Here is a 57,611-nt window from a genome sequence, read left to right on the forward strand (position 1 = left end):
CAACATTTATTATAGAACCTAAAAAATCGGACCCGATCCATGGAGGGTCCGATTTTTTATGCCCTTTTCTTGCCAGGGCCCGGTAAATACGCTATGATGAGAAAAAACGAAAAGGAACGATTGCTATGGAATCTCTTCTCCGCTCGGTCTATGGCCGGGCTGAAGCCGAATATGTCATCAAAAAATCCCGCTTCATCGCCACTGTCTGTGAAGTGAAAACGGAAGATGAGGCGGCAGCCTTCATCGAAAGCGTGCGCAAGCACTATTGGGACGCCCGGCACAACTGCTCGGCCTTCCAAATCGGAGCCGGCGGACAGATCCAGCGCTCCAGCGACGACGGTGAGCCGTCGGGAACGGCAGGCCGGCCCATCTTAGAAGTCTTAAAGAAACGGGACCTGACCAATACGGCCGTCGTCGTCACCCGCTATTTCGGCGGCATCAAACTCGGCGCCAGCGGCCTCATCCGGGCTTACAGCCACGCCGCGACCCTGGCCCTCGACGAAGCGTCCGTCGTCGTCTACACGCCCTTCACCCTCCTTACGGCGACCGTCGCCTACCCCTTGGTCAGCACCCTCGAGCGCTTTGCCGAAAGTCACGGCGTCCTCATCGCCGACCGGGCCTTTGCCGCCGACGTGACCTTCACCTTTGAAGTCCCCGAAGGCGACAGCGACGCCTTCACAGCCGACTTGACCAATGCCACTAACGGCCGCGTCAGCTGTAAAAAAACGGGTACCGTCGTAAAACCAGTACCCGTCACAGAGACGTAACAGCTTCGATCAGGCCTTATAGCCCGTTGCCATATCGACCATATTTTCAAGTTTTTCGCCGGCGAGGAACCGCTTCAGGTTATCGACGGCAATGCGGGCGATGTAGTCGTGCGTCGCCTGCAGGTGGTAGCCGCCTGAAATATGCGGCGTAATATAGATGCCCCTCGTCTGCCACAAGGGATCGTCCTCGGGCAGCGGTTCCGGATCGGTAACGTCCAAGGCAGCCCCTGCCAAATGACCGGAAAGGACGGCTTCCCGCAGGGCTTCCTGATCGACGTTGTTGCCGCGGCCGACGTTGACGAAATAGGCCCCTTTCTTCATAGCCATGAAGCGGTCCTTATTATAGATCCGATACGTTTCCGGCGTATCAGGCAGGCACGACGCGACGATGTCCGCCCGAGAGAGATAGTCTTCGAAATGAGCCATATCCCCCATTTCATCGGCTTCCGGCGGAACCTCGCCCTTACGGCGGCGCAGGCCGATGACATAAGCCCCCAAAGCCTTTACGCGGCGGCCGAAGTTGCGGCCGATATCGCCAAAACCGACGACGACGACCGTGGCCCCATAAAAGGACGTGACCGGACCTTCATCGCGCCACAAGGATTGCTGCTGATTGTCATGGTAGAGATACAGCTTCTTCATCATAGCCAGGCTCTGAGCCAGCATGTGCTCGGACAACGCCAGGCCATAGGCACCGGTCGCATTGGTGAGCGCCACGCCGTCGGGCAGGATACCGGCCTTACAGTAACTGCCGGCACCGGCACTGTTGAGCTGGAGCCATTTCAAATGCTTGGCCTTGCTGACCAGCTGCGGGTCGATGTTGCCGATAATGACGTCGGCGTCTTCAAGGGCCGCACCGGCATCGCTTCCATCACCGGGACAGAAGGTCACCTTGGCCCCTTTCGCAGCCGTTTCAAACCACTGTCGCTGTTTTGCATCCGTATCCATGACAACGAGAATATTCAACAGAATCACTCCTTATTATATTTTGTGTTGGCGGCAATTTCTTTTACCGTTTCTAATGGGCATTTCGCGATATGGGCAATGAATTCATAGGTTACATCTTCCTGCAAGAGCGCCGTAACCAGACGAACCACGCTGCCCTCTTCGCCGTCCACGTTGACGAATTGTCCCATGTCCGCCTCCTCTGCACTATCTGCACAACCAAAAGGCCCCAATTTCACAGGTGAAACAAGACCTTTTTCGTAAAAATAAACGCTGTATTTACGTTTTAATTATAGCTTGTATGTACTGAAAAAGATAGGCGGCGGCGGTACTTGTGACAAAACTGTTCATCCGTAGTCTAAATATATCAACTATCTGTTAATGATAGTCCTAAAAAAATAATTATTGTCACTAAAAAGACAACCGCTGTCATCAAGAGATTTAAATCTGACGACAGCGGCCGTTTTAGTTAGACAGTTTTTTATTGACCTCCGGCCTTATTTCGCCATGAGCGAGGCGACTTTATTGGCAAAGGCCACGGGATCATCGGGCATGATGCCTTCGAGAAGGAGGGCCTGATCGTAGAGCAGGTGGCAGTAATCCTTGAAATCGGCCGTGTCCTTGCCGGCCTGATGGACGGCGGCTAATTTCCCGAACAATTCGTGATCCGGGTTGATTTCCAAGATGCGGCGCGCCTTGAACATGGGGTTGTTGGCGGCGGCAAAGGCCTGTTCCATGGCCAGGGACGGACCGGCCGCATCGGCAACGAGGCAGACGGCGCCGCTCTTTAAGCGGTTCGACAGGCGGACGTCGGCGACCTTATCGCCTAAGAGGCTCTTCATATCCGCGAGGAGGCCTTCATTGTCCTTGGCGAGGTCCTCGTTCTTCTTCTTTTCGGCCTTAAAGGCATCGTCTTCGAGGTCCAAATCGCCGCGGCTGACGGAATGGAAACGGTGGCCTTCGTATTCGCCGATGGCTTCGACGGCAAATTCATCGACGGGATCGGTCATGTACAGGACTTCGATGTCCCGGTCGCGGAGGAGTTCCATCTGGGGCAGGCCTTCGATGGCTTCCTTATCCTTGCCCGTTGCGTAATAGATCTTCTGCTGGCCGTCTTTCATATTGTCGACGTATTCCTTGATGGTACGGAGTTTTCCGTCTTTCGAGGACATGAACAACAAGAGGTCCTTCAGTTTTTCGACGTTGTTTTCACCGGTCATCATGCCGCTGTAGACGCCGATTTTCAGGGATTTGCCGTATTCGGCCCAGAACTTTTCATACTTTTCACGGTTCTTTTCGAGGTCCCGCTTGAGGGATTTCAAAATCGTCTTTTCCAGGTTGCGGCCGATGAGGTTCAGTTCACGGCTCTTTTGCAGGAGTTCACGGGAAATGTTGAGGGACAGATCCGGCGAATCGACGAGGCCTTTGACGAAGCGCAGGTAGTCCGGCAGGAGGTCCTTGCATTTATCCATGATGAAGATATGACGCGAATAGAGCTGGATGCCCGGTTCATAGTCGGCATAGTAGAGGTTGAACGGGGCCTTGCCCGGGATGAACAAGAGGGCCGTGTAATCGACGGCACCTTCGGCACGGTTGTGGAAGATGTCCATCGGTTCGTCCCATTCATAGAACTGATGCTGGAAAAATTCGTGGTATTCTTCCGGTTTGATATCCGATTTATTCCGCGTCCACAAGGGCTGCATGGAGTTTAAGGTCCGCGTTTCCGTATGTTCTTCTTCCGGCGCATCTTCGATGGTCTTGCCGTCGGCATCCTTTGGCTTTTCCTTGGTCGTAAAGTCCATGGTGATCGGGTAGCGGATGTAGTCGGAATACTTCTTGACCAGGCTCTGGAGGGTCATCTGATCGGTGTAGTTTTCTTCGCTGCCGTCGCCGTAGAAGTCACTGTTCAAATGGAGAATGATCGTCGTCCCGTGCTTCGGTTTCTGGCATTCTTCGAGGGTGTATTCGCCGCTTCCCGTCGATTCCCACTTGTAAGCCCGGGATTCGCCGGCCTTACGGGTGACGACCGTAACCGTATCGGCGACCATGAAGGCCGAATAGAAGCCGACGCCGAACTGGCCGATGAGGTCCTTATTCGTATCGCCGCCGTCCTGGGATTCCTTCAGCTTTTCAAGGAAGGCTTTCGTCCCCGACTGGGCAATGGTGCCGAGGTTATCCATCAAATCCTGCTTGTCCATGCCCAGGCCGTTATCGGAAATGGTCAGGGTATGGCCGTCGGCATCGGGCGTCAGGTGGATTTCAAAGCCCGTGTCCCCTTCGAGGAGATCGCCGTTAGTGAGGGACTGATAATGGAGCTTATCGATCGCATCGGAGGCGTTAGAAATGAGTTCCCGCAGGAAAATCTCGTGATTTGTATAAATAGAGTGGACCATCAGGTCCAATAACTGCTTCGTTTCAGCTTGAAATTCATGGGTTTCTTTTGCCATGGTAAAAACACTCCTTTGTATCCGTTTTCCGTACCGTCAGTGGCATCTGAGGTACCTTCACATCACTATCATACCGCAAAAAGTCAAATAGTCAAGTATTTTTTCGGCATAAGCCTGCCCCATGGCAAAAGACAAGGCTGCGCCCTCATTCCAGGCTTTGACGAGGACCGAGTTTTACCGAACCGCCCATAAAAATCTGCTGCAGATTGCCGTCGTCATCGACACTGGCTGCAATGGCAATGGTGCCGCCGGGCTGCTTCATATAAGCGGCCACCCGTTTGCGCGTCGTACAGGCAAGCGCTGCTGCGACGGCTGCCGATCCGCTGCCGCAGCTGTTTTCCCAGTAGAGGGTGTCCGTCCGGCTGACGTAGACGGCAGGAATCATCTCCTGCGTTTTGGTGTCGCAGAGGATGAGGCCGTACGCCGGGAAAGCTTCGCCGTCGACGTAATCTTTCAAGGCCTGCCAATAGATATCCTTATCAAGACCTTCAAAGGTCTCGACGAAGTGGACAAAGTGCGTAATCCCCGGCAGGTCGACGCGGAAGAAACGAGCCGGCACCCCGCCGACGTCTACTAAAATACCGCTGACGTCGTCAGGATAGGGCATTTCGATAAAGGCCTCGTAGTCCTCGCCTCCCGTATGATTGACCTTGACCGGCAGGATTTCGTCGCAGCCCGAACAGGATACGCCGTAGACGCCCTGATCCTTCCCCTCGCAGGACAAGGCATAGGCCGCCGCTGCCCGCGAGGCATTGCCGCAAAATTCGCCGCCCATCATATCGACGCGAAGGGGCTTGCCTTCCATACAGGTCACATAGCCGACCTGCTCGGCGTCGATGTCAGGCCTTGCCAGTAAGGCCGCCGCCAAGGTACTGTGTTCTTCCTTAGGGACCGGCGTCAGCACCAAAATCGTCTTATTGCCGCTGGGATTGGCCAACATATACTCTATCTTCATGATCATGCTCCTTTTCGCGCGGACCCGTACGTCCGCGTCCATAGTACGTATCTCCTGCTATTGTATCACGACGCCGGTCTTCATAGAATACGAAGTCGCTCTTTTTTATTCCGTTTCACCAAGGGATGGCCTCTCCATATAATCCGATCATCGAAGCCATGTGAGACAGGGGGAAAAACCTACATGTCCGCCCTTATGTTACCAAAAATATTTCGTCTAAATAAATATAACTCGAAAAAATGTGAATGTAAAATCGATAACAGCTTATGACAAGCGACTTAAGAGTTTAAACCAAGCTCTAAGTCGCTTTTTTGTAAACTCATATAGTCAGATACCTTATGGTATCGAGAAAAGAGGAATTTTTCTCATTTTCTTCATCCTCACAAAGAGGCCGTCATTTTCAAGGACCGAAGGAATCAGACGAGCCCGAGCACGCACAAAGGCCAAAAACCTTCTGCAGCCCTGCCCTCCCTCCGAGACGTCAGCCCGAGCCCATATTCGGCTGGAAATTCGCCGGTTCATGTCCCCCTTGACAGAGATGGCGCAGCCCGTCGTCAGACTCCCACAACATGACGCCCGTCATCAAAAACGGTACCAGACATCCTTCACCGATGCCGGTACCGTTTTTTCATGCCATCTTCAATTTTACGCGCCCGCCGACGCGTCAACAAACCTCCGTCCAAGGTATTTAGAAACCGCGTTTCAGTCCCCTATGGCACAAACTCCTTTTTTTCCAAAAGGAGTCCATTTGGCTGCGGGGATTTTGGTACGCCGGCGGCTAAAGACTAAGTTACGCCTTGCGAACGGCACGGGTATGTTTCAGTCCCCTTACGGGGATTTTGGTACGCCGGCTTAATGCCGCTGGGGGCTTAGTCCGTGGTTGCAGCATGTTTCAGTCCCCTTGCGGGGATTTTGGTACGCCGGCTCTTATAGTGCTCACTTGTAGGATCTTCATATTCAGTTTCAGTCCCCTTACGGGGATTTTGGTACGCCGGCATGATCGAGATCGATTCGGAAATTTCCGAATACGATGTTTCAGTCCCCTTACGGGGATTTTGGTACGCCGGCCTTCCAAGTTCAGACGGGCAGCGCCATGTTAATGCCTCGTGTTTCAGTCCCCTTACGGGGATTTTGGTACGCCGGCTGAGGAAGCTAAACAGCTTGATAGCATTAGCTATCAGGGTTTCAGTCCCCTTACGGGGATTTTGGTACGCCGGCGCTGTCTCCCAGTACCCGCTCCCAGACTGGGCTCACAGGCGATTTTTTCAAACCTCGGGCTTTTTTCGCCTTTTCGGCTGACCCGGGTGAAAAATAAAAATCAGGCAATGGCGATTATCGGCTTGGTTATGCCGTTTTTCGCAGGTTTAAAAATTTTCAAACCTAGGCGGTTTTTGACCCTGAAATAGGTTTTCCAAAGGTCAATATTACCTTGACTTTTCTTTAGTATACGTTTTTCGGCTTTTGTTGTCAAACCTTTCTAACATGAGGTCGAAGCTTCCCTGCAAGGACTTATGATCGATTGTAAGAGCTCTTTTTGCGTCTTCGTCGTTTTTCGGTACCGTGCTGCGAACAGTCCTCGAAATGGGGTGAACATTCCGTCCGGACTCCGCGATAGAGCCCATCGGATAGCTTCTATACGCCAAAAAGCCGCCTCTGATGAGACAGCTTTTGTGTATGATGGTCGTATTCTCTATTTATCTTCGTAGACCCGGACGCGTAAGGTCAGTCCCAGGTCGTCACAGATGGCCCGGCATTTTTTGATTTCTTCACTGTCTTCGACTTTATCGACGACGGTGAGGACGACGTTTTTCACGTACTGTTTGCAGCTGACGGCAAAGTTCAGCATGGCATCGAAGGACGGCAGGCCGAATTTGCTCCGCGTCAGTTCGAGATACCGTTCTTTGTTGGAGGCGTTCATGCTGATGGAAATGGTATCGAGGATGCCGCCGCCAAAGTCCGGTGCCGTCGGCCGGCCGTAGTCCAAATCGGACAGGCCGTTGGTGTTGAGCCGCGTCTTGACCGTCGGGTGCTTTTCTTTGACGTATGCCAGAAGGGTTTTTAAGTCTTCCAAGCGTTCCGTCGGTTCGCCGAACCCACAGAAGACGACTTCGTTGATACGGTCCCAAGGGGCCCCGTCGAGTTCTTTTTTGACTTCATCGACGGTCGGTTCTTGTTTCAGCCACAGCGTTTCGTCTTCAGCCATCTTCTTCATCGAGCGCAGGCAGAAGGTGCACGAACAGGTGCAGCGATTGGTCAGATTGACGTACATGCTCCACGGGCTTTCTTTCTGTAATGCCCGGTCGTCTTTTAAATCGACGTATTGTCCTTGTCCTACTACGGTATAAACGATCATGATGCTATCCCCTTTTATTGTAATGTCGTCAAATATTCTTCAAACGCAAGGCCGGCGTTGTGCGGAAGATCTAAGGTCTCTGTGTATTCCATGACCTTGCAGATGAAGTCGGCCGCCTTCTGTACGGCTTCTGTAAGGCCTTCTCCGCGAACGACAGCGGCCGAGACGATGGCCGTAAAGACGTCGCCCGTCCCGCTGCGGTCGCTGCCGATTTTTTTCGTCTTGACCCACGACGTTTGGCCGTGATCGTAAATGAAGTTTCCAATGTACGAACCGCGGTGGATACCGGTCAGGACGACGCCCTGCGGTCCCTTGTCGGCCAAGGCCTTGGCCATATCGGAAAAGTCCTCGTCAGACAGGTCAGACGACGGCCGGTAAGGCCGCCCCAAGAGCTCGCAGGCTTCGGTCAGGTTGGGCGTCAAGACGTCGGCATCGGTGAGAAGGCGCCGCATGTCGTCGCACATTTCCTGGGTATAAGACGAATAGATGCGGCCATTGTCTCCCATGACGGGGTCGACGATGACCTTCGTATCCGGTCCTTTGAAGTCGTGCAGAAAATCGAGGACCATGTCGATCTGGCGGACCGAGCCGAGAAAGCCCGTGCTGATGCCGTCGAAGGTCAGCTTATTTTTCTTCCAACTGTCGATATAGGGCGTCATATGGTCCGTATAGTCGTCGAGGTAGTAATCGTGAAAGCCGGTGTGAACGGAAAGGATCGCCGTCGGCAGGATACAGCCTTGTACCTTTAAGGCCGACACGATGGGCAGGGCCACGGCGATGCTGCAGCGGCCGTAGCCGGTGACGTCATTGACCAGGGCCAACTTTTTTTGATGCATAGAGAATCATTCCTTATCTTTTCAGGTTGTAACCATAACCACGGAACGGGACTCTCATGAAACAAGCAGCGATGGCGTAGGCCGCAGCCATGTTGACGACCCCTTCCCCGATGAGGCCGGGCACCATGGTAAGGCCGGCTTCTAAGCTGCCGTAGAGGAGACCGCCCGCTGCCGTATAGGAAACGACCATCCAGACGGCCGATAAGAAGAAGCCCAAAAAGACCTTGAGGGACGTCAGTTTCCACGGTTCCTTATCGGGGCGGACGACCCAAAAGACGGCTTCGACCATGACGAATTTAATGATCAGGGTCGGCACGATCCAGATAGGAAACCCGCCGATAAGGTCCGACAAGGCCGAACCGATGGAAGCTGCAGCCGCCGCCTGACGGCGCGAACTGAACAGGACAGACGCAAAGATGACGGCATCACCGAGATGGGCATAGCCCAAGGGAATGGGGATGCGCGGTACGAAAGTCAGGATAAAGACCAGGGCCGTTAAGACGGCAGCATAACAGAGATTGGCAGCCGAAAAAACCGGTGCCTTTTGTTCCATAGATGATGAATGCATGTGAAATCCTCCTCACGGGTACAGAATTCACACATTGGCCAATGTATGGTTATGATTAATCTGTACTCTATTTTAGAGTATATTACTTCTTCTGTAAATAGGACAGATTCGTTTTTTTCTGTACACCTTCTTCCCCACTCCGTCAAAAAGACCCGGAACGACAGAAAAGCTCCCGCGCAATGGGGAGCTTTTCATCTATTTCGTTTCACTTTCCGTCTCTAAATAGGTCCAGCCTTCTTCCTGGCGGACTTTCTGTTCTTTCATGAGATGACCCAAGGCCCGTTTAAAAGCAGCCTTGCTGAGGCCGAATTTGGCCTTGATGACGGCCGGTGCCGTCTTGTCGCCATAGGGCATCTTGCCCCTGCGCTGTTCGAGGAACTGCAAGATCTTCTCGGCGTCGGGGTTGATGGCATTTTCTTTCGTCTGGCGCAGGGAAATGTTGATGCGCCCGTCTTCGCGCAGGAAGGTGATGCGGCCCTTTATCATCTGTCCGATGAGGATGGGTCCGTTGAATTCGCTGCGGTGCAAAAAGGCGATCCACCGTTCGCGGGTCATGAGGTAGGCCCCTTGGTCGGTCATGTTGTAAATGGCCCCTTCGACCCAGTCGCCGACCTTGGCGTCCGTCGCCGCTCTCGACGCCCGGCGCATTTCATCTTCGACTTCCATCGACACGGCCAGGCGGTGGGACTTGTCTTCATAGAGCTTGACCCAGACGTATTCCCCTTCTTTGGGGCGGCCCTTCATTTCAGCAAAGGGCATGAAGATGCCGCGTTCGGTACCGACATCGACGAAGGCGCCGAAGCGGGTCGTATTGATGACCGGTGCATAGCCGATCTGACCGATCTTAATCTTGGGCAGGCGCATGGAGGCCGTCAGGCGTCCCGACGGGTCGTGGTACAGGAATACCGTCACGGCATCGCCGATATGGACCTCTTCCGTCTGCTGATTGATATGGAGGAGGATGTCGTCGTTGGTATTGCCCGTGCCGCCGTCCAAAAAGGCACCCATTTCGCTTTGGCGCAGGACTTCGAGGGTAGCAATACTGTTTTCTTGAAGTGTCGTCATATTATTCACCTTCATAGTCGATTCGCGGTGCGTCGGCCCACAAGTTTTCCAGATCGTAGTACTGGCGTTCCTGTTCGACGAAGACGTGGGCAATGACTTCACCGGCGTCGATGAGGATCCACTTGCCTTCACGGTAGCCTTCGACGTGGAGGATGGGATAGCCCTTCTGTTCCATCTGTTCTTCAATGTTATCGGCAATACTCTGGGTCTGGCGGTTGTTGCGGGCACTGCAGATGACGAAGTAGTCGGCCATGAGGGACGACTCCTTGATATCGAGGACGGTGATGTCCCAGGCTTTCTTGTCGTCGGCTGCGGCGCAGACGATTTCATAAGGGGATAATTCTTTCATCGGTTCCGCGTTGGCGGGTTTCATGGTAATTGGCATATATGAAAAGTCTCCTTTTTTTTATACGAATGTAAGGTTAGGCATCATCGGGCTTGGGCGCTGCCGAGATGGCGTTGTTCGTCCGACCGATGACTTTTTGGACTTCGACCGGGTCGTAGGTCCAGTAATATTTATTGTCGCTGTTCTTACCGCCCGGAGCCATTTCGCCGGGCAGGATATAGAAGTTGATGTTGTCGGCCGTGACGTTGCGGAAGTCAAAGGCCAGTTCGGCCATGTCTTTAGCCGGGATATTGGAATCGACGTTGTGCCACAGGCGGTACATGAAGAAGGCGTTGCTCAGGCCGAAGTCCTTTTGCCGGTCTGCGTAGAAGTTCTTGATGAACCGTTCCTGGCGCTGGGTCCGCGACACGTAGCCGTTGCTGTCGAGGTAGCGCATATACCCCGTAGCGTCCTTGCCGTCGAGGGTCTGGTAGCCCTGGAAGATGTTGATGTCCGTTTCGCCGGCTGCATCGCCGTGGTACATGTTCTTTTCGACGTACAGGGGCACGCCGCCGTTCATGTCGATCATCTTGGCGAAGGATTCCGGCGTAAAGGCTGCGTAGTAGGGAATGGGAATGTGGAAAATGTCTTCCACGACGGCCCGCACCAGGCTGATGCCGCCTTCGGTGTAGACGTCCTGCAGTTCTTGTATCCCCTTTTCCTTGCGCCCTTCGATCTTCGTATCGTCGGGCAGCATGATGAGGTCGATGTGCTTCTTGTCCTTGTTGATGGCGGCGACGCCGACGAAGTTGGCCTGCTGGGGATTTTCTCCGTCCGTACCGATGAGCAGGACGTAGAGCGGCTTATCGGGGCTGGTCTGGACGAAGTCGTTGCTGCCGGCCGGCGTCGTATCGGGCCCTTCGGGCTGCGTTTCGGGACTGGTGAAATGAACGTAGGCCGAGCGGCAGACCAAGAAAATCGCCACGGCGGCGACGACGGCTAAAATGCGGTTTAAGATTCTTCTTCTCTTTTCTCGTGTCATCGGCAGGCCTTCCTCGCTGCCGCTTTCATCATGGCGCTGATGTGGGCGTTGCGGTTGACGACCGTACCGATGAAAATCGGTTTCTTCTGATCGAGGAGGTGGCGGATCGTCGAATCGTAGCCTAAGAGGACGGCTTCGTCGAGGTCCTGTTCGGCGGCCTGACGCAGCGCTTCGACGCCGTCAAAGTCGCGGTTCACTTCGATATAGTCGGCCATGAAGATGATCTTTTCGAGCTTCCCCATGGTTTCGGCCCCCGTCGTATGATGGGCAATGGCCGAGAGGATATCGGGATCGTCAATGCCGTACTGTTCCCGGGCCAGGGTCACGGCGGCATAGCCGTGGAGGAGGCTGCCGATGTTAAAGATAGGCGCCGGAAGATCCGTAAAGGAGCGGCCGGCTAAGGCCTGCATCTCTTCGAGGGGCTTTTGTTTCGCCGCATCATGAAGGAGGGCAGCCACTTCTGCCGCATCGGCATCACTGCCGTAGAGGCCGGCTAAGTGCCGGGCCGCTGCGGCCACGCCGAGGACATGGGTATAGCGACCGGGCGTCAGGGATTTTTTTAAATCTGCTTTAATGGCATCTTTGAATTCTTCGTTGTACATTGATATACTCCATTTTTTCTGATGTATTCGACGACTGCCGAAGGCATCATATAGCGGACGGACAGGCCCAGGCGGATGCGGCGCCGGAGTTCTGTCGAAGAGATTTCCATGGTCGGCACGGGCAGTTTGAGGATGTTTTTTCCCAACTCGCCAAAGGACGAGATGATGGAATCGATCTGTTCCGAGCCGTCCGGCCGGGTCGCACCGATAAACTGGCACAGGCTGAGGATTTCTTCCGGATTGTTCCAGTTGTGCAGGTCGTGGATCGTATCGGTCCCCGAGATGAAATACAGGCTGTGCGACGGGCCGTATATTTCTTTTAAAAGCCGCAGCGTATCGACCGTATAGGAATTGCCCCGGCGGCGCATCTCCATATCGCTGACGGTAAAGTACGGGTTATCGGCCGTAGCCAGTCGCGTCATGGCCAATCGCTGCTCGGCTGTCGCACCGCAGACATCCTTATTGGGTGTAATGTACGACGGCACGAACAGTACCTTCTTCAGGTGAAAGGCCTGACGCGCTTCTTCGGCGATCATGAGGTGTCCTAAGTGGATGGGATTAAAGGTCCCTCCCATGACGCCGAGCCTAGTGATTTCCATGGTACAAATAGATTCCTCCCCAGGCGATAGCTACGGCTAACGCATAAAGCAATAAAAACTTGGCATAGTGTCGGTATTCAAATCGGGTCTTCGGTGAGGCGGCATATTGGCGAAGGGTCCGCCCGTAACCGTGAAGGAAGCGCAGCATCAGCGAATCTGGCCCTGGCCGTCGATGAGGTATTTATACGAGACCAAAGCAGTAAGACCCATGGGACCGCGGACGTGCAGTTTCTGCGTGCTGATACCGATTTCGGCGCCAAAGCCGAATTCAAAGCCGTCCGTAAAGCGCGTCGAAGCGTTGACGTAGACGGCGGCCGAATCGACGGCCTTCTGGAAAGCTTTCGCCGTGTCCGGATTTCCTGTGACGATGGCTTCCGAATGATGGGTGCTGAAGCGGCGGATGTGATTCAGGGCTTCGTCGAGAGAGCCGACGACTTTAACGGACATGATGAGGCTGTTGTATTCCGTCGCCCAGTCGTCGTCATCGGCGGCCTTCATAGCGCTTACAGCCCGGGCTTCATCGTCGCCGCGGAGCTCGACGGCATCGGAATCCATGACCGGCGCTAACATTTCTAAAAATTCCTTGGCTACGTCGCGGTGGACCAAGAGAGTTTCCATGGCGTTGCACGTCGACGGCCGCGATACCTTGGCGTTTTCGACGATCTTGACGGCCATGGAAAGATCGGCATCCTTATCGACGTAGACGTGGCAGACGCCGCTTCCCGTTTCGATGCAGGGAACGGTCGCCGTATCGACGACCATGCGGATGAGGCCGGCACCGCCGCGGGGAATGGCCAAATCGATGAAGCCCCGTAAGGTAAGGAGCTCTTTGACCAGGGCCCGGTCGGTATTTTCAAGGATGTTGACGCTGTTTTCCGGAAGGCCGGCTGCTTTCAGCCCTTCCCGGATGACGGCGGTCAAGGCCGTGTTGGAAGCGATGGCTTCACTGCCGCCGCGAAGGACGCAGGCGTTGCCCGATTTGATGCAAAGGGCCGCTGCGTCGACGGTGACGTTGGGCCGCGATTCGAAGATGATCGCAATGACCCCTAAGGGGACGCTGACCTTCTGGATGAAAAGGCCGTTGGGACGGCGGAATTCATCGAGGACGACGCCGGACGGGTCGGGAAGGTCGATGACCTGGCGAACGCCTTCTGCCATGGCGGCAATCCGTTCTTTGGTCAAGGTCAGGCGGTCGACCATGGCCGGTGCCATCCCCTTTTCCTCAGCCCGCTTCACATCTTCGGCGTTGGCCGACAGGATGTCCTCGCAATGGGTCAAGAGGGCCTCAGCGATATAAGCCAGGGCCTTATTCTTGACGTCGGTCCCGGCCGTTTGCAGGACGTACGACGCGTCTTTGGCATCGCGGCCCTTGCGGTATACTTCAGATATCATGGGAAAAACCCCTTTCTAATACATGACGACCAGGTTATCGCGATGGATGACTTCGTCAAAGATGCCGTTGTGGCCGAGAATGTCGGCGATATCCGCCGACCGTCGGCCTTTGATGGCGTTGATGTGGACGCTGCCGTAGTTGGAAATGCCCTTGGCAATGGTCAATCCGTCGTAGACGACGCTGACGATGTCCCCTTCTTCAAAGAAGCCCTCGACCCCGATGATGCCAACAGGAAGGAGGCTCGACCCCTTGTCGAGGATGGCGTCGCGGCAGCCCTTGTCGACGAGGAGTTTTCCCGTCGCCTTGCTGCCCGAAACGAGCCAGCGCTTCTTCGAGTGGAGCGGCGTTTCTTTCGCTTTAAACAAGGTCCCCACGTCTTCTCCGGCACAGATGCGGCTGACGATGTCGTCTTCGCTCCCGGAGGCGATGACCATGTCGACGTCGGCGGCGGTAGCGATGGCAGCGGCCTGGATCTTGGTATACATGCCGCCCGTCCCCATGGAGGACCCGGCGTCACCGGCGATGTCGTAGATGTGCTTATCGATATTATCGACGTAGGAAATGATTTTCGCATCGGCATGGGTTCGGGGATTGTCCGTATAGAGGCCGTCGATGTCCGACAAGAGGATCAAGAGATTGGCGTCGACGAGGCCGCTGACCATGGCCGACAGGGTGTCGTTGTCACCGATTTTATACTCATCGACGGCGACGACGTCGTTTTCATTGATGATGGGAATGATGCCCATGTCAATCATGGTCAGGAGGGCATTTCGCGAGTGCATGAATTTGCTGCGGTCCTGTGAGTCCATGCGGGTCAGGAGAACCTGGCCGACGACTTGGCCGTATTCGCGGAACAGCCGTTCATACGTATGCATGAGGACGCCCTGTCCGACGGCGGCTAAGGCCTGTTTTTCCCGGATCGACTTCGGCCTTTGATCGAGGTTGAGCGGTGCCATACCGGCATTGGTCGCCCCGGAGCTGACCAAGATCATTTCCTTTCCCTGATTCTGCAAATCTGCCAATTCTCGTACTAAATGCTCCATGCGGCGGTAGTTCAATTTGCCCGTCCCATGGGAAATCGTACTGGATCCGACCTTGACGACGATGCGCTTCTTGTGGTCAAAATCCCTGCGTCTGCTGTTCACCATGCCTCACGTCCTAGTCTTTAATAAATTCGTATTTCGATTTCTTGTCTTTCTTCTTAAATAAGATGCCGTAGTGGCCGATGACCTGAATCAGTTCGGCACCGAGCATGTCGGCCAAGTCTTCCATCGTTTCCTTCGTCGGAAGGTTGGCGTTGTTGAGGACGTGGGCCTTAATCAGTTCCCGCGCCGTAATGGCTGCTCTGGCACTGTCGATGACGGCGTCGCTTAAGCCGTCCTTTCCGATTTGGACGACGGCCGGCATGAGGCTGGCCATCCCCCGTAACTGCTGTCTGTCTTTATTATTCATAACGTCTCCCTTTATTTGTGGTATTCAAATTCCATGGCATAAATGCGGACCGTATTGCCGTCCTGGATGCCGTGTTCCTGGAGGAGCTTGTCGAGTTCCATATAGCGCCAGATACGCTGGAAACGGCGCAGGGACTGGTCGTCGTCGAAGTTGGTCATGGCGACCAGGTTTTCGATGCGGGCGCCGGTGATGACGAAGGCCCCGTCCGTATCGCGGGTCACTTCAAAGTCGGGCTTGTTCTCTGCCTTGTAGACGACTTCTTCCGTCGTTTCGTCGGCTTCTTCGACGTATTCTTCAAGGAGGGTCCAGACCCGTTCTAAGAGTTTGTCCATGCCGTCGCCGCTTACGGCGCAGATGGGATAGACTTCGATGCCCTTCGCCGCCATGTAATCCATGAGGCGCTCGAGATTGTCTGATTCTTCATCTAAGAGATCGATCTTATTGGCCGCTACGATTTGGAGCTTGCGCGACAGTTTTTCGCTGTATTTGGCAAGTTCGGCGTTGATCTTTTCATAGTCGTCGATGGGGTCGCGGCCTTCCATGCCCGATACGTCGAGGACGTGAATGAGGATCTTCGTCCGTTCGATGTGGCGCAGGAAGTCGTGACCGAGGCCGACGCCTTCACTGGCCCCGTCGATGAGGCCGGGAATGTCGGCCATGACGAAGCTGCGGTGATCGGGCAGGTCGACGACGCCGAGGATCGGATTGAGGGTCGTAAAGTGATAGGCTGCTACTTCCGGCTGGGCTGCCGAAACTTTCCGCAGGATGCTCGACTTGCCGACACTGGGATAGCCCAAGAGGCCGACGTCGGCCAAGACCTTCAGTTCCAAACGCAGCCACCGTTCTTCCCCCGGTTCGCCCCGTTCGGCAAAGGTCGGCGTCCGGTTGGCACTCGTTCTGAAATGCCAGTTGCCCCGACCGCCGCGGCCGCCCTTGGCGACGATGGCCTGCTGGCCGTCCCGCGACAAGTCGGCCATGACCTGACCCGATTCTTCATCTTTTACGATCGTTCCCAAAGGAACGGTGATCAATAAGTCTTCGGCGTTTCTGCCGTACTTATTGCTGCCTTCGCCCTTTCCGCCGGGCTTGGCCTTGAACAGGCGGCGGAAACGGAAGTCGACGAGGGTGTTGACATTGCGGTCCGCCACGAGGACGACGTTGCCGCCCTGGCCGCCGTCACCGCCGTTCGGTCCGCCCTTGGGGACGAACTTTTCATGGCGGAAACTGCTCATGCCGTCGCCGCCCTTGCCGGACTGTACAAAAATTCTTGCTCTGTCTATAAACATAGGTCACCTCATATGAAAATACATGGGGATATAGAAAGAGACACAGCATACATATACCATGTCTCCTGTCTATCTGTCCATCAATATCAAAATTAACCGCCCTACTCCTTCTAAGAAAAGGAAAAGGGTACGAAAAAGTCATGAGACTCTTTACCATAAAATTTTAAATCATATTTTCCAATCTGTAAAGTCATTTTTCCTTAATAATTTCCAATGCCTTTTCAAATTGGGTATCTGTCGGATCCGACGGCGTAAGGGGTACGACGACGTCCGGTTCAATGCCGACTCCGTCGATTTCACGGCCATTGGTCGTCCGATACTTGGCCACGGTGACCTTGACGGCCGACTGCTGGCTTAAGGGGAAGACGCCTTGGACCGTGCCCTTGCCGTAGGTCTTGACACCAACGATGGGACCGAGCTGCATGTCCTGGACGGCACCGGCAATGATTTCCGACGCACTGGCCGAATTTTCATTGACTAGGACCACGAGGGGAATGAGGTCTTCCGTCCCTTGGGCCGTATACTGGTCGACTTTGCCGTCTTGTTCCGTATAGGAGACGATGGTGCTGTTTGGCGGGACGAAGTTGCTGGCCACGCCTACGGCCTGTTCGACGATGCCGCCGGGGTTATCGCGCAGATCGAGGATCATCTTCTTCATCCCCTGTTCGCGAAGTTTCGTATATTCTTTCGTAAAGTCATCGGCCGTTCCTTCGCCGAAGACGGCAATGCGGATATAGCCGACGTCGGTACCGTCGATCATTTTACCGGCTACGGTCGGTACGTGGATCTGACGGCGTTCGACGGTAAAGGTCTTATCTTCTCCATCGCGGCGGACGACCAAGTTGACGCTGGTATTGGCAGCGCCGCGGATACGCTTGGAGACGTCTTCGAGCTTATTGCCGTCGACGGGCGTCCCGTCGATGGATACCAAGATATCGCCGCGCTGGAGTCCCGCTTCGGCTGCCGGACTGTCATCCATGACACCGGCGATGAGGACGCCGTCATCGGTGGAGCCGATGTAGACGCCGATGCCGGCATAGGTACCGCTCATCTGAGCCGAAAAGTCCTTATACAACTCGCCGCCGAGGTAGACCGAATGCTTGTCCCCCAAGGTGCTGACCATGCCGTTCAAAGCCCCGTCAAAGAGGGCGCTGCGGTCGACATTTTCTGCATAATGGCTTTCGATGATTTCCAAGGTGCGGAAAAATTCAAACATGGCAGTCGCTCGGCCCGTATAGTACCAAAACATACCGAAGACGGCCAGGATCATGACGATCATACCGCTGCAAAAGAAGGCCAGGGGCCGGCGAATGGTTTCCCAAGCCCGGCGTATAGTTTGTTTATTCATGGGTATCTCCTTCTATGGAAATCAAGGCCGCGAGAAAGGGGCAAAGCTGCCGTGAAAACACTTACAAATAAGCTGACGGGTCGACGGGATCGCCGTTGGCACGAACTTCAAAGTGAACGTGAGGACCCGTCGAGTTGCCCGTCGAACCGGCGTAGGCAATGACCTGGCCCTGAGAGACGGACTGACCTTCGGAGACGGCCAGTTCCTGATTGTGGCCGTAAAGGGTCGACAAGCCGTTGCCGTGGTCGATGATGACGGCATAGCCGTAGCCGCTGATCCAGCCGGCTTCGACGACGACACCGCCGTCGGCTGCGTGGACGGGCGTCCCGTAGTCGACGCCGATATCGATGCCGCTGTGATAGATCGTCGTCCCGAAGATCGGATGGGTCCGATAGCCGTAAGGCGAGGTTACGACGCCGTTGACCGGCCAGATCATGGCGCCTGAGCCGCTGACCGGCTGGTAATAGTCACTGCCGCCACCACCGCCGCCGGACGAGGCCTGTGCCGCTGCGGCCGCTGCCTGAGCGGCCCGGTCGGCTGCCCGCTGGCGCAGCATTTCGGCAATGGCCTGAGACGACTGCTGGTATTCGTTATAAGCCTGTTCGGCCACGGCCTTATCGTTCTGAGCCTGATAGAGGATGGCCTGCTGTTCCTTGCGGCGACTTTCGATTTCATCGCGCTTGGCCGCTGCCTGGTCGCGGAGCTCGGCCTGGCGGGCACGCTGGGTTTCCAGTTCCTGTTTGGCCGTTTCGATGGCCGCCCGTTCTTTACGGATGTCCGAAATCAAGGTGATATCGGCGTCGATGATGCGGCGCAGTAATTCCAGGCGGTTCGAGAAATCGCTGAAATCCTTGGCCCCGAGGACGACGTCGAGATAGCTCAATTGGCCGTGCATATAGATGTCGCGGACGCGCTTGGTAAAGACGCCCTCCCGAACCTTGAGCCGGGCCCTTGTCTTTTCCAGTTCAGCCTGGGTAGCGGCAATTTTTTCTTCCGTCGCCTTCAATTCATTGGCTACGGCCTGGTAGTCGCGCTGAGCTGTTTCGAGCTGCTGCTGGATGGCGTAAAGCTTGTCATTGACACTGCCGATGACGGCTTCGGCCTGGGCCTTCTTCTCGCTTTCCTGCGCCATCCGGTTCTGGACGTCCGACAGCTGATTCTGCAAGTCTTCATCTTCGGCCAGGACGGCGAAGTTAGGCGTCAATAAGGCGGCAACGACAACCGGGATAACGTATTTTTTAAACATATTACACCTTCATATAACGTTTCAGAGAAATGGTACTGCCAATGGCCCCGATGACCATGCTGATGATCAAGAGGACGCCTGCCGTGCGGTACATAAAGGGAAAGACGCTGACCATCGGCAAGAAGGCCAGGGACTCATGGATCGACGCGACGGCAAAGTCGTAGAACTGATAAAGGGCTATGTCGGCAATGACGCCGCCGATAAAGCCCAGGAACAGGCCTTCTAAGAGGAAGGGCCAGCGGATGAACCAGTTCGTCGCCCCGACGTATTTCATGATGGCGATTTCTTTACGCCGGGCAAAGACGGTCAGGCGGATCGTATTGGAAATGATGAACAACATGGCCAGGGTCAGGAAGACGATGAGGGCAATGCCGCCCCAACGGATGATGGTCGTGATCTTAAAGAGCTGTTCAATGATTTCCTGACCATAATGTGTCCCTTCGACTTCGGGGTAATCGGCGACGATGTCCGCCGTCCGCCGGACGGCTTCCGGCTGGGTAAAGGTCACTTCATAAGAGCTCGGCAAGGGGTTCTTCCCTTCCAGGGCGTCGAGGATACCCGGTTGGTCCTTCATGCGTTCCTTTAAGATATCCATGGCCTGATTCTTATCGGTAAAGGTGACCGACTTGACGTCGGGCAGGGCCTGAAGGCGGCGGGCGACGCTGTCGATGTCAGCCTGGGTGGCACCGTCTTTCAAGTAGACCGTGATTTCAACCTGGCTTTCGAGATTTTCAGCAAAATAGTCGAGATTGGCCACGAGGGTCATGAAGATGCCCAAGATGAACAAGGATATGGCGACCGTTGCAATAGAGGCCACCGACATGAAGCGGTTGCGCCAAAAAGATTGGAAGGCAGCGACGGTGTAGTAGTGCATGGTTCTAATTTTCATCGTCGTATCCTCCTCGCTGTTCGTCACGGACGACCTTGCCGTCATCCAATTCGATGACGCGTTTATTCATCATGTCGACTAAGGTCTTGTCATGGGTTACCATGAGGACCGTCGTTCCCATGTGGTTGATTTTCTTAAAGACTTCCATAATATCCTCGGACGTATCGGGATCGAGGTTCCCTGTCGGTTCGTCGGCAATGAGCAGGAGCGGCCGATTGACGATGGCTCTGGCAATGGCTACGCGCTGCTGTTCCCCGCCGCTGAGGTTTTTCGGCAGGGCGTCGGCTTTGCCGATGAGGCCGACCAGATCGAGGACTTCGCGGACCCGGCGGCGAATGACGCGGCGCGGTGCTTCGATGACTTCCATGGCAAAGGCCACATTTTCCTGAGCCGTCTTATTCGGCAGGAGGCGAAAGTCCTGGAAGACGATGCCCATTTTACGGCGCAGGTAGGGCACGCTCTTCTTGGCCAGGCGGTTGACTTCGATATCGTTCACGAAGACAGACCCTTTCGTCGGCAGTTCTTCATGAGACAAGAGGCGGATCAGCGTCGACTTGCCGGCACCGCTGGCGCCGACGACGAAGACGAATTCGCCCTTACCGATCTGAAGGGATACCTGGTCGAGGGCAACGGAACCATTGTCGTAGACCTTGGATACATTTTTAAATTCAATCATAGAGACCTCCGATGCTGTTCGAGTCGTTTGCGGACGCCGTCCCGCCCTTCTAAAATGCGCAGGGCCAAGTAGGCATTTCGCAGGGACTGGCGGCGCAGATGGTTGAGACGGGCCTTGATGGCCGGCTCGAGTCCCCCTTGGGCCAGCTGCTGACTGACGCGGGAGGCTAAGGCTTCTGCCGTCACCGATTCCGTCGTCCCTGAGACCCGATCGCCGATGAGATGGATGAAGCTGTCGATTTTCGGATCATAGGAAATGGCCGTCGCCGGCGTTTCCATGAGGGCCGAAAAGATGAGGGCGTGGAGCCGGTTGGCGATGACCGCATCCATGCAGCCCATGAGGGACATGAATTCTACCGTCGAATAGCGGTCGTCGAGGACGATGGCCGCCCTTTTCATGCGGTCGGCAATATCGCGGCCGGCGTCGACGTCTTCCGGATGCTGCATGGGAATGAAGATGATGTCCACGTCTTCTTGCTGCTGCAGTCGGTCGGCTGCCTCGGCAATGGCGTCCTTATAGGCCTGATGGCCCTGCCAGTTGCGAACGGCAATGCCGACTTTCCGTCGGCTTCCCGTAAATCCATGCCGTTCCAAAATCTGACGGCCGATGGCCTTATCGACGGGATGCATGGACAAGACGGCGTCGGCCGTCACATGGATGGGCGGACGGGTTACGCCCATGTCAGAAAGTTCCGCCTTCGATTCCCGGTCGCGGACGCCGATGACGGCGACCTGCTGCAGGACCTTCTGCACGGCCTTCCGGGCCTTGATGCCGCGGACGGGACCGATGCCCTGGGCATAGAGCATGACCGGCTTTTTAAAGAACAAGGCGATTTTCATGATCCACAGGTAGTAGTGGAGGCTCCTGGCACTGGTCACGTCCTGGAGCAGGCTGCCGCCGCCGCTTATAAGAATATCACAGCGGCGAATGGCCGCTGCGATAGCAAAGAAATTCAGGCGATGAACAGCCTGTACCTTATGATTTTCCCAAGTCATTCGGCAGTTTCCGGTAATGACCGTAATATCCACGTCGGGAATGATGTCTTTTAACGAGCCGACGATAGCCGCCAACATGGCCTCGTCGCCGGCATTGGCAAAGCCGTAATAGCCGGAAATAACGACCCTAGTCACGGTTTTCCACCTGCTTTCCCAGCCACGTCGTGACGTAACGGACGATGGCAATGGCGATGATCAGGGCGATGCCGACGACCATCCCCGTTACCCAGCCGTTGATGCCGCGGATAAAGGACATGAGGAAAGGCGTCCGGATATGGGCAAAGGTTTCCACCATGGAGCCGACACCGATAGTGGCGGCGATGACCAGGAAGAAGTGCAGCAGCTGCGGCCATTTACGGTACAAGGCAGCTACCATGAGATAAAAGCTCGGATGGCCGACGAGAAATTCCTTTTCCCGAGGACGAGCGTACATGACATTTTCTAAGAAGCGGCGCATAGCAACTTCGATTCCCGGTACGGGAACGCCCGACGTATGGCCGCTGCGGCCGACAAAGATGATGCCGACCACGGCGATGACGCCGAGGATCAGGATGGTCCCCATCTTAATGGGGATGTTGAGGAAATCCTTGGCAAAGACCTTAAGATCTGCCGGCGACGCAATGGTCTGCCCCATGAGGGGGAACCGGCGCAGATAGCCGATAGCCACCAGGAGGAGCGGCAGGATGAAGGTCAGTTTGACGCCGCGGTAAAAATCAAATTCCATGAAGAAGCGGATGTTGCCCAGCATGGCGGCGATATAGAGACCGCCGATCATGGAGACGGCTACGGCAAAGAAAAGGCCCAGCGTGCCGTCACGGATGACCCGGCCGTAGCCGAGTTTCTTCGTAAGCTTCTTCTGTTTCCAGTAATCGAGGGACAAGAGAATGGCCGCTGTCGGCGCTGCGGCAGCACAGCCGATGGCCCAGGTCTGGAGGAACAAGGCTCCTTTGGCGACGACGGCACCGATGACGGCGACGATGATGCCAAGGGCCATGAGGATATAGTTCTGCCGATCCTTCAAGGGGATGAGCAGGTTGAGGACGAAGACGAAGCCGCAGGCCGCTGCCGCTGCTACGATGGCTAAGAACAGGCGGTTCGGATAGTACGCTTCCATGACCGAAGCCCGGCCGAGGGTATAACCCCGTTCAGGCAGCTTATCCGATACGGTCTTGATATAGGACAAGTTGGTCTGGGTCAGGTTCATGCCGTGAAGGGGCTTCTTATACAAGGGATAGAGATTGACCCGGACGTTTCGTTCAAGGTCGCTGATGTAAAAGCGCATAGCCGCTTCTTCCGGCGTAATCTTTTCCAGTTCTTCCTTGGCCATGGCATAGACCCGGGCCGTCCGATAATGGACGAGGCCCGACAGATCATACATGCCGTCCTGCTGGTTGTACTGGAGCTGATCGACGGACTCGATCATATAGAACGGGATGTCGCGGCGGTTCAAATTGTCCGCCGTATAGTCGAGCATATCCTTTCGTTCGCCGGCGACCGGCGTATAGCCCAACACTTCTTTCCCGACGAACATGATGCCCGATACGTCCTGGATCTTGTCAGCCCGGGCAAAGAAATGGTCGACGTCGGCTTTCGTCGGGTTGCTGTAATTCGTCGGCCGCAGGATGACGTAGAAGCCGTGGTCGCTGATAATCTTAGCATCGGCGCTCAGGATGCCCAAGTTGACGTCGCCGAGACCGGGCATGACGCCCTTGATGCCGGCAATGCGGTAGGCACCGTTGGACATGACTTTGACCTTATCGCTGCCAAGACGCGTGCTGAGGTCGGACACGACTTCATCGAAGTAGAGGTCCTGTTCGCCCTGAGGCTTTCCGATGAGATAGTAGTCATAGGACTTATCGGTAATGCCGAACTGGGGATAATAGAGATCGGCCCCCAATTTCGTAACCAGCGACAGTTCCCCGCGCTGGGTCAGCTTGTTGAGCGTCGTATCATAAATGGTAAAACTCGTAACGCCGGCATCGCGGGCCATTTGAAGGGCCGTATCCAAATCGTAGCCGTCGTTGCGGGCCATCAAGACGACGGCATCGAAGTCCATCGCCTGTTCAATTGTCGTCGACTGTTTTTCTACGGCATTGCGCTGTATGCACAGGCCGATCGCCGTGATGAGACCGATGAACACGATCAGTATCATCATCCGCATACTGCGTTTATTTATGTTTGTCATTCTCTTCACCTTATCTATGAATTGCTCACCTGGCCGTGAATGGTCAACAGACCGTCGTGGAGGACGACGCGATCAGGCTGGATTCCCAAGGGGAAATCCGTAAAATCGTAAATCTCTGCGCTGGCCAGCTTCGTCGTGCTGACCTGCATGCCCAGCCCTTCGACGGTGACCGTCTCGGGGATGAACATCAGTTTCGTACCCTTCATGCCAAAATGGCCGCGGACGTCAGCCCGGGCCGATACCAGGCCGCCGAGCTTCACCTTGCCCTGAACGCGGACCGAATCGCCTTCAAAAGAGACGCTCGGGTCGGTCAGGCCATCGATTTTCTTGACCAAGTAGTCCTCCAGGTCTTCCCGGCGAATGGACGCCGCCATATCCCCGCTTTCGACGCGGGTCACGCGCAGTTCCTGATACACCAGGGCCTGCAAAGGCTGGAAGTGGACCCCATAGAGGTTACTGTCAAAATTGGCGAACTTCAAATCGCCGGCCATAGAATTCGTAGCATGAACGGTAACCGCGTCGATATCGCCGAGAAAAATCTTCGCTCCCGGCGATGCTTGGACGCGGACATCATCGTTTTGCAAATTAAATTTAGCAGACAAGGCCTGTGACAGACCGACCTCGGCCAGTTGCGGCGCAAAAGAGTTGGCGCCGACCAAAAAGACCGCAGCCAGGACACAGACAATGATCCATTTCTTCATTTAAAGCTCCTGCTTCGATAACTTCTGTTCCTTCGCCTGTTGTAAGTAGCCTTCGATAAAGATATCGAGGTCACCGTCCATGACGGCTTGGATGTTCCCCGTTTCGACGTTGGTCCGATGATCCTTGACCAGGTTGTATGGGTGGAATACGTAGGAACGGATCTGGCTCCCCCATTCGATTGCCTGGTGGACGCCGCCGATTTCGGCTTTCAGTTTTTCCTGCTTTTCCTGTTCCAGTTCAAAGAGTTTAGCCCGCAGATATTTCAGGCACATTTCCTTATTCTGGAGCTGAGACCGTTCATTCTGACACTGGACGACGATGCCCGTCGGAATGTGGGTCATGCGGACGGCGGAACTCGTCTTGTTGACGTGCTGACCGCCGGCACCGGAGGCGCGGAAATAATCGACGCGGACGTCGTCCATATTGATTTCGACTTCGACATCGTCGGGCAGTTCCGGCATGACATCGACGGCCGTAAAGGACGTATGGCGGCGGGCTGCAGCGTCAAAAGGAGAGATGCGGACCAGGCGGTGAACGCCTTTTTCCGATTTCAAATAACCGTAGGCATAGTCGCCTTCGACGCGGAAGGCCGCGCTCTTGATGCCCGCTTCATCGCCGGGCTGCATGTCGAGGACGGTCAGTTTATAACCGTTCCGTTCGGCCCAGCGGGTATACATGCGGATCAGCATCTGCGCCCAGTCCTGGGCTTCCGTTCCGCCGGCACCGGCGTGGAAGGTGATGAGGGCGTTGCAGTTGTCGTACTCACCGGATAAGAGCAAGAGAACTTCCCGCTTTTCAATGTCCCGCAGAAGGTCATTATACTGTTTTTCGATGTCCGCTGCAAAGGAGGCGTCGCCGTCTTCCATGGCCATGTCGAGGTAGTCGATGAGGTCATCGGCTTTGCGGACCAGCGTTTCGTGGCCTTCGACTTCCGTCTTGAGCAGGGTCGCTTCCTGGGAAATCTGCTTGGCCTTGTCCGGGTCGTTCCAGAATGAGGGGTCGCTCATCTGGATATCTAAATCCATGATACGTTCTTTTTTCCGAGGTAAGTTAAAGTGAATCCCCGATTTCTTGTATTCTTTGTTTTAAATCTTCCAGCGGTTTACGCATTTCATCCAATAACACAATTAATCACCAACTTTTCAGTTAAATATCGTTTTTTCGTCCTATTAATAACGTCTCGTTCTTTATTCCCGTCCCTGTTCTTCATCGCGCTGAATGTCTTCGGCGCTGACGGGCTTGCTTTCTTCGTGGACTTCATGGGCCCCCTGCAGATGGTCTTCGGCCTGGGGAACGGGCTTGCTGTACGTAACCTGAATGTGGTACAGGAAGGTAATGACCGTCCGTTTGATTGATTCCACCATTTCCGAGAACATTTCGTAGGCTTCGAATTTGTATTCGACCAAGGGGTTCTTCTGGCCGTAGGCGCGGAGGTTGATCCCTTCTTTGAGGGCATCCATGGCGTCCAGATGATCCATCCACTTGCTGTCGACGACGCGGAGCATGACGGCTTTTTCCAATTCCTTCATGGTCTCTTCGCCAAATTCGTTGAACCGTTCGTTATAAAGATCGACAGCGATCTGTTTCAGTTTTTCCTGAACTTCGATACGGCTCATGTTTTCCAGTTCTTCGACGGTTACGGCATGCTTCGGTACGAAGTACTGCTGCATCTGGGCCAAGAGGCCGGCAAAATCCCATTCTTCGGGATACAGTTTTTCGTCGGCGTACTTGTCGAGTTCGGCAAGGATAATGTCGTCGACCATGCCCATGATCGTATCCTTTAAGTCGTCGGCGGTCAGGACCTGGCGGCGCTGGTTGTAGAGGACTTCACGCTGCTGGTTCATGACGTCGTCGTATTCAAGGACGTACTTACGGATTTCAAAGTTGTGGCTTTCGACTTTCTTCTGGGCCTTTTCAATGGACCGGGTAATCATGTTGGCCGTAATCGGTTCGTCTTCGTCCATGCCCAGCTTATCCATGAAGCGGGAAATGTTTTCCGAACCGAAGATGCGCATCAAGTCATCTTCGAGGGACAGGAAGAACTGCGTCGTCCCCGGGTCGCCCTGACGGGCAGCACGACCGCGAAGCTGGTTATCGATACGACGGCTTTCGTGGCGTTCCGTACCGATGATCATCAGACCGCCCAGTTCAGCAACACCTTCGCCGAGCTTGATATCCGTGCCGCGGCCGGCCATGTTAGTGGCAATGGTGACCATGTCGCGCTGGCCGGCGTTCTTGATGATTTCGGCTTCTTTTTCATGGTATTTGGCGTTCAGCACGTTGTGAACGATGTTTTCTTTATTGAGAAGCTGACTTAAGATTTCCGACTGATTGATCGACGTCGTACCGACCAGGATCGGCTGACCCGTAGCGTGGCGCTTGATGACTTCCCGCACAACGGCGCGGTACTTGGCGTTTTTCGTCTTATAGATGACATCGGGCAAATCCTTACGGATGGCCGGTTTATTCGTCGGGATGACGTAGACGTCGAGCTTATAAATCTTATTGAATTCGTCTTCTTCCGTCTTGGCCGTACCGGTCATGCCGGCCAGCTTGTCGTACATACGGAAGTAGTTCTGGAAGGTAATCGTAGCCAGGGTCTTGCTTTCGCCCTGGACCTTGACGGCTTCCTTGGCTTCAATGGACTGATGGAGGCCATCGCTGTAACGGCGGCCGAACATGAGACGGCCCGTAAATTCGTCGACGATGACGATTTCGCCGTTCTTTACGACGTAGTCCTTGTCGCGGTGCATCATGAAGCGAGCCCGCAGGGCCTGGATGACCAAGTGGTTCAAATCAAGGTGTTCGTTGTCGAACATGTTGCTGATGCCCAGCATCTTTTCGACCTTGGCGACACCGGAATCGGTCGGCGCAATGGTCTTTTGCTTTTCATCCATCGTGTAGTCTTCTTTGTCGAAGTGCTTGACGATGGCAGCCAGGGTGCTGTACAACTCCGTCGACTTTTCACCGGGGCCGGAAATGATGAGCGGCGTCCGCGCTTCGTCGATGAGGATCGAGTCCACTTCGTCGACGATACAGTAGTTCAGCGATCGCTGTACCATCTGGTCGGCACTGATGACCATGTTGTCACGCAGGTAGTCGAAGCCGAATTCGTTGTTCGTCCCATAGGTGACGTCGGCGTTATAAGCCCGGCGGCGCTGTTCATACGTGAGATCGTGGACGATGAGGCCGACGGACAGGCCGAGGAACTTATAGATACGGCCCATGTCTTCACTGTCACGAGTAGCCAGGTAGTCATTGACGGTGACGACGTGAACACCTTTACCGGTCAAGGCATTGAGGTATACCGGAAGGGAGGCAACCAAGGTTTTCCCTTCACCGGTACGCATTTCAGCGATATCTCCGCGATGGAGGACGATACCGCCCAGGATTTGGACGTCAAAATGACGCATCCCCGTTACGCGACGGGATGCTTCACGAACGACGGCAAAGGCTTCGGGCAGGATATCATCCAGCGTTTCACCGGCAGCCAAACGATTTTTGAATTCAAAGGTCTTTTCTTGCAGCGACGAATCGCTCAATCCGGCTAATTTCGGCTCCAGATCATTGATGCGGCGAACGATGGGCCACATCTTCTTCAGTTCATGCTCCGTATTATTTCCGAGCAGTCTTTGTATGAGTTTATTTAACACCTATCCGAGACCTCCAATTTACAAAATCTGCAATTTACACTGTTATATCATATCAATTATACATTATACCGCGGGAGTGTCAAACTTTGCAATAGATTGGGAGAAATTAGGCAGTTCCGCCATTTTCTGCGTTCCGCCGCCGCTCCGCTCCCCTTTCAGCCCCCTTAGTTGTCCTATTTTTTATCAATAAGGCAAAAAGGAGGCGCCAGCTGCATTTTGACAGCGTGCCTATTCACGGCTCGAGTCCAACTGTGACTCGGCCCATTCATAGACCGACTGCAAAGCCGGGATCAGGCTCTTTCCCCGTTCGCTCAGAGAATACTCGACTGTCGGCGGAATCGTACTGTACTGTTTTCGGTTCACCAGCTTGTCGTGTTCCAATTCCCGCAGGCACTTGGTCAGCATGGTCGGTGTAATGCCCACGACCTTTCGTTCCAATTCCCCGTAGCGCAGGGTCTGGTTCTCGGCATCGGCCATATACCATAAAATCGGCAGTTTCCATTTCTGACCGATAAGCTCCATGGCATAGAGAATCGGGCAGTCTGTTTCATAGATGTTTTGTTCTTTCGGAAGCGGTTTATTTCCCATAAAATCACCTTCACTATATTTTTTATAGTTACGAAGAAAAATCTCTCTTCTTGTTTTTTCTACGTTTCTAATTATAATGTAGGCAGAACGAAAAATCAATCTAATCCGACAATCTGATAGGAGTGAAAAATAATGAAACACCTCTTTGACAACATAACCTTGAAAAATCTGAAAGCCAACAACCGTCTGGTACGGTCGGCGACCTGGGAAGGCATTGCCAACCGCGACGGCAGCGTCACCGAAGAAGCCTACAGCATCTACGATGAAATTGCCAAAGGCGGCGTCGGCACCATCATCACCGGTTTTACCAGCGTGTCTGCCAACGACTATTATTTCGGCGGCATGATGCGCCTTTCTGACGACGCCCTCATTCCGCAGTATAAAAAACTGACCGATATCATCCACGCTCAAGGCGTCCCGGTCATCACCCAGCTAGCCCTAGGCGCCTACTACCGCCCCGTCGGAAACAGCTTCGAGCAAGTCGAGCCCGACGACATGACGACAGAAGAAATCCACGCCGTGCGAGATCAATTCATCGACGCTGCCCTTCGCGCTGAAAAAGCAGGCTTTGACGGCGTCCAGATCCACGTCGCCCACTTTTTCTTTTTGAGTCGCTTGGTCTCTCCCTTGGTCAACCACCGGACAGACGAATACGGCGGCAGCACGGAGGACCGGACCAGGCTGGTCACAGAAATCATAAAGGCCATCCGGGAAAAGGCCCCGACCCTCCATATCACGGCCAAGATCAACAGCAACGACTTCATGGCCGGCGGCTTAGATGAAGCCCAAAGCCTTGATATGTCCCTGCACCTCTGTCAGGCCGGCCTAGATTCCATCGAAGTCAGCGGCAACGGCACGTCCGTCCCCGGCATCCGTCCCCATCAAAACGAAGCCTACTTCGCCCCCTTTGCAGCCAAGCTGGCTGAAGCCACCGACGTTCCGGTCATCCTCGTCGGCGGGTTGAGAAGCTTCGATACGATGGAAGCCGTACTGAACCAAACCAAGATCGAAATGATTGCCCTCTCCCGCCCCCTTTTGCGGGAACCGGATCTGCCGAATAAACTCAAAAGCGGCGAAACGACTGTAGCTGCCTGCATATCCTGCAACGCCTGTTATTCGTCGCCGTCTCACAAATGCATTTTCAGAAAGGACTGACAGGTCATGATGTTTCAACTGAACGTGCCGACTAATCGCGGCGTCGTCTTAAACGGCGTCCTCTTTCGCAAACAGAAAGAACGTAAAGCCGACACCGTCATGATTGCCATCACCGGCATCCACGGCAATTTTTATTCCAACCCCTTCTATTATAATATCGGCGACACCTTAAACGGCGGCGACATCGATTTCATCTACGCCCAGACCAACAACGCCTTCAGTGAAATCCCGACGGTCAACGTCCGTACCGGTAAGGTGGAAACGATCGGCTCGTGGAACGAACGCTTTGCCTATACCGACGACGACCTCGACGCTTACCTCACCTTTGCCCAAAAAGAAGGCTACAAGCACATCATCCTCGGCGCCAATAAGGTCATTTACTACCTGTCCCGCCATCACGATAAACGGGTGGAACACTTCTTCCTCCTGTCGCCGGCCAACCTGACCTATATGATGTCCGGCGTCACCAACCGTGAAAAAACGCTGATCAAAGAACAGGTCGCGCGCGGAGACGGCGATCAAATGCTGCCTTTCCCCTTCATGGGCTGGGTAACCTGCATTGCCGACACGGCTTGGGACTGGCAGTTTTCTAATCTGCTCAATAATGTCCACACCGCAAAAGACGGGGACTTTTCACAGGCCTCGGCCCTGTCCCATACGGGAGCCCTTCTGGTAGGCACGTACGACAACTTCACCGACGGCGATCCGTCTGAATTTTTAAGAAACCTCAATGCCCACATGCCGACTGCCAAAGACAATTCCCTGATCTTCATCGAAAAGACAGGCCACACATACCAGATGAAGCATCAGGAAGTAGCCGACAAGATTTTAGCTCAGTTACGAGAATGGAGGGCTGCCTAATGCCTTTTGTCATAGCCAAAGTAAACGTACCGGTCAGCCGCGACCAAGAAATAGAATTGAAATCCCGTCTGGGAAAAGCCATCGAAGCCGTTCCCGGCCTGAACGAAAATTACCTCCTCTTTGGGATTGAAGATAACTGCCGCCTCTACCTCCGCGGCAAAGATACCTGGAAAATCGCCTACATCGAAGCCTCTCTCTTCGGCCGCCCGGATCACGCCGGCTTCGGAGTCTTCAGCACCGAAATGACCGCTGCCTTCCAGGACGTCCTCGGCATTCCGCCGGAAAACATCTACATCAAATTCGACGATATCAAAACCTGGTCGACTAACGGCCAATTTATCGACAGCCCATACCGGTGATACCATGGAAAAAATAATCCTCACCACCTTTACGGACCCCATGATGGGCCTCTCCTACGAACAAGAACCGGTCTATGAACAGCTGGCCGACCATTTCGGCGACCGCCTCGTCTTCCGCTATGTCATGAGCGGCCTCGTCCGGGATGTCAGCGACTTCATGCTTCCTGAAGAAAGGGCCCTGCCTGCCGAAGAAGGCATCCGGCTCTATAACCGGCGTCTGGCCCGAATTTACAAGGGGGAAGAAGGCATCGGCGGCCTTCCGGTCAACATGGACGGCTTCCACCTCTTCAATGCCGACCACCGTTCCTCCTACCCCCTTTGCATCGCCTACAAGGCAGCCGAAATTTGCTGTCCCGAAAAGGCTTTTTCCTTTCTCTTGAAGCTTCGCCGGGCAACCATTGTCGAGACACGGAAGACGACAAAGACCGATGAACTTATCTCCATTGCGGGAGAGGCCGGTTTAGACAAAGCGCAGTTTCGCCGCGCCTTTGAAGACGGTCGTGCCACTGCGGCCTTCCAAAAAGATCTGGAACTGACACGTTCCCTGGGGATTCATCAGTTGCCGACAGTCCAGCTTCAATACGGGGAAAAAGCCGTTCTCGTCAACGGCATGGCAAGTTACGAAGCCTTCGTGAATACGATTGACAAGCTGAAAGTCTGAGTACGGCCAAAAGACGCTGCACGGCCTTCCGTGCAGCGCTTTTTTTCATACATCGCCCTGGCAGCTGCCTATCGGCTAATTTATATCATCTTATAGGGAATGGCTTGCCCGCAATAGAAAGGATCTTTTTCACCGCCCCCTTGAACAGAAATCACCATTTCCCTCTTGACAAATTCTATACAAGGCCGCATGAATATGCTAAAATAGGTTTATTCTTTATGTAATTTTTATAATATAGTAATATATTGAAAGGGGTTTTCACCATTATGATGCACTATAATGTGCCTATTTTAGCCGCCTTCGTCCTCTACCTCGGGGCCATGCTGGCTATTGGCATTTATTATTCCCGCTCCCAACAGCGGCTGAGCGACTACATTCTCGGCGGCCGCAGCCTGGGACCGTGGATCACCTCCATGAGTGCCGAAGCGTCCGACATGAGCGGCTGGATGCTCATGGGCGTACCGGGCTTTGCCTACTCGACGGGTATTTCGGCGTCGTGGATTGCTATCGGCATTGCCATCGGCACCTATCTCAACTGGCATTTCGTCTCCCAGCGCCTGCGCAACTATACGGAAGTGGCCAACAACAGCCTGACCATGCCGGACTATTTAAAAAACCGCTTCCACGATGACCAGAACCTCATCCGCATCATCTCGGCCATCTTCATCTTAGTGTTCTTCCTCATCTATACGTCATCAGGCTTCGTATCCGGCGGCAAGCTCTTCGAATCGGTCTTCGGCATGGATTACTTCTCGGCCCTCCTGCTCAGCGCCGGCGTCGTCGTCGTTTACACCTTCCTGGGCGGCTTCATGGCCGTCTGCTGGACCGACTTCATTCAAGGCTGCATGATGTTCCTGGCCATCGTCCTGGTCCCCGTCGTCGGCATGATTGCCTTTGGCGGCGGCGAAGCCGTCATGACCCGATTAGCCGACACGGCACCGAACCTCCTCGACATGGTTCCTGACACGTCGACGACAGGCATCATCGGCATCATCTCGGCCCTGGCCTGGGGCGTCGGCTACTTCGGCCAGCCCCACATCCTGGTCCGCTTCATGGCCATCGGCGACCCGGCTGAATTAAAGAAATCGAAGCACATCGCCATGACCTGGGTCGTCATCTCCCTGGCCGCTGCCGTCCTCGTCGGTCTCGTCGGTAAAGTCGTCGTCACGACGCCCTTGACCGGTGCCGATTCGGAAAAAGTCTTCTTGGTCATGAGCGGTCAGCTCTTCCCGCCCTTTGCCACAGGCCTCATCTTGTCGGCCGTCTTAGCTGCCGTCATGAGTACGGCCTCGTCCCAGCTCCTGGTTACGGCATCGGCTATTTCTAAAGACTTCTACCACACCTTCGTCCGCAAGAACGCCAGCGACAAGGAACTCATTTACGTCAGCCGTCTGACGGTCCTCGTCGTCTCGGCCCTGGCCATCGTCATGGCCCTCAACCCGGACAGCTACATCCTGACCATGGTTTCCTACGCCTGGGCCGGTTTCGGCGCCGCCTTCGGCCCGACGATCCTCCTCTCCCTGTACTGGAAGCAGATGACCAAAAACGGGGCCCTGGCCGGCATCATCGTCGGCGGCCTGACGGTCCTCATTTGGAAGCAGTTCAACTGGTTCGGCCTCTATGAAATCGTACCGGGCTTCCTCTTCTCCCTGGCCGCCATCTACATCGTAAGCAAGCTCGAAGGCGGAGCCAGCCAGGAAATCCAGGACGAATTCGATCAGGCCATCCATCACGCGCCCAAGATCAGCGTCCTCCACAGCGAAGAAGACTAATCGCTTCGAACGATGCATCACCATGGCCTAACCCCTGTTTTCAGACAGCCAAATACAAATGCAGTCACCCAAAAGGATGACTGCATTTTTTATGCCCGCTGCGGCTATTGACCGCTCTCAGGATTATTTGGTTGCAACAGGCCGGCTACGCCCTGACTCAGGAGTTTGTTGGTAATGTCAATGACCTCTTCGACGGGAAGCTTTTTTCCGCCTTCGACCCATTGACGATACACGGAAAGTCCCGTCGCATGGATGAAGGTCGTAAACAGTTCCTGTTCGCCGGGGCTCAACTGCTGAAAGGCCGGAGCCTTCCCCCAACTCTTGGCAATATATTCTTCCACCAAGTGACTGCTAAGGTGCTGATACGATACGGAGCAGAGGATTTTTTCATACAGCGGCCCTTGATGGACAGCATAATGGAAAAAAGCAGCGTTGATCTTATCCAGATCCTCGGGCACCTGATAATCAGAAATGGTGTCGACATAGCCTTTGGAAAATTCACTGAGGATCTCTTCCAGCAATGCATCGACACTGTCATAGTAGCGATAAAAAGTCTTTTTATTAATCACAGCCTGACGGCAAAGGGCCGTAACGGTGATCTTCCGATAGTCCTCCTTTAAGAGCATGACCGAAAAGGCCGTCCGAATCGACTGAATCGTCTTTTGTACACGCAGGTCTTCATGACCGCTTAATTTCATAATTCTTAGCCTCCTTTCTGGCTTTCCCTTATTGTATCATTTTTTCGTTACTTTTTCGCTACCCTTTTTATATAAGTGTGGCATAAGTCCCATTCAGTCCCATACTGACCATTGTCGATTCCCTTTTTCGATGCCATAATAAATTCATCCCCAAATATTAACTCACTTAGGAAAGGAAAGAGAAAAGAGATGAAAACTATCTTTATTACCGGTGCCTCGTCCGGCATCGGCAAAGAAACGGCAAAATATTTTTCTCGTCAAGGCTGGCGCGTCATCGCCACTATGCGAAATTTGAAAAAAGGAGAAGACTTGAAGGACCTGCCCAATGTGGTCATCATGCCCCTCGACGTGTCAGACTCACAGCAGATTAAGGAAACCTGCCAAAAAGCCCTGGCCGACTACGACGTCGACGTCCTCCTCAACAACGCCGGCTACGGCGTCATGGCTCCCCTCGAACGCATTCCGGAAGATGCCATCCATAAAGTGTTCAGCACCGATGTCCTCGGTACCATGCTGGTAACCCAGCAATTTGTCCCCCACTTCAAAAAACGCCGGGCCGGCGCCATCTTGACGACGACGTCCCTGGCGGCCATCATCGCCCTGCCGCGGGACAGCGTCTACGGCGCAGCCAAACGAGCTCAGCAAGGGATGCTCGAATCCTTATACTATGAAATGAAGCCTTTCAACGTCTTTGTAAAGGCCATGATTCCCGGCGGCACCAAGACAAACTTCCAGACCCCCATCAACGACCGTACAGGCTATGAAGACGTCGCCGCCCACCAACAGGAATACCTCCTCCACGGCCATGAAGAATTCCCGGGCCCGGAAGAAGCCGCTCAGATCATCTATACGGCAGCTACCGACGAAAAGGATCAAATCAATTATCCCACCGATTCCGTCTGCCAGGCCCTTTATGACCAATACCAATCTATGGGGCTCGAAGAATTCAAGAAGTATTTCACCAACCTCTTATACCGGTAAAAAAGAATATTCCTCAGGTCTGTAAGACACAACACGGCCCCCAACCATTTGCGGTTGAGGGCCGTTTTTCATTCATATATTAAATTGTATTCCGAGCAATATCGAGGGATTTAATATTCCGGTTCGATGAGGCCGTATTTCCCGTGTTTTCGTTTATAGACGACGCTGATTGTGTCGGTCTTGGAGTTGAGGAATACGAAGAAGTCGTGGCCGACGAGGTTCATCTGCAAAATAGCTTCTTCCACATCCATGGGACGAGCGGCAAATTTCTTGACACGAGCCACTTCAAAGGATTCTTCCGGTACAGCCGGGCCTTCGATGAGGGCGGCGTTGAAGGTACCTTTCTTCATGCGGCGGGCGATTCTCGTCTTGTATTTATGAATCTGGCGGACCAGCTTATCGTAGACTAAGTCGATAGCAGCATACATATCGTCGTTGCCTTCGACACCGCGAAGGACGACGCCGTCTACTTTCAATGTAATTTCAGCGACTTTACGATCTTTTTCTACAGAAAGCAGGGCCTGGACATTGACTTCGTTATCAAAGTATTTCGTAACTTTCTTTTCCTGTTTTTCAACGTGGTCTTTCAAAGCCGGTGTAATTTCTAAATTCTTACCTCTAACGATGGTTGCCATAAAACATCCCTTCCTTTCTTGGAGAGAGCCCGTTTGGAATGTAACTCCATTCCGGCCTCCCTTATACTTATAGTATTCAACAAAGAAAGGCGAAATCCTTCTCAAAAAACAGAAAAACTTTACATTCCTTCGAAAAATCTTCTCCGGCCGAAAAAGCCCTTCCTCGAAAAACGTTGGAGGCTCAATCCCCTCTTGTGACACTGACTTAAAAAAGGGCGCAAAAAAGGCCCTGTCCGAAGACAGAGCCTTTTGATTGTGAAACAAGCGAGTATCGGTAATTCTAAAGATTAGAATACGAATACGAACTGTGCACGAGTTTCTTCGCCAGGATCGTTGCTGCCGCTCTTAGCTTCAGAAGCGAAGGACTGCATTACCTGGAACTGAGCGTTCTTAGCGAAGGTGTAGTCAATGCCGGCACCCCAAGATTTAACGTTGTTCAAGAGGTTGTCGCTTCTCCAGCTGTCCGTAGAGCCAACGAAGTCACTGGTTGTGCTACCAAAGCCGTCATCAGCGTTGAGGTATTCAACCCAGAGGTCCCAAGACTTCGGCGTAGCGAAGTTAGCAGCGCCGTAGGTCAATTTGCCGACCCAGATTTCAGGATCCTGGTTGCCGCTCTTGCTGTTGTATTTTTCGTAGTTAGCCAAAGCGTTCCAGTTCGTGCCGAGGTTGATGCTTGCATAAGCGCCCCAAGCGTCGTCGAAGTTGAAGCCGGTGCCAGAGGAGAAGTCATTGTAGTAACCGCCGATAGCAGAGCCGTTACCGAAGAAGCCTTCGATTTCGCCGTAACCGGTCTTAACACCTTTAATATCAAGTTCAGAATCACCAGCTACTTCGCCGGCTTTGAATTTACCATAGCCACCGGTCAAAGCGAAGCTGTCGCCTTTGTACTGCAACTGAGCACCGTCAAAGGTATCGCCATAGAGGAAGCCGTAGGAGTTGTCGCCGCCCATTTTGTAGTTGTAACGGCCAACCATCATGCTCCAATCTTTGTTGAAGTTGTATTCAACGTTAGCGCGGTCGGTGTAGATATCGTTTTCTTCGTCAGCAGCACCATCCTGGGAGAAGGTGTGGTTGCCGGTGCTGATACCGTAGGTTACTTTCGTTTTGTCGTTAACCTGGGCATTAGCGCGGAGACGAACACGGTAGGACCAGGAGTCGTCACCTTTAATTTTGCCGTTGCCGTTGTCGTCATTATCCTGGTGGATGAAACGAACACGAGCGTCACCGGTCATTTTAACGTTGCCAACGCGGTTTTCCAAAGCGCTTACGCGAACGCCGAGGTTGTTGAGTTCGTCAGCGAATTCATCAGCCAATTTGTTGATGAGGGCACGCTGTTCAACAGAAGCTTTGTCCATGTGAGCCATAGCTTTTGCGACCATTTCAGCGGCTTCGTAACGAGTGATGTTACGCTGGCCCTGGAAATGTTCACCGTCAACACCCTGGATGATGCCGGCGTCAGCCAATTCTACGACGGATTTATAAGCCCAGCTGTCGGACGGTACGTCGACGAAGGGGTTAGCTGCGAATGCGCACGTTGCGCCAACAGCCATGGTTGCTACGAGAGCTGCTAATACTTTGGATTTCATGAAAATTACCTCTTTTCCGTAAAAAATAAGTTTCTTTTCGTCTTACTTCGTTACAGTCGAGATGAACGAAAGGTAATTTTTCAAGGGTTCATTGGCGAGTTGTCCTAGTTTCCTCTCTTTTACTGCCTTGATAATAACCATTTCACAATCTCTATCACCTGGTGCCACCTGCATAAGCACTACACCAGTTGTTATGCATTATACTCGGTTTGCATCGATTTGTCAAAACTCGTTCAATTTTGAGAGTTTTACTCATTACCACAAATGGCACAACCATGCCGTTTACGCCGTGTATACAAAATCAGCAAAATTCTTTCCAAACCATAGAAAATCCACATATCCATCGGGGTTTATGCACTTTTTTAGAAAATTTTTACCAAATCTTTTTTTGCCCCCTCGATTCCGTGCTGAATCCCTTTGATATTTTTCGTACAAAGAGGCCTGTTTAACCCTTCTTTTCGGCATAAAAACCCAGCAAATTGTAAAGGGAAGGAAAAGCCGCATCGTATTTCACCTACAGTGAATAAATTTACCGTCTACTTTTTCTCAGTCCCGTTTTTTTCGAAAATTCAAAAAAATCGCTGGACAGACAAATTTTCATCGAAAAATTTCCCTCCATCTTTAATCTTTTCATCGATTTCGGAGTCCGGCTTCACCCGTTTCCCCTCAAGGTTCCCGAACAGCGTCTGCGCCTCCATAACTCCGCGTGTATATCCTCCATCCGGCCGCAGAACCCTCGATATACGGAATGGACGAAGTCCCCCTCTCGTCCAAAACTCTTTCAAAAAGAGGGTTCAAATCTGCAATACCATTTTTTCATCATCTCTAAATTTACTTACCGATTCCGTATTACAACCAGTATTTTTCAATAATTCGTTAGGTATAAAATCTTCTCGCATAACCTTCGCTGGACTTTCGCTTTCTTAACTATCGCACATTTGTCTATTGTAAAAACACATATTTTACATTCCGGATCGTCATCTTTGTTCCGCTTTTTTTCATTTTCTTGTCCCTTTCATGTCGCCTATTTTTCGTTTTTTTCGTCACTTAGCCCTTTCGAATCCAATTTCCCCCCCCTTCTGTTTCCCGTCGCTTCCTCTCTTATCTATCTATAATATATGCAGCTAAACGCATCCGGATAGACAACAGTCCCGAGGCCGCAAAAAAAGAAGACCCGTCTGATGGCGGCTTCCAAAAAGCGCAGTACCACGACAAAAGAGGCTGTCATCAAAGAAATAATTCTTCCATAACAGCCTCTTTATTATATATATAATATGTATTATAAATCGTTCTTAGTCGTGAAGCGTTACCTTACCGATGTTCAGGGCAACGTGCGGGTCCATTTCATCGTAAATGGTACTCTTGCCCGTATCGAGGGTGCGGAGGGCTTCCATATCTTTTGATGTCAGTTCAAAGTCGAAGACGTCAAAGTTTTCCTGCATCCGTTCTTTGCGGACCGACTTGGGAATGGCAACGATGTCTCTCTGTAAGAGCCAGCGCAGCATGACTTGACCGACGGTCTTGCCATAGGTTTCAGCAATTTTTTGGATCAACGGCGTGCGGAAAATATCATTATTTCCTTCGGCAAAGGGAGCCCATGCTTGGTGCTGGATGCCGATTTCTTTCATAAAGGCATCTTCCGACCATTTCTGATTCCAGACGTTGGTTTCGATCTGATTGACAGCCGGCTTGACTTCATTCATATTGGCAAGGTCTGCCAGGCGTTCGTTCCAGAAGCTGGTGACGCCGATAGCCCGGATGCGGCCTTCCTTATAGAGCTTTTCCATGGCCCGCCAAGCACCGTAATAGTCGCCGTAGGGCTTATGAATGAGATAGAGGTCGAGGTAGTCGAGACCGAGTCGCTTCATCGACGCGTCAAAAGCCCGGAGCGTGTTGTCGTAGCCGTGGTCCTGGACCCAGAGCTTGGTCGTAATGAAGAGGTCTTCCCGGGCGATGCCGCTGTTCGCAATGGCGGCGCCGACGCCTTCTTCATTGCCGTAAATGGCAGCCGTATCGATGAGGCGGTAGCCGACTTCCAGCGCATCGCTGACGGCCCGTTCCGTATCGGCCGGATCCGTCTGATAGACACCATAGCCGAGTTTCGGCATTTTAATTCCGTTGTTTAAGGTTACAAATTCCATAGTCTTATCCTCCTATCAGCCTTCAAAGGGCAAATGCATGTTAGCGTAACGAGTTTCCAGTTCCTGCGACGGCGTATAATAGCGGCGCGTGCCGTTCAAGGCGTTGACGGCGGCCATGTCTTCGTCGGTCAGGGAAAAGTCGAAGATATCGAAATTACTGAGCAGATGGTCCCGATTCTTCGTACCGGGAATGGTGATGAAGCCGCGCTGGACGGCCCAGCGGAGCAAAATCTGGACGGTACTCTTATGATACGTGTCCGATAATTTCGTAATGATCGGATCGTGAAGGAGCTCCGGATCGCCATGGCCCAAGGGATACCAGCCCATGAGTTTCGTACCGTATTCCCCAAGGCGGACCATAACCTCATCGTATACATGGTAGGGATGGGTTTCGAGCTGGATGACGTGCGGTTTCACTTCCGCTGCCGCCAGCAGCGCTTCGAGCTTGTCGCCGAAGAAGTTAGAAATCCCCAGGGACCGGGCCTTTCCTTCTTTATAAGCCTTTTCGATCAAGGCATATCCGGCCTTGTAGTTGCCGGCGGGCTGGTGAATGAATAAGAGATCGACGTACTCGACGCCGAGCCGTTCCAAGGTCTTATCGACGGCGTCCGACGCTTCATAGAGGGTTGGCCAAATCTTGGTCGATAAAAAGATATCTTCCCGTTTGACAAGCCTTCGTCCAAGGCTTTCTTGAGGCCCTTGCCGACGGCTTCCTCATTGAGATAGGCGTTGGCCGTATCGATGAGGCGATAGCCCATTTTCAAGGCATCGTACACCGATTTTTCCGTATCTTCCGGACTAATCATAAAGGTTCCCAGTCCCAACAAGGGAAGGCGAACGTCGTTGCTGAGTTTCGTATATTCCATAAATAAGGCTCCTTTCTACGGTGAATCAATCTATGAGATACGCAGTCTGTGCGTATTGGATATTTCCTGTCCACATGTAGAAGTTTACAGCATCCGGAAAAAATTGTACAATACCAACAAAGGAATTCACTATTCAATTACTGTATACTGAAAAGGAGACGACCATGATTGAAACAAACCTCTTAGCCCAATTTGCCGCCTTTGCCGACGCCGGCACCTTGACCAAGGCAGCAGAAAAGCTCCATACCTCTCAACCGGCCCTGACCAGAGCCATGAAGAAGTTGGAGCTTGAATTAGGCGTCCCCTTATTTGTCCGCAGCAAAAATCACCTCGAGCTCACGGAAACGGGTCGCTATGCCCTTCCCTATGCCAAACGGGTATTACAGGAAAACCTCGATTTCTGCAGCCGCGTCCGCAATTACGAGCGCAGCCTTCACACCATTTCCATCGGCTACTGCGCTCCGGTCCCGCAAATGGTGCTGACGCCTATCATCAACAGCCTCTTTGAAGGCAAGACGATCTCGGCCGACATGAAAGACGACGCCTCCTTTGCCGAAGGCCTGCGAAACAACATATACCAACTGGCCGTCACCCATACGATTCCCGACGGCGACGATTTATTCGTCAAAAAATGCGGCAGTGAAAAACTGTTTCTCTCCATCCCGCCATCCGATGCCCTGGCCTTTTACCCGGAAATCCACCTCAAAGATCTGGACGGCCGGCCCATCCTGCTCTTATCGCACATCGGCTTTTGGATGCAGATGACCAAAGACAAGACGCCGAACACCCGTTACTTACTGCAGGTCCAGCGCGAGTCCTTCCTGGAGCTGGCCCAAAATTCCGACTATCCCTTCTTCGTCTCGAGCTACTTCATGCACCGCGGCGAGGACATGCCGGGGCGCATCAATCTCCCCATCGTCGACGAAGAATGCCAAACCGACTATTACCTGGTCTGCCTGAAAAGGGATGCCAAGCGTTACGAACCCTTATTCCGCCAAATCGACGAGCAGACGATCTATTGATTTTCTTCCTCTTCCTTGTCCCGGCGCAATTTATCCTCTACCTGAGCTTTCAGATCTTGCCAGGCCTCCGTAAACCACTGCCGGCGGGCATCTTCATCTAAACAGGGCAGGATACTCCGACCTCTTAGGTCGGGGCGGAATGCCCGCGTCACCTCACTTTCTTAAAATACTGGAGTTTTAGTAGCATATATGATATGGTGGTCTTGATGAAAGCAATATAATTTCAGAAAGGCAGGTGAGAAAAAGTGTCCAACCTAACTAAAACGATAAAACTTCGCCTCCATGTTTCTCCGGAACAAGAAATTCTGTTTCGCCAAATGACCGAACAGTACCGTCAGGCTTGTAATTTTGTGTCGCAATACATCTTCGACAATCAATTCAATTTGGCTTATCAAAGCCTCAACAAAGAGCTTAAAGTCGCAGCTTGCACAATCGTCCATCAAGACGACAATGGCTCGCTATAAGACTGTCAAGCAGCAGCTATTTCAAAAGCCGTACAAATACAAGGACGAAGACGGCACCTGGAAATACATCACGAAAACGCTCGAATGGCTTTGGAAGCCCATCTTCTTCAAGCGCCCGCAAGCGGATTTGGTTCGCAATCGCGATTACAGCTTCGTGGATAGCGGCCAAAGCCTGTCTATCAACACCCTTGGCAAACGAACCCAGTGTACCTTTGAAAACAAGCCCTTTTCAAAATATTTGGACGGCTCATGGAATTTCGGTACGGCCAAACTGGTTGAACTCAAAGGCCTGTGGTATCTGCATATTCCCGTCACCAAAGCGGTTGAAGATTTCCAAAAAGAAAACGTCCGTCACGTTGTCGGTATTGACCGTGGTTTGCGATTCCTGACGGTCAGTTACGATGAACAAGGCAAAACAGAGTTCGTTTCCGGGCGAAAGATTGCAGCCAAACGACATAAGTTCCTCAAAGTCAGACAACAACTCCAATCCAAAGGCACAAAATCCGCAAAGCGCAGACTCAAAGCCCTTTCCGGACGAGAGAACCGTTGGATGTCCGATGTAAATCATCGGATTTCTAAGACACTCGTTACGAAATACGGCAAGGATACGCTGTTTGTGCTGGAAGATTTGACGGGTGTCAGCTTTGAGGAAACACATCTTTCCAAAACATCCAAACAGAACTATGACCTGCGGAGCTGGTCTTTCTATCAGCTTGAGCAATATCTGACCTACAAGGCTCACGAAAATTGTTCAGAAGTATTGAAAGTCTCGGCAAAATACACCTCTCAGCGTTGCCCGAAGTGCGCTACTGTCCATAAGGAAAACCGTAAGCCTCACAAACATCTGTATCGCTGCCAGTGCGGATACCAATCCAACGATGACCGTATCGGAGCTATGAATATCCAGCATCTTGGTACGATGTGGATTGCCGGAAACAACCACCCTCGTTACGAGAGAAAAACAACTGCCTCGGAGTAAATCTCCTTGGCAAAACGGGCATCGTCAACTGCCCGATGATGTAGGCAGAATTAGGGAGATGTTGTTCTCAGCATCGTTACCACCTATGTTTCTCTGACTTACAAGCTCCCGATTCTATAAGCGGGAGTCGTTGACCCCACAGGCACTGGATAGCTTTGGTCAAGGCATCGCCCAAGAGGAGATTCTCCGTCTGCTGGCTGCGATAGACGCCGAGCTTACAAGCATTGGCAAAGTGCTCACAATTGTGAAACAACAGGTCGTAGTCCTTATTGCCCAAACAAGCCCGGGCAAAGGCAATCGTATCATCGACGTCACAAAGGCTTTCAGCCTCTTTTTCCGTATACTTCCGGACCTCGATCTCACCGCCCTGGCGAAACTGTTCAAAAGACGTGGCTTGGATCTCCGTATCCCACCAGTCGATAGGATTATAATCGTCGTCGCCGGCAAAGGAAATGACCTCGTCGTCACTGACATAAATCCCGTGATGGTAATATAATCCGCCGATGCGCCGCACGCGGATGTGGTCGCCCTTTTTAGGCTCGGCCTTCACCCATTTTTCTTCCGGCGCCGGGTCTTCCAATACGGCCAAAAGAGAGTCGACATCAATGGCCATATTCCTCAGCTCCTAACAAATGCTTACCTTTCGGCCTCATCAGCCCTCAAAATGCTTTTTCTTTAAAAACTCCAAGAAAGCCTTACAGCCGTGATCGACGTCGTCCCAGGTCTTTTGAAAATCCCGGGTATACCAGGGATCGGCCACCGATCGCGGATGATGCGTATAATCGAGGAGGAGCGAACACTTGCGCTGGGGATCACCGTTTAAGGTCAACTTCATGTCGGACAGATTTTCATCATCCATGCCGATAAAATAATCGTACTTATCGTAATCATCGACAGTCAGCCGGACCGCCCGCTTATCCTTGGGGTCCATGCCGTGTTCCTTGAGCAGCCGTTCCACCGGCGGATAGACCGGACTTCCGCTGCCGCTCCAAATCTCATCGTCCGACGTCGCTGCGGACGCGACTTCAATCGAATCGGAGAGCCCCGCTTCATCGACCATCTTGCGGAAGACGAACTCGGCCATCGGCGAGCGGCAAATATTTCCATGGCAAATAAACAGTACTTTAATCATGTCTTTCTATCCTTTCTATTTATAACAAGATATAATAGATGAGCCCCACTACCTCCTATTTTATCATAAGTCAATAAACTGTATAAGATATCTTTACAAAATTTTAAAAAATAATATATAAAATTATTCCAAAAAATGTATCGAATCCCTTCCTTAAAGGAAAAACCTCGGGGTAACGCTCGCACGAGAACAAAAAAACTCCGAATAGGATACCTCTATTGTACCATACCCAAACTTTCGTTTTATATTGCCAGTCTTACCCCAGTCCATTTGCAATATACATGCAGAAATATCTTTTCCTAATAAAGGAAAGTGTCCATGCCAGATGAAAGCAATTTGCAAAGGAACAGGGAAAGGCGATTTTTTATTTTGCTTTAAATAGCCAAATTACCACATATATTTTTACTTTTTATGGATAGAGACAAAATTTATTAAGTATGATATCATGTAAAACATAATATCAAATAATACAAGTGAGTTAGTAGAAATGAGGGAATGTCATGGAGATTCGTAAAAAAGTATTATTATCATTGATGGCCGCTGTTTTATCAGTATCCGCTGTACTGGCAGCCGCTCCGGATCCGCAGGCAGAAATCACGGATCCGCAGGCAGAAATCACGGCTCAGACGGCGCAAATTCCGGTACAATCTCGCCGTTCCAAGGCAATTATACCAGCTTATCAGCAACAGCCACTGCAGAATACGCAGTACGGATTTGTAAAGGGCGTCAAAGACGACCAGACGCTTATCTGGAAGGGAGTGCCTTATGGGACAGCCCAGCGCTGGAAAGCGCCTCAGAATCCGTCACCGTGGGAAGGTATAAAAGATGCGACGAAAGCGGGGCCGACCGCTATTCAGCAGACGGCTAAGGGATACACCGGCGTCGAAGACAGCCTTAACCTCGACATATACCGCCCGGATACGGCAGAAATCAATCTGCCGGTTCTCTTCTTCATCCATGGCGGCAATAATCAAACTGGAGACTCCGAACAGGTCAATCTGAAGCAATTTGCCGAAAAAGCAAACGTCGTCGCCATTAGTGCCAAATTCCGTCTCGGAGCCCTCGGCTTCAATCCGCTGCCGGCCCTGAAACACGGCACAGCCGAAGAAAACTCTGGAAACTACACACTGTTGGACATCATGCAGGGGCTGGATTGGACCAAGGATAATATCCGTAGTTTTGGTGGGAATCCTCACAACATCACCGTCTCCGGCTTTTCATCAGGCGGACGCGACGTCATGGCCTTGCTCATTTCACCGGCCGCAAAGGGTAAGTTCCAGAAGGCTATTTCTTTTAGCGGCGGGATGACCACATCTGATACGGCAGATGCCCAGAAGATTTTTGCCAAGCACCTGGCCCCTTATGTCGTAGCTGACGGCATCAAAGCAACGGAAGCGGAAGCCGAAGCATGGCTGCTGCAGGATACGTCCGATGTGGCAGACTATCTGCATCAACTTTCGGCGGATAAGCTGGCCGGTTCCTTTGGTCATGCCTTCATCCGCATGAACGCCTTCCCCCACCTCTACACGGACGGCGTCGTCCTCGATAAAGACGGCTTCCAGACGACGACCTATAATCAAGTGCCGCTGCTCATGCTCAGTGGTACCAATGAATTTACGCTTTTTGCCCGCAGTGATCCCTATTTCAAAAAAGCTGTCGACGATGAAACGGTTCTCACTGATGCCCGGAAAAAGCAGGAATTCCTCTTTGCCAGAAATTACGGCAGCCAGATGTATGAGCTCTTCAATGTCGAAGCATCGGCCGCTCAAATGAGTCCCCATTATGGCAGTGCCCCGATTTATACCATGATTATCGCTTATGGGGAAAACCCGGATATTGTCGGCGAAAAGGCAGCCTTATTATCGGGATCGGTTCATGGCATCTGGATTCCTTTCGTTACCGGATACGCCACGGCAACAGCTACAGGATACCCGGCAGGCTCCTTTGATAATGCGGGAGCCCTGGCACTGACCGATGCCGTCCAGCAGTACATCGGCAATTTCATGCGCCGCGGCAATCCTAATGGAAAAGGGCTGGCCCCATGGAAACAATGGTCGCCTGTCGCTGATGGTCCGACCCAGCTCGTAGTCAACGCCGACACCGAAAAAGCCTGGTATACCCAGACCTACGGCCATACAACCTATGACCCCATCCTGAAAGAAATGGATCAGGATACGAGCATCGACAGCACTGCCAAAGAAAATATCATTCACCACGTCCTGAATGGGCGCTGGTTCAGCCAGGCACTGGATGCTCACTTCAACAATAAATAAAACCAGCCAGTAAAAAAGGGGCTCACCGCTTCGTGCAGTAGCCCCTTTCTATTGATTTATCGTTCTTTTCGCAGAAATGATATCGTCTTTATAGACAAATAAGCAATGAGGACCGTGCCGCCAGCCAAGAATTCAGCACTGAGGACGTTCGTAATGTCCGACGGGTACGATTTCGCATAGTGCAGCATGGCATTGGTAAAGGCCATGAAAGGGAAGCCCGTCGACCACCAGAGGAGGCTGAAAGTCCCTTTGACCATATCGGTCAATACCGTAATCAAAAGGGGGATCGCCAGGAACAAACCGCAGTGCAGCAATAGGGTCGAAAAGGTATCCGTTCCGAAGGTGGCCGTGTAGTCGAGATAGGCCATGCCGAAAGGTGTCAGGAGGATCAAAAGGCCCGGCCCGAAATGCTTATCAAAGACGGCTTCTTTTAGGAAGAACATGACGCCGGCCATGCCGAGGCCCAGACCGATGCTCAGGCTGAACAAGGTCAACTCCTGATATCCGAACAGCTTCAGACTGTTGCCGGCCACAGGAATCGTCAGCGGTGAAATGAGGATCAGCAGCCATGCCGGCGTGAGACGGCTGATGTCCTGCTTCTCATGCATCCAGCGCCGCCATAAGAGAAAAATACAGGCGAAAAGGGCCAATACCCCGATGACCCAAATCACGGCCGCCACCGGAAGCGACCAAGCCTCTACGATGGCCGCCAACAGGACTGACGCCATGCCGAAGGTGGCAAAAAAAGGCGTCCCCTCCGGACTCTTCCATTCAGCAAGAACCGCATCCGACCGCCGGATTATTTTCCGTCCATAGCCGATAACCAGTCCCGCATAAATCACGGCCGCAACGATGCCGATACCCTTCCCGATAACGTCCGGCAGCCCCCAAAGGACAGACGCCGCCATATAAGAAAAAGCCAGCCCGCAATACCCCATGACAATAGAAAACACAGCTATATTCATACCAATTCCCCCATATCAAAAACGCCGGCGCCGAAATCCCCTCGCCGGCCAGTATATATCACACATTATAGCGCATAATTATATCAGAACCAATACATCTCATAAGAGATTTATGGGGTCTCCTCAATAAAAAATCTGCGCCTGTAATCGCCAACCTGTAAAACGAGTATTTCGGCTTACACCTGCTATCCCCACTATCGCAAAAAGCCGACACTCAAAAGTGCCGGCTTCCTCTCCATCGATTCGCTATTTATGGCAAATCAAAGGGCTCCCTCAACGCCGCCTATCGCCCGTTTCTGTCTTCATCATGAATTGAGTCGTCGACACAGATTCCCTCTTCAGAAATATTGCGATAATAGGGCAAATCCTCTTTGTACGCCATGTATTCATCATAAGGGATGACGGTCGGTGAAATAACCACTTCATACGCTACTTCCAAATCCGAAGAAACGTCCCAAACCTTTTTTAACTTCTCCTGCAATTCCTGACGACCACCATGTACAATGGCCGCCATATCAATATCCGAATCACCATCGGCGTCACCGCGGGCATAGGAGCCATACAGAAGGATTTGCTCAATCTTTCCGCCAAAGACTTCCCGATAAACAGCGACCATGTCACGAATAACCGCTTCAAGCTTACGATCCGTACACCCGGAGTGTCTATAATCGCTCACAGCGTCCACCTCTTCCTCTTTAAACTTCTTCGCATTCCCCGATATCATCCTTTCAGTAAATACGAAAATCCTCTCCTATCTCCACATCTCTCCCGCCAACCAATTGGTGATGTCAATGAAGGAAAACGGCAGCCCCCATAAAGGCTGCCGTTTTTCCTTCAAAACTCAGTCATCTCACTTCACGACGACATGCACTTTTTTCCCACAAAAGGCAATGCCATATTTCCATACCATCGAGATGCCACGCTGTTCAAAAGCTGTTTCATATTTTCGATCTTCAATCTGCTGTAAGGCTTCTTTTGCTTTTTCTTCTAACTGTTTTTCCCCATCGGCACTCTTAAATTCCATGACGACGCCGGCTTTTGAAATATCTTTCGGAAAAATGGCCAGATCAAACCGCCCATACCCGCTTTCATGATTCGATTCAACAACATAGTCTTTTCCTAAAAACAAGGCCGTCATCCCCAACATGAATCCGTGATAAAAACTTTCTTTATTAGCAGTATCATACGTACTGGCAAAACAAAGGAGAATCCGCTGAAGCTGATAAGAGAAGTCAGAGCCCTTCCCGTTCAGCAATAAATCGAAGAGCCCGTCAAAGGTATCCCGGTCTGCCCCATCGGCCAAAGAATTCAAAATCTCCATGCTATACACTCTTTTAATTTCTTCATTGGGAATGCGCAGTGAATACCGCTCATAACTGGTCTGTACATCGGCAGCCACCGTTAAATAGCCCGTTGTAAGCAACATCGTGTAGAGTGCACTTTGGTCCCTGCCGATTCGTTCATAAACGACACCTTCATTCAAACTGACAGATATCGGCTCGTCATGTAAAAGTCCCTGCAATGATTTGATACGCAAATAATCAGCGTGGGAAAGGAGCTCCCGCAGGATGGCGTTATTCGACGTGTTAATCCAATATGGCATAGGAACACAGTGATGGTTGATATAATTGATGACCGACCACGGATTATAGATTTCACTGGTTCCAATACGGTACCCGTCATACCAATTTTGTAATTCCGGAATGGCTGAGGTGATGTTCAGTTCAGAAGCCATATTTGCGACTTCTCCGGGCGTAAATCCAAAAACATCGCTATAGGTATCACTCAATACAGAGCATACCTCTAAATTATTTAATCCGCTGAAAACACTTTCTTTGGCAATGCGAAGCACCCCGGTCAGAACGGCAAAATCGAGGACGGGATTGGTTTTTAAGGCACTGCCTAAAAACAGGCGCATAAAGGTCATACACTCCGTATAAAAGCCACATTCCCAAGCCTGCTGAATGGGAGCATCGTATTCATCGATTAGCAGAATGACCGGCTTTTGATAGTAAGCTTCCATAATTTCCATCAATCGCGTCAAAGACCCGGCCAATTCATTTTCCGTCGCCTCTCGTTTGATGATACGATAAAAATCCGCTTTCATCTCATCATCGATATCGTCGCTGTCGCAAAGATATTGATACCGCAGATACAGCCTCCGCAGAAAGAGCCCCCATTGATCCAGCATGCTCTCCCAAGACAAGTTTTTTAAATCTTTCAGCGATATAAAAATGACCGGGCAAGCGCCTTGGTACTTCATATATTCCGACCCGGCTTTTCCAATATCGAGTTCTGAAAACAAGTCTTGACTGTCCGTTTTTTTATCGACAGAAAAGAAGTATTCCAGCATGCTCATAGTCAGAGTTTTACCAAAGCGGCGAGGGCGGGTAATCAAGGTGACGTCTCCGTGGCGGTCGATGAGCTGACGGATAAAATCGCTCTTATCGACAAAATAATAGTTCTCGCGAACTTTTTTAAAGTCTTCAACACCAATCGGCATCGCTCTGTTCATACGGTCACCTCCTACAGTTCTCTTAGCCTCATTATAAGCGAAGGTACTACACCTGTCTACAATAAGCCCACTTATACCGTTCGGCCCATCTAATTCCCGAATCCCCAACAAGGCTGCCATCTTCCACAAGCTCATCGACAAATACAAGGTCTCTCAGGCTCCGCTTGGTTGAAACTTTCAGCCAGCCATTGCGGCCATCAATGTCTATTCTGGCGTAGATTGAAGTTTCGTACCGCAGCGACTAGACAGACCTTTATTATCTTATAAAAAAACGGCAGTCCCAGATTAAAGGGCTGCCGTTTTTTCGTTCAATACACCCTAACAATCGATTGCTGAGAAACTTCAAGACCTTTGGCCTAGAAAATATGTCAATCACGACCTGCATATGAGGCTAATTAATCCTATACGAGGTCATGCGAGGTCATTGTCATAAAACCGAAAAGTAAGACCTACCTGACGGCTGGAATGTATACGGCGCAACCATCAACCCCTCCAGTACAAAAAGAGCCCCTCATCATGAGTTGCCTTGCTTTTTCCTTCTTCCTCAGGCATAATCAAGATAATATTGGCACAAAGAAAGGAGATGTACCATGGCTGACATTACCATCCACGTCGACGAAAAACTGAAAAAGGACGGGATTCCCTTTGAAGGCCGCATGGAAGCCCTCAATGACGAAACCCTCGCCGCCATCGCCGAGGCAGAAGAACTAAAAAATCATCCGGAAAAAGCGAAATACTACCACAGCGCCGCCGAGTTCCTAAAAGACCTCGACAAAGAAGATTGATTTTCCCCTCATACTTACTACCCGTCACCAACGTATAAAGAGGCAGTCCCGCCCAAGGACCGCCTCTTTTTGTTTCTTCACACGAATAAGCGATTACAGGGAAATCCTCCTTACGCAGCTCTACCGGAAAACCGCCCCATCAGCGCCCATTCTATCAGTCAAACATTTTATAAGCGTTCCTGTAGTTTCTGAATTTTCTCTTCGTAAAGCTTCCACAAAGCCATTTTGAGGTTCGGCCAATACTTGAGACCACTGACTCCCGGATTCTTTTTCCGGTATTCTTTGACGTGAGATGCTTCTCGCAAGGCATCTTGATTATCCTGTTTGTCATCCGGATCTTTGGTGATGTCAAAGGTTTCAACGTAGTAATCCAAGACCTCGGGTTCAACACACCATTCTTCGGCAAAACCATCGATAAGCCGCGTCCGTTCTTTATCGACCCGTTCGTTGAGGACATCGGCAAAATTGCGGTTCACAAAGTCGACCGGCCGTTCCTGATATTCCTGCCAAATCCCTTCCAAGATGGCCGCCCTCACGGGATTCGTCTTGCGGAACCGCGTGATTTCGGCATTGATTTCGGCAAAGAGCTGGCGGTTACGGTCCGAATCTTCGAGGATGAGGGCACTTTCGTCGCCGCGGGCCGCTTCCATCAGTTTTAAAATATAGTCTTCATCGATCTGATCGCGGTGGCAGCAGCGAAGGTCGTAGTTGATGGCCAAATTGACTTCCGGATCGTCGCCGTTATCTCCGCCCTTGAGTTCCTCTTTGACGTTGTTGAACTTGCCGTTATAGGCTTCAATCGTCTCTTCATCGATGCCGTAGTCTCTTTTGAGATCTTTTTCCTGATAATCGGAATAGACCTGCAAGTCGGCATAGGCGTTGTCGAATTCCCGATAGGCTTTTAAGAAGCTGAGCTTTTCTTTTCGGCTCATGCCGTCGACAGCTTCCGGCGTCGGAGCCAGGAGATGCAGCCTTTTGAGAGCCTCTTTAAACCGTTTTTCCGCCTCAGCCCAGGTAGGCGCCTGCACATAGGTCCCGCCGCCGCTGGAATAGAGGGTCATAGCCGCATCGACGGCTTCCTTAAATAGGGCCGGCACCTGAAAAGTGACGATCTGACCGAATCGCTTCTGCTTGTCAAACAATCGGTTGGTCCGTGAAAAAGCCTGAATGATGCTGTATGAACGCATGGGCTGGCGGTCGATGAACAGCGTCGAAAGAGACGGCGCATCAAAACCGGTCAGCAGCCGGTCGACGACGATGACGATATCCAGTTGCTCATCCCGGACCTGATACTTGCGCTTCTTGCGAGCCAGTCGGTCATTGACATTGCTGTTATAGGCATCGAGCTGTTCCAGCGTAAACTGTGTGCCGAACATGGTATTGTAGTCGATCATGGAAGCCTTCATCTGATCCTGATTAAAGGTGTCGCCTTCCTTATTTTCACCGAGGGAGTAGGTAATGGCGACCTTAGGGAAATCCGAAAGCTGCCGCCGGATCGCGTCGTGAACGAAAATACCGTCGACCTTCCGCTCTTTAACAGCCCGGAACAACTGGTAGTACCGCTGAGCCTGCTTGATGGAACTCGTCGTCAGAATCGCCGAAAAAGTCTTGCCCCGGCCCCGATCAAGGCCCAATTTACCGGCCGATCGGTTGATGATAAAGTTGATGACCTGGAGCATATGCTGCTCGTCTTCATAGACCTTGGGAATGACCTTGCCCTTGATGAGAGCCCGTTCCACTCCGGCGTCATCCCCTTGAATAGAAATGCCGTTTTCGGCAGCCAAGGTTTCCATATCGAAGGTATTCTGGTATTCCACCTGAAAGCCGAGAACGGCTTCGTCGTGCAGGGCTTCCTTGATGGTATATGCATGGAGGCGCTTACCGTACTGTTCTTCCGTCGTCGCCGGCAGGTCACCCGGTGTATTTTTGGCATCTTCGCTGAAAATCGGCGTCCCCGTAAAACCGTACCACAAAGGCGACGTAAAATAGCGGTTCAACTCACGCTGGGCCTCTGCCGATACGGCGCGATGGCATTCGTCGACGACGAAGACCGGACGCAGGGTGTGGAGCTTTTCATAAGGCTTCGAGCCCTTGGGATAGCGTTTCATGACGTTCTGCAGTTTCTGAATCGTCGTAACCAAGACGTCACCCTTATCGGACTGTAATTTTTTGACCAAGTCGCGGCTGTTGTCGGTTTGGCTGACGTCGATCGTATCGTAGGCGGCATAGGCCTGAAAAGCCCCGGTCGTCTGATTGTCCAGATCGCGGCGGTCGACGACGAAGACGACCTTCTTGATGCCGGGAATCTGGCTCAAGTAGCGGGCGGCCTTATAAGACGTCAAAGTCTTGCCCGACCCCGTCGTATGCCAGATGTAGCCCGATTGGGTGCCGCCGTCGGTATTCGGATTGACGGCCCTGCGAATGGCACGGATGGCGTGAATCTGGTACGGGCGAAGCAGGATCAGAGCCTTGCGTTCACTGTCGAGGACCGTATACTGGGACACCATTTGATGGGCTTCCGGAATGGATAAGACGGCCTTGGCAAAAGAGAGATAATCCGTCACCGGCCGATTGGCTTCATCGAGCCACGTCGAGAGAAATTTTTCATTGAGCTCACTTTCAGAAGCCGTGGCAATGTAGCGCGTATCGGCAGCATTAGAGACGACGAACATCTGCAACGTCGAGAAGATATCCCGGAAGGCATTTTCTTTGAGGTACTGCTTGATTTGGCGGAACCCGTCCATATAAGGATGACTGCGGTTTTTCAACTCAATGTGAATCATGGGTAGGCCATTGATCAACAAGGTCACGTCGCCGCGGCGGTCGCGGTTCATCTTTTCTTTGCGGAGAAAGCGAATCTGATGGACGACTTCATAGACCGACGAACCGCCGGCAATATCGGCCCGTTTGAAAACGACCGGGTAGACACGCCCCAAGGACGCATCTTCACGCTGAATCATGACCCGAACGACGCCGTTTTCGCCGATGAGCCAGACGGCAGCGTCATAAAAAGACGTGAACCGCAGTTGGTTCTGTACCTGCGAAAACTCGTTGTCCGTCAAAGGATGGGCGTCGAAAATCTCCTTATTGTTCTGAACTAAAATGCGGCGAAAATTATCCCATAAGTCGTCAAAGCTGCGGATATCGTCACGAAACGTCCACTGCGACTTTCCTTCCGTCAGCTGGCGGATAAGCTTCTCTTCAATACTGGCTTCCGATTCAAAAGAACTCATAGGCCATACATCTCCTTTTAGGCAAATAAATTTTGAAGCATGAATTTTTTCAAAGACTGTAACTGGTCTAACTTACGTTGATGAAGGGTGATGAGGTTGTCGAGATAAGCAAAATATTCAGCAATTTTCCTTTGTTCCTCAATTGGTGGTATAATCACATCAATATTTTTTACATCGTCTTTATATAAAGCTCCCATTGTAGTGGACGCATTTAATCTAAGAAGTTGTCTTTTCCCTTCATCAGATAAAAAAAAGTTATAAAGAAATCTGGGAACAACCTTTGTATTAAGTTTCAATAAATACATATTAGGGGCAACGGTTGCATATTCCGTACGCGGTTCAAAGATATAGATTTTACCTATATTTCCTCGTTTTGCCATTAGCAATTCACCGCCATGAAGATGGGTTTTTCTCAAAAAATCATAAGACGGCTTATCTACATATTTTAATTCATCAAGCGGTTTGGGATTATCCAAATCAGTCATTCTGACATACCAAGCAAAGCCATTTCCATCAAAAGTATTAACATTTTTTGCCATATCAGCAAAACTTCCGTTAGCATCAAAATCAGTTAATAAATCCAACAAGTCTAAAACCTTACGCTGTTCCCAATCGCCCGTAAAACCTTTGAAGCGAATCTTAGGCACTGTCTCACCCTCAGCAGGAAACATATTTTGCAGGAAGTATTTCTTTAGCGTCTGCACCTGCTCCAGCTTACGTTGATGCAGATCAATAACATTCCCTATATTACGAAAAACATCTCCAACTTTTTTTTGTTCAAGATAGTCAGGTGCTAATAAAGTCATATCCAAAAACAAATTTTCATGTATCCGTTTGGCTTTTCTACTACCGTTGGCAATTATCCCATTATACAGATAAAAACTTCTTTGCAGGACTCGTTCAAGCAAAAAATGACTATCCATGTCATGAATATCAAAAGCAGGAGAGTCTAATGTAGATTCGTATCCATCGAGGTTGTCTGGCACTATGCCAAAAGCAGCGTGAAGAAAGTCTAATTTCCCGTACATAAACTGTCCGGCATGGCGAATATAGTATTGTGTATTTTCGCTACCTTTAAAAGCATCAGATTTGCTTACAATCCCTTTGCCCCATAATTTTACGGTTAGCTTCTTAGCATCAAGGCCAGTATGTCCAAGAATCTTACTAATTGTAAGAAATTCTCCTACTTTCCGTCGTTCCCAATCATTCTCAAAGCCTTCAAACCGTATAGCCGGCCTTTTCTTTTCTTCTTTTATCATTTCACACACCTCATTCAAAGAGCTCCAGGAAGTCCTGTAAGTCTTTGGCTTTCTTTTCGTCTGCCGTGGTCAGGCTCTTCATCATGGCCAACAGTTCTTTTTCGTTGGCTGCCAGTTCCGCATTCGTCTTTGACAGCTCCTTATTAAGCTCTCCTAAGTCGATGTCCGGTTCGGGCTCAAAGGTATCGACGTAGCGAGGAATGTTCAGGTTGTAGTCGTTTTCTACGATTTCGTCAAAACTTGCGACGTGGCAGAATTTGTCTTCGTCCTTCCGTTCTGTATAGGCCTTAAAGATTCGTTCGATATTGTCTTTCGTCAGGAGGCTCTGGGTCTTTTCTTTGACGAATTCCTTGCTGGCGTCGATGAACAAGACGTCGCGGCCGGGCCGTTCTTTCTTCAACACGACGATGGTCGTCGGAATCCCCGTCGAATAGAAGAGTCCTGCCGGAAGGCCGATGACGGCATAGATGAAGCCTTTTTCCAAGAGCTTCTGACGGATTTTTCCTTCCGTTCCCCCTCTAAAAAGAATGCCGTGAGGCAGGACGATGCCCATGGTCCCCGTCGCTTTCAGATGGTAGAGGCCGTGAAGTAAGAAAGCGTAGTCGGCCTTTGATTTCGGCGGCAAAACGCCATAGTCGGCAAAACGGGTATCAGTCAGGAAATCTTTGTTGGCACTCCATTTTTGTGAGTACGGCGGATTCATCAGGACGCCGTCAAAGTCGGTGATTTCATCGGCCGGCCAGTCCGTATCGAGGGTGTCAGCGTTGCGGAGCTGCTGTTTCGTCGCCGAAATACCGTGAATGATCATATTCATCCGGGCCAGGTTATACGTCGAGGTCTTGATTTCCTGGCCGTAGTAGTTGATGGCGTCGGCCTTTTCGATGTATTTGCGGACGTTGAGCAAGAGCGACCCCGATCCCATAGCCGGGTCATAGGCGGCAAAGCCCCGCTTCCCTTCCTGACCGCGGGTAACGATGCGAGCCAACAAGGTCGATACCGACTGAGGCGTATAGAATTCGCCGGCCTTCTGGCCCATGTCGGAGGCAAAGTTACTGATGAGGTATTCATAGGCATCGCCGAGGATATCGCCGCTGTGACTGTCGAGATTGAGCGGTGCCAAAGCCTTCATGACGTCGGCAATGAGGTCGTTTTGCCGCTGCGGCGTCGACCCCAGTTTCGTCGAATGCAAATCCACGTCGTCAAAAAGGTGTTCCAATAAGGTCGTATTCGACTGCTCGAGGTCAGTAAAGCCTTGGTTGAGGTGTTCCAGTTGGAAGGTTTGCTCATTGATTTCTTCAACCAAAGCCGTAAAGGTAAACTTGGGCTTGATGACGTAGTCCATGTCCATCGATTTCAGCAAGTCCTCCTGATAAGCCGGGTCATCATAATATTTCTGATAAACGGCCTGACGCAGGGCTTCCGTCGCCACATCGGCTTCCGTCACTTCGCCGCCGTCGACTAAGACCGTCGCCGCCGTTTCCAAAGTCTTGTCCGACAGATGCTTATAAAAGATAAGGCCTAAGGCATAGTCCATATAGTCGGCCGCGCCCATGGTCTGACGCATGACGTTTGCCGAGTCCCATAAAACTTGTTCAAGGTTCTTATTTTCAGTGCTCATTAGATATCTCTCCTCGTTTGCTTTTTTCCAAGTCATGTAAAAGGCCGCGCAGGGCCTGAAATTTCAATTCCGTTTTTTCCCGTTCCAAATACTGCTGATAGAGGGCCGTCACATACATCTGTCCCAATCTTTCCTGATCCTCCATGGAAAGCAGTGGGATTTCGATTTGCTTCAACTGCTGGGCCGACAAGCGGACGATGACCGACCCTTGCAGCAAAATACGGCTCTGTCGGCTGATGTCGTCGGACTCGTTGAGCAAATAACAAAGGTAAGCCGGATGGAGCCTCTTCGTGTCAATGTCCAAAATAGCAAATACCTGGCTGATGAATTTACCCCGGTTGTCGTCCGAAATAATGGCTGCCGCCATACTCTCACTCGATCCCGGTTGACGGTATATAATCGGATTCGTAAGCGTAGCCAACTTCATCCGATAAAAATCGCGCTCAAAATCCGCATTCGTATATTTCCGGTCCTGGTCGGAAGCAGACAGACGGGCAACATTGTGCCCCGATACAATCTCGGCCAAGTCGCCTAAAAGTACCATAACACCCTTCCTTTCTCATGATCTCATAAATCTGTACGCCCTTCAAAATTCGTACATTCCAAAATTTACAACTTCCACATTTTTATCATACGCTTTCATTTATATTCTGTCAACCGTAAATTATCCAATGTACAAAGTTTAAATCAAAAAACAAAGACCTATCATCCAAAATGATATGCTCCCCTTTAGG

Annotated in this window: 51 protein-coding genes, 1 pseudogene and 1 CRISPR repeat array; of the genes and pseudogenes, 11 read left to right on the top strand and 41 right to left on the bottom strand. The window is 51.9% G+C overall.

From position 1 onward, the window contains the following. Positions 1-125 precede the first annotated feature (125 nt). On the top strand, positions 126-767 hold the full coding sequence (locus A0U42_RS01620; protein ID WP_065359611.1) for a YigZ family protein: 642 nt from the start codon (positions 126-128) through the stop codon (positions 765-767). 9 nt (positions 768-776) lie between these two features. On the opposite strand, the gene A0U42_RS01625 is transcribed toward A0U42_RS01620, so the two are convergent. From A0U42_RS01625 to A0U42_RS01750, 26 genes are all read right to left on the bottom strand, one after another. After that, complete coding sequence (locus A0U42_RS01625) at positions 777-1,733, bottom strand: D-2-hydroxyacid dehydrogenase (RefSeq protein ID WP_065359612.1); 957 nt, start codon at positions 1,731-1,733, stop codon at positions 777-779. 5 nt (positions 1,734-1,738) lie between these two features. Next, positions 1,739-1,903 (bottom strand): hypothetical protein, encoded by a 165-nt coding sequence (locus A0U42_RS11620; RefSeq protein WP_176698832.1) that lies wholly within the window; start codon positions 1,901-1,903, stop codon positions 1,739-1,741. A 306-nt stretch (positions 1,904-2,209) separates the two neighbouring features. Next, complete coding sequence (htpG, locus tag A0U42_RS01630; RefSeq protein ID WP_065359613.1) at positions 2,210-4,159, bottom strand: molecular chaperone HtpG; 1,950 nt, start codon at positions 4,157-4,159, stop codon at positions 2,210-2,212. A 145-nt stretch (positions 4,160-4,304) separates the two neighbouring features. Continuing rightward, positions 4,305-5,156 (bottom strand): hypothetical protein, encoded by an 852-nt coding sequence (locus A0U42_RS01635; RefSeq protein ID WP_255304074.1) that lies wholly within the window; start codon positions 5,154-5,156, stop codon positions 4,305-4,307. A 698-nt stretch (positions 5,157-5,854) separates the two neighbouring features. Next, a CRISPR array of direct repeats spans positions 5,855-6,332; the repeat unit is 36 nt; unit sequence GTTTCAGTCCCCTTACGGGGATTTTGGTACGCCGGC. A 472-nt stretch (positions 6,333-6,804) separates the two neighbouring features. Beyond that, a complete protein-coding gene (locus tag A0U42_RS01645; RefSeq protein WP_176698833.1) occupies positions 6,805-7,467 on the bottom strand; it encodes a TatD family nuclease-associated radical SAM protein in 663 nt (220 codons plus the stop codon). Between the two features lie 14 nt (positions 7,468-7,481). After that, on the bottom strand, positions 7,482-8,303 hold the full coding sequence (locus A0U42_RS01650; protein ID WP_065359615.1) for a pyridoxamine kinase: 822 nt from the start codon (positions 8,301-8,303) through the stop codon (positions 7,482-7,484). A gap of 13 nt (positions 8,304-8,316) precedes the next feature. Then, complete coding sequence (locus A0U42_RS01655; protein WP_065359616.1) at positions 8,317-8,871, bottom strand: ECF transporter S component; 555 nt, start codon at positions 8,869-8,871, stop codon at positions 8,317-8,319. 195 nt (positions 8,872-9,066) lie between these two features. Next, a complete protein-coding gene (locus A0U42_RS01660) occupies positions 9,067-9,936 on the bottom strand; it encodes a S1 RNA-binding domain-containing protein (protein WP_065359617.1) in 870 nt (289 codons plus the stop codon). Between the two features lies 1 nt (position 9,937). Then, the gene (rsfS, locus tag A0U42_RS01665) at positions 9,938-10,321 is read right to left on the bottom strand and encodes a ribosome silencing factor (protein ID WP_044503073.1); all 384 of its coding nucleotides are present in this window, start codon (positions 10,319-10,321) and stop codon (positions 9,938-9,940) included. A 37-nt stretch (positions 10,322-10,358) separates the two neighbouring features. Further along, entirely contained in the window at positions 10,359-11,303 is a 945-nt protein-coding gene (locus A0U42_RS01670; RefSeq protein ID WP_065359618.1) for an LCP family protein, read from the bottom strand. Continuing rightward, positions 11,300-11,905, bottom strand: coding sequence for a bis(5'-nucleosyl)-tetraphosphatase (symmetrical) YqeK (gene yqeK / locus A0U42_RS01675; protein WP_065359619.1), 606 nt, complete (start codon positions 11,903-11,905; stop codon positions 11,300-11,302). Before yqeK ends, A0U42_RS01670 begins: the two co-directional genes overlap by 4 nt. Then, a complete protein-coding gene (gene nadD / locus A0U42_RS01680) occupies positions 11,863-12,504 on the bottom strand; it encodes a nicotinate-nucleotide adenylyltransferase (RefSeq protein ID WP_044503076.1) in 642 nt (213 codons plus the stop codon). The genes yqeK and nadD overlap by 43 nt, the downstream gene beginning before the upstream one ends. A 147-nt stretch (positions 12,505-12,651) precedes the next feature. Further along, complete coding sequence (locus A0U42_RS01685; protein ID WP_065359620.1) at positions 12,652-13,896, bottom strand: glutamate-5-semialdehyde dehydrogenase; 1,245 nt, start codon at positions 13,894-13,896, stop codon at positions 12,652-12,654. Positions 13,897-13,911: 15 nt separating this feature from the next. Next, positions 13,912-15,042 (bottom strand): glutamate 5-kinase, encoded by a 1,131-nt coding sequence (gene proB, locus A0U42_RS01690; protein WP_044503135.1) that lies wholly within the window; start codon positions 15,040-15,042, stop codon positions 13,912-13,914. A gap of 13 nt (positions 15,043-15,055) precedes the next feature. After that, complete coding sequence (locus A0U42_RS01695; protein WP_044503078.1) at positions 15,056-15,349, bottom strand: YhbY family RNA-binding protein; 294 nt, start codon at positions 15,347-15,349, stop codon at positions 15,056-15,058. A gap of 11 nt (positions 15,350-15,360) precedes the next feature. After that, positions 15,361-16,635, bottom strand: a complete 1,275-nt coding sequence (gene obgE / locus A0U42_RS01700) for a GTPase ObgE (RefSeq protein ID WP_065359621.1) — start codon at positions 16,633-16,635, stop codon at positions 15,361-15,363. A gap of 190 nt (positions 16,636-16,825) precedes the next feature. Continuing rightward, positions 16,826-17,983, bottom strand: a complete 1,158-nt coding sequence (locus tag A0U42_RS01705) for a S41 family peptidase (protein WP_065359622.1) — start codon at positions 17,981-17,983, stop codon at positions 16,826-16,828. Positions 17,984-18,044: 61 nt separating this feature from the next. After that, positions 18,045-19,229, bottom strand: coding sequence for a murein hydrolase activator EnvC (locus A0U42_RS01710; protein WP_065359623.1), 1,185 nt, complete (start codon positions 19,227-19,229; stop codon positions 18,045-18,047). 1 nt (position 19,230) lies between these two features. Next, complete coding sequence (ftsX, locus tag A0U42_RS01715) at positions 19,231-20,118, bottom strand: permease-like cell division protein FtsX (protein ID WP_044503082.1); 888 nt, start codon at positions 20,116-20,118, stop codon at positions 19,231-19,233. Next, positions 20,108-20,794: a cell division ATP-binding protein FtsE gene (ftsE, locus tag A0U42_RS01720; protein ID WP_044503083.1), complete on the bottom strand. Its 687-nt coding sequence runs from the start codon at positions 20,792-20,794 to the stop codon at positions 20,108-20,110. The genes ftsX and ftsE overlap by 11 nt, the downstream gene beginning before the upstream one ends. After that, positions 20,791-21,924, bottom strand: coding sequence for a polysaccharide pyruvyl transferase CsaB (gene csaB, locus A0U42_RS01725; RefSeq protein WP_065359624.1), 1,134 nt, complete (start codon positions 21,922-21,924; stop codon positions 20,791-20,793). Before csaB ends, ftsE begins: the two co-directional genes overlap by 4 nt. After that, positions 21,917-23,974: a DUF5693 family protein gene (locus A0U42_RS01730; protein ID WP_065359625.1), complete on the bottom strand. Its 2,058-nt coding sequence runs from the start codon at positions 23,972-23,974 to the stop codon at positions 21,917-21,919. The genes csaB and A0U42_RS01730 overlap by 8 nt, the downstream gene beginning before the upstream one ends. Before the next feature lie 14 nt (positions 23,975-23,988). Then, positions 23,989-24,675: a DUF2993 domain-containing protein gene (locus tag A0U42_RS01735; RefSeq protein ID WP_065359626.1), complete on the bottom strand. Its 687-nt coding sequence runs from the start codon at positions 24,673-24,675 to the stop codon at positions 23,989-23,991. Continuing rightward, positions 24,676-25,786 (bottom strand): peptide chain release factor 2 gene (gene prfB, locus A0U42_RS01740; protein ID WP_276535320.1). Its coding sequence is split into 2 segments (ribosomal slippage): positions 24,676-25,728 and positions 25,730-25,786, totalling 1,110 coding nucleotides; the frame shifts between segments, so codons are not numbered across the junction. A 77-nt stretch (positions 25,787-25,863) separates the two neighbouring features. Then, complete coding sequence (gene secA, locus A0U42_RS01745; protein WP_083122119.1) at positions 25,864-28,329, bottom strand: preprotein translocase subunit SecA; 2,466 nt, start codon at positions 28,327-28,329, stop codon at positions 25,864-25,866. A 228-nt stretch (positions 28,330-28,557) separates the two neighbouring features. Then, complete coding sequence (locus A0U42_RS01750) at positions 28,558-28,917, bottom strand: helix-turn-helix domain-containing protein (protein ID WP_065359627.1); 360 nt, start codon at positions 28,915-28,917, stop codon at positions 28,558-28,560. Positions 28,918-29,049: 132 nt separating this feature from the next. Here A0U42_RS01750 and A0U42_RS01755 point away from each other — a divergent pair, with 132 nt between their 5' ends. The 5 genes from A0U42_RS01755 (at position 29,050) to putP (ending at position 33,725) form a co-directional block, all read left to right on the top strand. Further along, a complete protein-coding gene (locus A0U42_RS01755) occupies positions 29,050-30,072 on the top strand; it encodes an NADH:flavin oxidoreductase (RefSeq protein ID WP_065359628.1) in 1,023 nt (340 codons plus the stop codon). Between the two features lie 6 nt (positions 30,073-30,078). Then, on the top strand, positions 30,079-30,933 hold the full coding sequence (locus A0U42_RS01760) for an alpha/beta hydrolase (protein WP_083122123.1): 855 nt from the start codon (positions 30,079-30,081) through the stop codon (positions 30,931-30,933). Continuing rightward, positions 30,933-31,292: a hypothetical protein gene (locus A0U42_RS01765; RefSeq protein WP_065359629.1), complete on the top strand. Its 360-nt coding sequence runs from the start codon at positions 30,933-30,935 to the stop codon at positions 31,290-31,292. Before A0U42_RS01760 ends, A0U42_RS01765 begins: the two co-directional genes overlap by 1 nt. A gap of 4 nt (positions 31,293-31,296) precedes the next feature. Beyond that, positions 31,297-31,953 (top strand): DsbA family protein, encoded by a 657-nt coding sequence (locus A0U42_RS01770; RefSeq protein ID WP_065359630.1) that lies wholly within the window; start codon positions 31,297-31,299, stop codon positions 31,951-31,953. A gap of 266 nt (positions 31,954-32,219) precedes the next feature. Continuing rightward, positions 32,220-33,725, top strand: coding sequence for a sodium/proline symporter PutP (gene putP / locus A0U42_RS01775; protein ID WP_083122127.1), 1,506 nt, complete (start codon positions 32,220-32,222; stop codon positions 33,723-33,725). 104 nt (positions 33,726-33,829) lie between these two features. On the opposite strand, the gene A0U42_RS01780 is transcribed toward putP, so the two are convergent. Next, on the bottom strand, positions 33,830-34,423 hold the full coding sequence (locus A0U42_RS01780) for a TetR/AcrR family transcriptional regulator (RefSeq protein ID WP_065359631.1): 594 nt from the start codon (positions 34,421-34,423) through the stop codon (positions 33,830-33,832). Positions 34,424-34,612: 189 nt separating this feature from the next. Between A0U42_RS01780 and A0U42_RS01785 the strand changes: the two genes are divergently transcribed. Next, entirely contained in the window at positions 34,613-35,404 is a 792-nt protein-coding gene (locus tag A0U42_RS01785; RefSeq protein WP_065359632.1) for an SDR family NAD(P)-dependent oxidoreductase, read from the top strand. Positions 35,405-35,514: 110 nt separating this feature from the next. Here the strand turns inward: A0U42_RS01785 and raiA are convergent, their stop codons facing one another. The 5 genes and pseudogenes from raiA to A0U42_RS11885 form a co-directional block, all read right to left on the bottom strand. Then, entirely contained in the window at positions 35,515-36,039 is a 525-nt protein-coding gene (gene raiA, locus A0U42_RS01790) for a ribosome hibernation-promoting factor, HPF/YfiA family (RefSeq protein WP_044503092.1), read from the bottom strand. A 287-nt stretch (positions 36,040-36,326) separates the two neighbouring features. Further along, positions 36,327-37,625: an S-layer homology domain-containing protein gene (locus A0U42_RS01795; protein ID WP_065359633.1), complete on the bottom strand. Its 1,299-nt coding sequence runs from the start codon at positions 37,623-37,625 to the stop codon at positions 36,327-36,329. Positions 37,626-38,917: 1,292 nt separating this feature from the next. Continuing rightward, on the bottom strand, positions 38,918-39,766 hold the full coding sequence (locus A0U42_RS01805) for an aldo/keto reductase (RefSeq protein WP_065359635.1): 849 nt from the start codon (positions 39,764-39,766) through the stop codon (positions 38,918-38,920). A 15-nt stretch (positions 39,767-39,781) separates the two neighbouring features. Beyond that, positions 39,782-40,420 (bottom strand): aldo/keto reductase, encoded by a 639-nt coding sequence (locus tag A0U42_RS01810; protein ID WP_369690863.1) that lies wholly within the window; start codon positions 40,418-40,420, stop codon positions 39,782-39,784. Positions 40,421-40,464: 44 nt separating this feature from the next. Further along, positions 40,465-40,632: pseudogene (locus A0U42_RS11885) on the bottom strand (aldo/keto reductase); the annotation flags it as partial. A 164-nt stretch (positions 40,633-40,796) separates the two neighbouring features. On the opposite strand from A0U42_RS11885, the gene A0U42_RS01815 reads away from it, so the two are divergent. Then, on the top strand, positions 40,797-41,654 hold the full coding sequence (locus A0U42_RS01815) for a LysR family transcriptional regulator (RefSeq protein WP_065359636.1): 858 nt from the start codon (positions 40,797-40,799) through the stop codon (positions 41,652-41,654). Between the two features lie 450 nt (positions 41,655-42,104). After that, positions 42,105-43,097 carry a transposase gene (locus tag A0U42_RS01820; protein ID WP_255304075.1) on the top strand — a complete coding sequence of 331 codons (993 nt, stop codon included), beginning with the start codon at positions 42,105-42,107 and terminating at the stop codon, positions 43,095-43,097. A 76-nt stretch (positions 43,098-43,173) separates the two neighbouring features. Here the strand turns inward: A0U42_RS01820 and A0U42_RS01825 are convergent, their stop codons facing one another. Both A0U42_RS01825 and A0U42_RS01830 read right to left on the bottom strand, forming a co-directional pair. After that, positions 43,174-43,710, bottom strand: coding sequence for a lecithin retinol acyltransferase family protein (locus A0U42_RS01825; RefSeq protein ID WP_083122130.1), 537 nt, complete (start codon positions 43,708-43,710; stop codon positions 43,174-43,176). 39 nt (positions 43,711-43,749) lie between these two features. Continuing rightward, complete coding sequence (locus A0U42_RS01830) at positions 43,750-44,229, bottom strand: low molecular weight protein-tyrosine-phosphatase (protein WP_065359637.1); 480 nt, start codon at positions 44,227-44,229, stop codon at positions 43,750-43,752. Positions 44,230-44,729: 500 nt separating this feature from the next. Here A0U42_RS01830 and A0U42_RS01835 point away from each other — a divergent pair, with 500 nt between their 5' ends. Continuing rightward, complete coding sequence (locus A0U42_RS01835; protein ID WP_083122134.1) at positions 44,730-46,502, top strand: carboxylesterase family protein; 1,773 nt, start codon at positions 44,730-44,732, stop codon at positions 46,500-46,502. Positions 46,503-46,558: 56 nt separating this feature from the next. On the opposite strand, the gene A0U42_RS01840 is transcribed toward A0U42_RS01835, so the two are convergent. The 3 genes from A0U42_RS01840 to A0U42_RS01850 form a co-directional block, all read right to left on the bottom strand. Next, positions 46,559-47,467, bottom strand: coding sequence for a hypothetical protein (locus tag A0U42_RS01840; protein WP_083122136.1), 909 nt, complete (start codon positions 47,465-47,467; stop codon positions 46,559-46,561). A gap of 283 nt (positions 47,468-47,750) precedes the next feature. Beyond that, on the bottom strand, positions 47,751-48,143 hold the full coding sequence (locus A0U42_RS01845) for a nucleotidyltransferase domain-containing protein (RefSeq protein ID WP_218055513.1): 393 nt from the start codon (positions 48,141-48,143) through the stop codon (positions 47,751-47,753). A 174-nt stretch (positions 48,144-48,317) separates the two neighbouring features. Beyond that, positions 48,318-49,982, bottom strand: a complete 1,665-nt coding sequence (locus A0U42_RS01850; protein ID WP_065359638.1) for an AAA family ATPase — start codon at positions 49,980-49,982, stop codon at positions 48,318-48,320. A 590-nt stretch (positions 49,983-50,572) separates the two neighbouring features. Here A0U42_RS01850 and A0U42_RS01855 point away from each other — a divergent pair. Further along, positions 50,573-50,767 (top strand): hypothetical protein, encoded by a 195-nt coding sequence (locus A0U42_RS01855; protein ID WP_065359639.1) that lies wholly within the window; start codon positions 50,573-50,575, stop codon positions 50,765-50,767. 167 nt (positions 50,768-50,934) lie between these two features. Here A0U42_RS01855 and A0U42_RS01860 read toward each other — a convergent pair whose 3' ends face one another. The 4 genes from A0U42_RS01860 to A0U42_RS01875 are packed head-to-tail and all read right to left on the bottom strand — an operon-like array spanning position 50,935 to position 57,421. After that, complete coding sequence (locus tag A0U42_RS01860; protein WP_065359640.1) at positions 50,935-54,000, bottom strand: type I restriction endonuclease subunit R; 3,066 nt, start codon at positions 53,998-54,000, stop codon at positions 50,935-50,937. Between the two features lie 17 nt (positions 54,001-54,017). Next, positions 54,018-55,259: a restriction endonuclease subunit S gene (locus A0U42_RS01865; protein ID WP_065359641.1), complete on the bottom strand. Its 1,242-nt coding sequence runs from the start codon at positions 55,257-55,259 to the stop codon at positions 54,018-54,020. Between the two features lie 10 nt (positions 55,260-55,269). Further along, positions 55,270-56,877 carry a type I restriction-modification system subunit M gene (locus tag A0U42_RS01870; protein ID WP_065359642.1) on the bottom strand — a complete coding sequence of 536 codons (1,608 nt, stop codon included), beginning with the start codon at positions 56,875-56,877 and terminating at the stop codon, positions 55,270-55,272. Further along, entirely contained in the window at positions 56,867-57,421 is a 555-nt protein-coding gene (locus A0U42_RS01875) for a restriction endonuclease subunit S (protein ID WP_065359643.1), read from the bottom strand. The genes A0U42_RS01870 and A0U42_RS01875 overlap by 11 nt, the downstream gene beginning before the upstream one ends. Positions 57,422-57,611 lie beyond the last annotated feature (190 nt).

Source organism: Megasphaera sp. DISK 18 (genome assembly GCF_001682955.1).
Taxonomy (GTDB): domain Bacteria; phylum Bacillota; class Negativicutes; order Veillonellales; family Megasphaeraceae; genus Megasphaera; species Megasphaera massiliensis.

Bases quoted from the DNA above. Each gene is read 5' to 3' on its own strand.
- A0U42_RS01620 (WP_065359611.1), top strand. From the start codon at position 126: ATGGAATCTCTTCTCCGCTCGGTCTATGGCCGGGCTGAAGCCGAATAT.
- A0U42_RS11620 (WP_176698832.1), bottom strand. From the start codon at position 1,903: ATGGGACAATTCGTCAACGTGGACGGCGAAGAGGGCAGCGTGGTTCGT.
- htpG (WP_065359613.1), bottom strand. From the start codon at position 4,159: ATGGCAAAAGAAACCCATGAATTTCAAGCTGAAACGAAGCAGTTATTG.
- A0U42_RS01635 (WP_255304074.1), bottom strand. From the start codon at position 5,156: ATGGACGCGGACGTACGGGTCCGCGCGAAAAGGAGCATGATCATGAAG.
- A0U42_RS01645 (WP_176698833.1), bottom strand. From the start codon at position 7,467: ATGATCGTTTATACCGTAGTAGGACAAGGACAATACGTCGATTTAAAA.
- A0U42_RS01650 (WP_065359615.1), bottom strand. From the start codon at position 8,303: ATGCATCAAAAAAAGTTGGCCCTGGTCAATGACGTCACCGGCTACGGC.
- A0U42_RS01655 (WP_065359616.1), bottom strand. From the start codon at position 8,871: ATGCATTCATCATCTATGGAACAAAAGGCACCGGTTTTTTCGGCTGCC.
- A0U42_RS01660 (WP_065359617.1), bottom strand. From the start codon at position 9,936: ATGACGACACTTCAAGAAAACAGTATTGCTACCCTCGAAGTCCTGCGC.
- rsfS (WP_044503073.1), bottom strand. From the start codon at position 10,321: ATGCCAATTACCATGAAACCCGCCAACGCGGAACCGATGAAAGAATTA.
- A0U42_RS01670 (WP_065359618.1), bottom strand. From the start codon at position 11,303: ATGACACGAGAAAAGAGAAGAAGAATCTTAAACCGCATTTTAGCCGTC.
- yqeK (WP_065359619.1), bottom strand. From the start codon at position 11,905: ATGTACAACGAAGAATTCAAAGATGCCATTAAAGCAGATTTAAAAAAA.
- nadD (WP_044503076.1), bottom strand. From the start codon at position 12,504: ATGGAAATCACTAGGCTCGGCGTCATGGGAGGGACCTTTAATCCCATC.
- A0U42_RS01685 (WP_065359620.1), bottom strand. From the start codon at position 13,896: ATGATATCTGAAGTATACCGCAAGGGCCGCGATGCCAAAGACGCGTCG.
- A0U42_RS01695 (WP_044503078.1), bottom strand. From the start codon at position 15,349: ATGAATAATAAAGACAGACAGCAGTTACGGGGGATGGCCAGCCTCATG.
- obgE (WP_065359621.1), bottom strand. From the start codon at position 16,635: ATGTTTATAGACAGAGCAAGAATTTTTGTACAGTCCGGCAAGGGCGGC.
- A0U42_RS01705 (WP_065359622.1), bottom strand. From the start codon at position 17,983: ATGAATAAACAAACTATACGCCGGGCTTGGGAAACCATTCGCCGGCCC.
- A0U42_RS01710 (WP_065359623.1), bottom strand. From the start codon at position 19,229: ATGTTTAAAAAATACGTTATCCCGGTTGTCGTTGCCGCCTTATTGACG.
- ftsX (WP_044503082.1), bottom strand. From the start codon at position 20,118: ATGAAAATTAGAACCATGCACTACTACACCGTCGCTGCCTTCCAATCT.
- ftsE (WP_044503083.1), bottom strand. From the start codon at position 20,794: ATGATTGAATTTAAAAATGTATCCAAGGTCTACGACAATGGTTCCGTT.
- A0U42_RS01730 (WP_065359625.1), bottom strand. From the start codon at position 23,974: ATGACAAACATAAATAAACGCAGTATGCGGATGATGATACTGATCGTG.
- A0U42_RS01735 (WP_065359626.1), bottom strand. From the start codon at position 24,675: ATGAAGAAATGGATCATTGTCTGTGTCCTGGCTGCGGTCTTTTTGGTC.
- A0U42_RS01750 (WP_065359627.1), bottom strand. From the start codon at position 28,917: ATGGGAAATAAACCGCTTCCGAAAGAACAAAACATCTATGAAACAGAC.
- A0U42_RS01755 (WP_065359628.1), top strand. From the start codon at position 29,050: ATGAAACACCTCTTTGACAACATAACCTTGAAAAATCTGAAAGCCAAC.
- A0U42_RS01760 (WP_083122123.1), top strand. From the start codon at position 30,079: ATGATGTTTCAACTGAACGTGCCGACTAATCGCGGCGTCGTCTTAAAC.
- A0U42_RS01765 (WP_065359629.1), top strand. From the start codon at position 30,933: ATGCCTTTTGTCATAGCCAAAGTAAACGTACCGGTCAGCCGCGACCAA.
- A0U42_RS01770 (WP_065359630.1), top strand. From the start codon at position 31,297: ATGGAAAAAATAATCCTCACCACCTTTACGGACCCCATGATGGGCCTC.
- putP (WP_083122127.1), top strand. From the start codon at position 32,220: ATGATGCACTATAATGTGCCTATTTTAGCCGCCTTCGTCCTCTACCTC.
- A0U42_RS01780 (WP_065359631.1), bottom strand. From the start codon at position 34,423: ATGAAATTAAGCGGTCATGAAGACCTGCGTGTACAAAAGACGATTCAG.
- A0U42_RS01785 (WP_065359632.1), top strand. From the start codon at position 34,613: ATGAAAACTATCTTTATTACCGGTGCCTCGTCCGGCATCGGCAAAGAA.
- raiA (WP_044503092.1), bottom strand. From the start codon at position 36,039: ATGGCAACCATCGTTAGAGGTAAGAATTTAGAAATTACACCGGCTTTG.
- A0U42_RS01795 (WP_065359633.1), bottom strand. From the start codon at position 37,625: ATGAAATCCAAAGTATTAGCAGCTCTCGTAGCAACCATGGCTGTTGGC.
- A0U42_RS01805 (WP_065359635.1), bottom strand. From the start codon at position 39,766: ATGGAATTTGTAACCTTAAACAACGGAATTAAAATGCCGAAACTCGGC.
- A0U42_RS01815 (WP_065359636.1), top strand. From the start codon at position 40,797: ATGATTGAAACAAACCTCTTAGCCCAATTTGCCGCCTTTGCCGACGCC.
- A0U42_RS01820 (WP_255304075.1), top strand. From the start codon at position 42,105: ATGGCTCGCTATAAGACTGTCAAGCAGCAGCTATTTCAAAAGCCGTAC.
- A0U42_RS01825 (WP_083122130.1), bottom strand. From the start codon at position 43,710: ATGGCCATTGATGTCGACTCTCTTTTGGCCGTATTGGAAGACCCGGCG.
- A0U42_RS01830 (WP_065359637.1), bottom strand. From the start codon at position 44,229: ATGATTAAAGTACTGTTTATTTGCCATGGAAATATTTGCCGCTCGCCG.
- A0U42_RS01835 (WP_083122134.1), top strand. From the start codon at position 44,730: ATGGAGATTCGTAAAAAAGTATTATTATCATTGATGGCCGCTGTTTTA.
- A0U42_RS01840 (WP_083122136.1), bottom strand. From the start codon at position 47,467: ATGAATATAGCTGTGTTTTCTATTGTCATGGGGTATTGCGGGCTGGCT.
- A0U42_RS01850 (WP_065359638.1), bottom strand. From the start codon at position 49,982: ATGAACAGAGCGATGCCGATTGGTGTTGAAGACTTTAAAAAAGTTCGC.
- A0U42_RS01855 (WP_065359639.1), top strand. From the start codon at position 50,573: ATGGCTGACATTACCATCCACGTCGACGAAAAACTGAAAAAGGACGGG.
- A0U42_RS01860 (WP_065359640.1), bottom strand. From the start codon at position 54,000: ATGAGTTCTTTTGAATCGGAAGCCAGTATTGAAGAGAAGCTTATCCGC.
- A0U42_RS01865 (WP_065359641.1), bottom strand. From the start codon at position 55,259: ATGATAAAAGAAGAAAAGAAAAGGCCGGCTATACGGTTTGAAGGCTTT.
- A0U42_RS01870 (WP_065359642.1), bottom strand. From the start codon at position 56,877: ATGAGCACTGAAAATAAGAACCTTGAACAAGTTTTATGGGACTCGGCA.
- A0U42_RS01875 (WP_065359643.1), bottom strand. From the start codon at position 57,421: ATGGTACTTTTAGGCGACTTGGCCGAGATTGTATCGGGGCACAATGTT.